This window comes from Rhodococcus sp. IEGM 1302, assembly GCF_030056935.1.
Taxonomy (GTDB): Bacteria; Actinomycetota; Actinomycetes; order Mycobacteriales; family Mycobacteriaceae; genus Rhodococcus_F; species Rhodococcus_F qingshengii.
In genome coordinates, this window is the sequence record NZ_JASHKY010000007.1 from 115343 (window position 1) to 173013 (window position 57671).

Below are 57671 nucleotides of genomic sequence, written 5' to 3' on the forward strand. Positions count from 1 at the left end.
CCGTGTCGAAGATGATCGCGTCCTGCGGCGAGTCGAAAATTCGGTGCAGTGCGAGGGTCAACTCCACGACGCCCAAGTTGGGCCCGAGGTGACCACCGGTCGCAGCGACCTTCAGCACGAGGAACTCACGAATCTCGTCGGCCAACTCCGTCATCTCGGCGTGGCTCAACTGACGTAGATCGTCAGGACCCTGAATGCGGGCAAGAACACCCAACGAGATCGCTCCCTCCGTGCTTCACAGCTGCACCGGTGCGCGCCGCGGCTGTCTTCGCGACAGTGCTGCCAGTCTACGGAGCGTTCCGGCGAACCGACACGCGGACTCGGCCCGATTCCGGTGTGACTTCGCGTAACAGCGAAATCCCGCGGATCGCTCGTGATCGCAATCACAGACAAATGGGATCCGTCGCGATCGACTCGGCAACTCTTCTTCCACAAAACGACCGCCATGTCAGCTTAAGGTCGACGTATGGGAACTGTGGTCGACGACCTGATAACGCGAGTGTTCGACGAAGTCCGATCACTCGACGAAGGCGAGTTGGCCGACTACATCCCCGAACTCGCGGCGGTCGCCCCCGATTCGTTCGGAATCTGCATCGCCACCGTAGACGGTTACGTCTACGAGATCGGTGACTCGCGAATCCCGTTCACCATTCAGTCGATCTCGAAGCCCTTCACCTACGCCTTGGCTCTCGCCGATCGAGGAAGCGAGGCGGTTGCCGCGAAAATCGACGTCGAACCATCCGGCGAGCCGTTCAACGAAATCAGCCTCGACCCGCTCACCGAACGGCCACGAAACCCCATGATCAATGCCGGGGCGATCACCGCTGCATCACTGGTTGCCGGACCGAATCCCGAGGCCCGCTTCGAGCGCATCCGGTCGGCGTACTCGCGATACGCAGGCCGCGAGCTGACCTTCAACGAAGCCGTCTACACCTCCGAGGCCCGCACCGGTCACCGCAACCGTGCGATCGGCCACATGCTGCGATCCTTCGACGTCATCACCGGCAATCCCGACGAGGCCGTCGACCTGTACTTCCGTCAGTGTTCGATCGACGTGACCTGCCGTGATCTGAGTCTGATGGCTGCGACGATGGCGAACAACGGCGTCAATCCGCTCACCCACGAGCGTGCGCTGGCACCCGCAGGCGTCGAACAGGTCCTCAGTGTCATGGCAACCTGCGGGATGTACGACGGCGCCGGCAAGTGGCTGGTAGAGGTCGGATTGCCGGCCAAGAGCGGTGTCGGCGGCGGAGTGCTGGCGGTTCTGCCGGGCCAGATCGGCATCGCCGTGTACTCCCCCAGGCTCGACGTTCACGGCAACAGTGTTCGCGGAGTTGCTTCTGCCCGGGCACTGTCGAAGGAACTCGAACTGCACTTCCTCCACGTGACGCGGGCGTCACGCTCGTCGATCCGGGCCAGATACAGCGTCATCGAAGCACCGTCGCGAGTACGACGCACCCCGACCGAACAAGCCGTGCTCGACGACGTCGGCAAGCGCAGCCGGGTCTACGAACTGCACGGCGATCTCCTCTTCACCGGTGCCGAATCGGCGGTCCGCGAAATCGGCTCGGTGGACGAGGGCCTCGAAGTTGTCGTCATCGACGTCCGCCGCGTCGACGACGCCAGCGACGTCGCGGTGCGCATGATCACTGCACTGCAGGTTCAACTGGCCGAGCAGGCTTGTGCGGTGGCCGTCGTCGATCCGCAAGGACTGCTGGGACAACGAAGTTCGAGCATCGACCCCGCCAGAAGAAGTGGTCGGGTTTTTGCGGACCTCGATTCCGCCATGCAGTGGTGCGAAGACACGCTGCTTGCGGTGCATTGTGAGGCCGATCGGCAGGCGTCGACGATCTCGATCGAGGACCACCCAGTTCTCGATGCTCTGTCCGCGGCGCAGATCGAGGGATTCTCCGCAGAACTGGAGACGCGAACCTATGCCCGCGGCGAGAAGATCGCCCGCCGAGGTGAATCGGCGTCTGGCTTCTACCTGATTCTCAGTGGCCAGGTCAGCACCATGTTCACCGACGCGCACGGGGTCGAGCACCGCATCACGACGCTCTCCGCCGGAATGACGTTCGGCGAGATGACGATGTTCCTCGACACTCCATTTCTCAATGACATCCGCGCCGATTCCACGGTCACCGTCGCTGTCCTGACTCCGGAACGATATGCAGAACTGACCGCACAGGCACCCGAGTTGAAACTTGCGCTTCTCGAACGACTGGCGGCGGGCGCCTACGAGCAATTGGACCTGATGTTGCGGAGTGTCATATCCGCCGGACGAATCGGATAGGAACCACACGTGCCCACCACCGCCTTCACCTCGGAGCCGTCCACAGTCACGGTGACCGGAACCGCCACTGCAACAGCTGTTCCCGACATCGTGCGATTGACGATCGGAGTATCGGTGACACAGACGGCCGTCTCCGACGCATTCGACGCCGTCGCGCGTCTGTCCACTGCGCTGACCGAGACCCTGCACGCGCGCGGTGTGCGCGGAGCGGACCTCACCACCGCCGGGCTGAGCGTCCATCCGCAGACTCACTGGAGCGACGGAGGCCGCCAGGAGACAACAGGATTCACGGCATCGACAACTTTCCGAGTCGTACTGCGAGAGCTGGAGCCGGAAGCGGCGAACTCCCCCGCTGCCGTCATCGCGGCATGTGTATCGGTGGGTGGCGACGCGATTCGGCTCGACGGACTGGAGTTCGATCTCGACGACCGCAGCGATCTGGCGACAAGAGCACGCGAATTGGCCTGGACGGCAGCCGAATCGAAGGCCAGACAGTTCGCAGACCTGGCAGACAAAGATCTGGTCGAAGTCCTCGAGGTGCTCGAGGACTTCGACCAGATCGTGCCGATGCGCGGACGTGTCGCGGCGATGAAAGCGGATTCGGCCCCGATAGCCGTCGAACGCGGAGAGATCGAAGAATCGATCTCGGTCCGCGTTCGATGGGCTATGGCGTGACAACAGTAATTCAGAAGACGCGGCCGGCAGTAGACCAGCCGGGCTTGCGGATCAGCGAGTGAGGTTCTTCTCCTCGTTCTTCTCTTCGCGTTCTTCTTCGAACTTCTGCTCGGCGTCGGGGGTTGCCATGTCGATGGTGGTGCGCAACGGACGGTTCGGGATGAAGATGACCGACACGAGCGTGACCACGGCGACGACGGCTGCGACCAGGAAGATCCGTCCTGTTGCGTCGCCGTAGGCGAACCGAACGATCTGCGAGACGAAGTCAGGCATATTGCTCAGGTCGAGGCCGTCCTGGAGGCTCTTTCCAGCTACTGCCTGCTGCTCGGGCGGCAAGGTGGAGACCGAATCGACTGTCAGTGTCTTGACGCGGGTCGCAAGAATCGAACCGAGCACCGACACACCGATCGCGCCGCCGAAGGTGCGGAAGAACGCCACGATACTGCTGGCCGCGCCGATGTTCTCGACGCTGACCGTGTTCTGCACGGCGAGCACGATGTTCTGCATCAGCATGCCGGTACCGAGACCCACGATGGCGATGAAGATTCCGATGGTCCAGAGGCTGGTTGCGTGGTCGATCGTCGACAGCAGCCCGAAACCGACCAGCAGCAGAACTGCGCCGGCGACGATGAAGGGCTTCCACTGACCGAACTTGGTGATCAGCTGGCCCGAGCCGACCGAGGCGACGAGCATGCCTGCGACCATCGGAATGGTGAGCAATCCGGCTTCGGTGGGATCGAATCCGCGTGCGGTCTGGAAGTACTGCGTCAGGAACGTCGTCGCGCCGAAGAGGCCGACACCAACTGCGATCGAGGCGATGATCGCGAGAGCCGTGGTGCGCTCGGTGATGATCTTGATCGGCAGGATCGGATCCTTGACCTTGGATTCGACGAACATCGTCAGGCCGAGCAGGGCCAGACCACCGATGACGAAGAAGGCCGACTCCTTCGAGAACCAGGCGTAGTAGTCGTCCTGACCGGCAAACGAAACCCAGATCAGCAGCACGCTGACACCGGCGGTGAGCAAGGTGGCGCCCATCCAGTCGATGGAGACGTTGTCCTTCTTCACGGTCTCGACGTGCAGTGTGCGCTGAAGCAGGAACAATGCGATGACTGCCAGCGGAACACATACGTAGAAGCACCAGCGCCAGCCGGCAGTGTCCACGAGGACGCCGCCGAGGATCGGTCCACCGGACATCGAGACGGCCATGGCCGCACCCATGTATCCGGAGTAGCGACCGCGATCTCGCGGCGGGATGATCGTGCCGATGATGGCTACGACGAGAGCGGTCAGACCGCCCATACCGATGCCCTGGATGACACGCGCACCGAGCAGCAACGGAACGTTGTGCGCCGCGCCGGCGATGACCGAGCCGATCACGAAGATGACGATCGCGGTCTGGACCAGGACCTTCTTGTTGTAGAGGTCGGCAAGCTTGCCCCAGATCGGCGTCGACGCCGCGGTGGCGAGCAACGCTGTCGTGATGATCCAGGCGTACTGCGTCTGAGTTCCGTGCAGTTCACCGATGATCGTGGGAAGCGCTGTGGAAACGATGGTGCTGCTGAGCAGCGCGGTGAACAGCGCTGCGATGAGTCCGGTGAGTGCTTCGAGAATTTCGCGGTGAGTCATCGCGCCCGCTTCGCGAGTCGATCCGTCACCTCCGGTACTTGCCCGGGTTTCTCCTACTGTTGCTGCCATGTGCCTTATCTCCCAATACTTTCTACGCCCGTGTGCGGAACTGCCGGTGAGGCCTGCCGATTCGATGCGCCGAACGTCTCGTTGAGACGTTGCAGCGATGTCACTGCGGCCATGGCCTCTTCCTGGCTCCAGTCTTCGAGCATGTTGCGCAAACGCGCCGCACGCCGCTGCGTGGTTCTCCGTAAAACGTCGTGTCCCTCTTCCGATACTCGGATGCGGAACGCCCGCTTGTCAGCCGGATCGGGATTTCTCTCGACATACCCAGCGTCGACCAGATCCGACATTTGTCGGCTGAGCGACGACTGACTGACACACAGATCGACGGCCAATTCGTTCTGTCGGCACTCCCCACGCGCCGCCAGCATGAACAACACACTGACCAGCGCAGGCGGCAGCAGGCTGTCTGCACCGGTGGTGACCGCGGCTCGCAGCGATCTGCCGAACATGAAGATCGTGTCGACGAGCGCTTGGGCCGTCTCCGGCTGTACCGACATTGCCTACCCCTGAATTCGAGTGGCCCGAACGAGCCGTGACTTGAAAACGGAAAACTACTTGCAGAACGAAACTATACGATTAGTTGCGTAATGCAAGCAACTGTTGTGAACGCGAGAAGCGTCACACCGTTTCAGGGAAAGATTTCGGGACGTCTCAGCGTTCGAGGAGCGCGATGCACTCCATGTGGTGAGTCTGGGGGAACGCGTCGAACGCCCGGAGGCCACCGATTCTGAAGCCCTGCTCCAGGTAGAGGCCGATATCGCGACCGAACGACGCCGGGTCGCACCCGATGTGGACTATCCGCTCAGCGCCCGTTGAGGCGAGAGCTTCCACGACCGGACGGCCGGCCCCCGCACGTGGCGGGTCGAGCACGACGACAGCAGGCGAACGCTCCAGATCCGCGATGATGTTCTCGACGCGGGCGCTGTGGAAGCGCACCTGACCGAGATCGGACAGCGCTGCCTGCCCGTCCGCGACTGCACGCGCCGAAGATTCGACGGACTCCACCACGCCGGACGGCCCGACAAGCTCGGCGAGCACAGCTGCGAACACGCCGACACCGCCGTAGAGATCCCAGGCCGTGTCCGCGGTAGCGGCTCCGGCCCACTCCCCGACCACCTGTGAGTACGCGGCCGCAGCGCCGCGATGGGCCTGCCAGAAACCGGTCGCGGCCAGCGCCCATTCTCGACTGCCGACGCGCTCGGTCACTGTGTCCGATCCGATGGCAACTCGGGTCTTTCGCGGGCCGCCGCTTGCCGCTCGGCGTGCCATCGCGCCGCGTCGCCCGGGCGTCCGCCGTCCCGTCTTGGACACCGCGGGTGCCGCGATTTCCACGACGTGCCGCTCGCCCGCAGCGTCGAGAACGACCTGCAGCTCGCTACCTGGCGCCCACTGCGCACCGCCGAGACCGTCGTACGCGCTCTGATCGATCTGGGTGCACCGCAGGTCTGTGACGATCCGGTTGCTGCGGTACGCGTGGTATCCGGCGACACCGTGCCCGTCCACCGCCAACCGGACTCGCGTGCGCCAACCCGTTCCGCCTCCGGTTCCGGGCAGTTCCTCTACCTCGACGTCCGATTCGACACGAGCCAGTCGCAGAAGCTGCTCCCGCACGACCGAGGTCTTCATCTCACGTTGGACGCTCAGATCCGCATGCGAGTAGTCGCAGCAGCCCGCCCCGCCCGGGCCGGAGATCGGGCATGTCGGATCGATCCGATGCGGAGAAGCGTCGAGAACGGTGATCGCGTCGGCGCGGCAGAACGATCCGCCCTTGTCCTCGGTCACCCGGACCAGCGCACGCTCCCCCGGCAAACCGTGACGGACGAACACGACCCGCCCCTCGTGCCGGGCGACGACGAACCCGCCGTGACCGGGGTTGCCCAGATCGACCTCGAAGGTCTGTCCGGTCCAATTCTCACTCAACGAACTACGCCTGCCATTTCGATGTTGCCGATCATTTTTCGCCGGTGATCATTTCTCGCCGGTGTCGTAACCACGACGCGTGGCACCTGCGGTCTTCTCGATGTCGAGCGGCTTCGCCTTTGCCGACGAACTCAGCTGCCACGGAACGCTGGTCACCATCACGCCGGGCTGGAAAAGCAGACGACTCTTCAGACGAAGCGCGCTCTGATTGTGCAGGATCTGCTCCCACCAGTGTCCGACGACGTACTCGGGAATGAAGACGGTGACGACGTCACGTGGGGCATCGCGTCGTACACGCTTGACGTAGTCGAGAACCGGCTTGGTGATTTCGCGGTACGGCGACTCGATCACCTTGAGCGGAACCGTCACGTCACTCTTCTCCCACTCCCGCACGAGTGCGCGGGTGTCCGGCTCGTCGACGTTGACCGTGATGGCTTCGAGGGTGTCCGGTCGCGTGGCTCGCGCGTAGGCGAGAGCTCGCATCGTCGGCATGTGCAACTTCGAGACGAGCACGATCGAGTGCGTGCGGCTGGGCAGTACGCCGTCCCACTCCTGCTCCTCGAGCTCGGCTGCGACGCTGTCGTAGTGCTTGCGGATCATCTTCATCACGATGAAGATCGCGACCATCGCGACGATGGCGATCCATGCGCCGGCAGCGAACTTGGTGATCAGAACGATGATCAAGACGGTGGCGGTCATTGCCAGACCGATCGAATTGATCACTCGCGAGCGCTGCATACGGGCCCGTTGCGCCTTGTCGGTCTCGGACTTCAGATGCCGAGTCCAGTGCTTGATCATGCCCGTCTGGCTGAGCACGAACGAGACGAAGACGCCGACGATGTACAACTGGATGAGCTTGGTGACCTCGGCGCCGAACACCACGACGAATGCGATGGCAGCACCGGAGAGGAAGAGGATTCCGTTGCTGAATGCCAGTCGGTCGCCGCGCGTGTGCAGCTGACGCGGTAGGTACCGATCCTGCGCCAGGATCGATCCGAGTACCGGAAATCCGTTGAACGCGGTGTTCGCGGCCAGAACCAGGATCAGTGCCGTGACGATCGCCATGAAGAAGAAACCGATCGGGAAACCACTGAACACGGCTTCGGCGATCTGCGCGATCAAGGTCTTCTGATGGTAGCCCTCCGGCGCTCCGACCAGCTGTTCCTGCGGATTGTGTGCGTAGACGATGCCGATCTTCTGAGCCAGGATGATGATGCCCATCAGCAGGACGATGGCGATCGACCCGAGCAGCAGCAAGGTCGTGGCAGCGTTGCGCGACTTCGGCTTCTGGAACGCCGGTACGCCGTTGCTGATGGCCTCGACGCCGGTCAGTGCGGCACAGCCCGAGGAGAATGCGCGGGCGATCAGGAACGCGAAGGCAATTCCGTACAGATGCGAATCCTCGGCGTTGAGCGTGAACGACGACGATTCCGCGTGCACATCCTCACCGAGGACGTAGATCCGGAAGAATCCCCACCCGAGCATCAGGAACATGCCGACGATGAATGCGTAGGTCGGAATTGCGAACGCGGTCCCCGATTCACGGATACCGCGAAGGTTGACCGCGGTCAGCAACACGATCGCCGCAACCGCGAACAACACCTTGTGCTGCGCGACGAACGGCAGAGCCGAGCCGATGTTCGACGCCGCCGACGAGATCGACACGGCGACCGTCAGCACGTAGTCGACCATCAGCGCACTACCGACGGTCAGACCGGCGGTCGGGCCGAGGTTGACCGTCGCGACCTCGTAGTCGCCGCCACCGGAGGGGTATGCGTGGACGTTCTGGCGGTAGCTCGCCACCACCACAGCCATGACGATGGCGACGGACAATCCGATCCAGGGTGTGTACGCATACGCGGAAATACCCGCGACGGAGAGAACCAGGAAGATTTCTTCGGGGGCATACGCGACGGACGACATCGCGTCGGACGCGAAGACCGGTAGTGCAATTCGCTTGGGTAGCAGCGTGTGCCCGAGTTTGTCGCTTCGGAACGGCCGACCGAGCAGGAGCCGCTTGGTAGCGGTCGAGAGCTTAGACACGTGCAAAGCGTAAGCCGTCTCGCCCGATTCGGAGTCATCAGAGCCCCAACTTCACCTTTTGTCGTGACAACCGGCACGCGAGCGACCGTTGTACTTGCTCTTCCCGTGAAGGGCTGTACCGTTCGATTCGGCGTGCAATCGCGCCATGAGGGTCCATGAACGGAGTAGGGCGTGTATGTCGTCATCATGGGGTGCGGTCGAGTGGGTTCTTCCCTCGCCGCGTCTCTGACCAGGATCGGACATGAGGTCGCCGTCATCGACCGCGATCAGAGTGCGTTTCTGCGTCTCGATCTCGACTTCCCGGGAACCAAGGTTCTGGGAATGGGGTTCGACCGTGACGTGCTGGTCCGGGCGGGAATCGAGCGGGCCGACGCCTTTGCCGCGGTGTCCTCGGGAGACAATTCCAACATCATCGCAGCGCGAGTCGCACGCGAGACTTTCGGCGTCGAACGCGTCGTCGCACGTATTTACGACGCCAAGCGTGCCGCTGTTTACGAGCGACTCGGCATTCCCACGGTCGCCACCGTGCCGTGGTCGACGGATCGTTTCCTGCACACGTTGACCAAGGAAAGTCAGACTGCGAAGTGGCGCGATCCTTCGGGCACTGTCGCCATCACCGAACTTGCCCTGCACGAGGATTGGGCGGGCAAGCCGATCGCACTCCTCGAGGGCGCGACCAGTTCGAGAGTCGCCTTCATCATCCGCTTCGGGACCGGCATTCTCCCCGACCGCAAGACTGTCATCCAGGCCGACGATCAGGTCTACATCGCCGCCGTGTCGGGAACCGTCGCCGAAGCTGTCGCACTGGCCGGCAACCCGCCGCCGAGCGACGACTGAGGGAGGCCGCAGATGACTGATCCGTACGCCACCCCCCACAACAAGACTGCGACTGTGTTGCACTACAACGTGATTGGAAGTTCTCGATGAAGGTCGCCATCGCCGGAGCCGGCGCCGTAGGCCGTTCCATTGCGCGAGAGCTGATTCGAAGCTCACATGACGTCATGCTGATCGAACGCAAACTCGATCACATCGAACCGGAGTCGGTGCCCGAGGCGAAGTGGGTGCACGCGGACGCCTGCGAACTCAGCAGACTCGAGGACGCGTCGATGGAGTCGTACGAGGTCGTGATTGCCGCGACCGGAGACGACAAGGCAAACCTGGTCCTCAGTCTGCTCGCGAAAACCGAGTTCGGTGTTCGCCGAGTTGTCGCCCGCGTCAACGATCCCCGCAACGAGTGGCTCTTCGACGAGTCCTGGGGCGTGGACGTCGCCGTCTCGACACCGCGGATGCTCGCTTCGCTCGTCGAAGAGGCCGTCTCGGTCGGTGACCTGGTCAAACTGATGACACTGCGGCAGGGACAGGCCAACCTCGTCGAGATCACGTTGCCCGACAACACACCTCTTGCCGGAAAAGCCGTCAAGAAACTCGAACTTCCGCGAGACTGCGCACTGGTCACCATCCTGCGTGGCGGACGCGTGATCGTCCCGCAGATGGACGATCCCATCGAAGGCGGGGACGAACTGCTCTTCGTTGCGGCCGTCGACGCCGAGGATCAGCTGCGCGTTGCACTCCGCCTGGAGAATTGACCGACGAACACACTGACGACGAAAGGGAATCACATGGCACAAGCGCCCGAAAACACCGTAGTCACCGACAATCCAGCCCAGAGCCGGTACGAGATCCATGCCGACGGCGACCTCGCCGGGATCGAGGACTACACCACCTCCGGTGACGTCGTCTCGTTCAACCACACCGAGATCTACCCCGCCTTCGAAGGTTTCGGATTGGCCGGGGTTCTCGTCCGCCAGGCTCTGGACGACCTACGAGCACGCGGCCTCAAGGTTCACCCGGTGTGCCCGTACGTCGTGAAGTTCCTCGACAAGCACCCCGAGTACCAGGACCTGATCAGCTGAGATCTCGGTCTTCGCGCGGCTTCGTCAGATTCACCGAGCCCACCTCTTCGGACTCTGCGTCCGTGGCGGTGGGCTCGCTGCTTTCGGGCTCCACAACCGGTTCAGGCTCGACGATGCGATCGGCCTTACGCACAGCCCAGACCGTCACGAGCAGCACCAAACCGGTCAACGGCCAACCCATGCCGATACGCGCGACTGCGAGCCATCCGGTGTGGTCGGTGTCGTAGAGCTGTGACTGAACGAGATACCGCGCACCGAAGACCAACGCCCACGCTGCCGTCGCGACGTCGTAGAGCCGGACGGCGGAGCTGTGCTTGCGCCAGAGATTGCCGTGCCCGTTGAGATAGCCCCAGATGATTCCGACGAGGGGCCAGCGCACGAGGATGGAAATCAGGAAGACCGCACCGTAGGCGAGGCTCGTGTAGATACCGAAGAGGAAATATCCTTTGGCGTCGCCGGTGCGGTAGGCGATGAATGCGGAAACTCCGACTCCGAGAAAACCGGAAATAGCGGGTTGGAGGGAATCCTTACGGAAGAGGCGCCAGGCCGCGATAGCGACAGCGACGCCTAATGCGGCCCAGATTGCCGCGGTGAGATTCCAGATGCTGTTGACCGGGACAAAAATCAGAATCGGCAAAGACGAATAGATCAGACCACTCAGCCCGCCGAGTTGGTCGATTACCGATCGCTGTTGTGTTTCAGTCACCTGTCGAGGGTGCCACAGTCACCGAGTTGCACGGTAAATGCGGGAAACGCGCCTATTCGCCGCGCAGTTCGTAGTACGGGTTGAAGATCGCCTTGCGACCGTCACGCTCGCCCACACGACCGCGGATCAGCAGGGTCTTACCGGTCTCGATTCCCGGGATCCGGCGACGCCCGATCCAGACGAGATTGATCACCTCGGTGCCATCGAAGAACTCGGCCTCGATGCTGGCATTTCCCGACTTGGGACACGCGTCGACGCTGCGGAGTCGGCCCACCATCGTGACTTCTTCACCGCGACGACAATCGCATGCCTTCTGACCTCCGGAAGCCTTGTTGGACTCGGCCATCTCCTGGGCGTCCAACTGGTCGACGTCCTCGGTCAGACGCTGGGTCAGTCGACGAAAATATCCTGCGGCGGCGGGTGCCATTGCGCGCTCCTGCGAACATGTGTGACGCAAGGGTTTCGCGTCACGTGAAGGGCTGTGTGATCGCCACTGTAGACCCATTACGAGCGTGTAACCACACCGGTCAGTCCGCGTCTCGGGGGCACCGGGCAAGATCAAGAGATGCAGAACTCGGAATTGGCGACCGTTGCCGTCGTTCTCCCAGGTACAGGCTCTGACGCCCACTTCGCGGACCGCGCATTCCGGGCGCCGCTGGAGGCTCTGGGTGTGCGCATCGTCGCAATTGAACCGGACCCTCGGCGTGTCGTGGACGGCTATCTGGACGCGATGGACAGAGCCGCGGACACGCACGGCCGAATCATCGTCGGAGGGGTCTCGATCGGAGCGGCCGTTGCACTCCAGTGGGCCGCCGACAATCCCGATCGAACCGTGAGTGTGTTGGCAGCGCTTCCGGCCTGGACGGGCTCGGCCGACGACGCCCCCGCAGCAGCGAGCGCGCGGTTCACCGCCGGGCAACTGCGCTCCGAAGGCTTGGAGTCGGTGATCGCTGCGATGCTCGCGTCGAGTCCGGCGTGGCTCGGAGCCGAACTCGAGCGCTCCTGGCGCTCTCAGTGGCCCGATCTCCCGGCTGCGCTCGACGAGGCGGCGTCGTACCACTCACTCGGCGAGAGCGCGCTACGGGCGGTGGGCGTTCCGGTCGGCATTGCGTCGGCGGTGGACGATCCGGTTCATCCCGCGTCAGTGGCGCAGGCCTGGGCGGCTTCACTCCCCCGCGGCGCAGTCGCCACGACGATGCTCGACATGATCGGGCGCGACCCCGCGGTTCTCGGGTCCACCTGCATCAAAGCGCTCGCGGCGATCGAATCCGATACCACCGCGAGCGCCTGAAGAAAATTCTGTTACTGACCCAATTGCTGCATGGCAGAACCGGATTCGCCGCTACGAGGCGGCGGGGTCGGCCGTGCTGGAGGTGCCGGCGGAGCGGGCGGTGCTGACTGCTGTTGCTGCTGGGCGGCGACCTGTTGCTGCTGCGCTGCCGCCAACTGCTGCTCGTGTGCGGCCGCCAACTGCTCGGCGAGCACCTGCGGGAGCACCACGGGCAGCGGTGTCCGCACCGGATGCGGCTCTGATCCTCGGTTGACGACGGTGTCACGCAAGATGTCCCGTGCGATTGCCACCAGAGGAGCGTTCGCGGCGGTGGATCCACTCGGACCCGCGACCACGCAGCGCACCATCCACCGGGGACCGTCGACGCCGATGAACCGCAAGTCCATGTTGGCCGTCACAGCAGCCAGTTCACGGCCCCACGGGCCGTTCTCGACGCTCACCGCGGAATTGTCGTCGCGAAGCGACTGCGCGAGCTCGGCAACGACCTCACGCCACTGACCGGGCGATTTCGGGGCGGCGTAGGCAGCAACCGTGATGCGGCCGTGCTCGGTGACCAGGTGCACGGCCTGCGGCGAACCGTTGGGCGCCATCTCGACCTGCAACTGCCCGCCGGTCGGCATCGGCACCAGAACGGAACCGAGATCAAGACGCTGACCGTCACGGCCTGCCGTCGGATCGTCGGAATCGATCTCCGAGATGTCGTAAGGGCCTTCCGATTCGTCACCGAACTCGTCGCCGGTGACTTCGAGATCGTCTTCGACCTCGTCGATCTCCACCGACTCGTCGTTCTCGTCACCGAAGAAGCTGGTGGTTTCCTCGTCGACGTCTGTCTTCTTCTTGCGTCCGAACATGATTCAGACTCCCTCTCCGACTACCGCGCCAGGCGCATCGGTATCGAGTATCGCGTGCCCGCCGCTGGAACCGTAGCCTCCGGTTCCTCTGGTCGTGTCGTCCAGCGATTCGACTTCCTCGAAAACCGGAAGTTCGACTCGTTGAACCACGAGCTGAGCGATTCGGTCACCGCGGCGGATGTCGATGGCTGTGGCCGGATCGAGATTGATCAAGCAGACCTTGAGTTCGCCCCGGTATCCCGCGTCCACGGTTCCGGGCGCATTCACGATCGACAGTCCCGATTTGGCGGCGAGTCCGGAACGCGGATGGATCAACCCGACGGTGCCCACCGGCAAAGCGATCGCGATCCCCGTTCCGACCAGTGTTCGGTGGCCGGGTTCGATGGTGACGTCGCTGGTGGAGCACAGATCCACACCCGCATCTCCGGGATGCGCACGCTGTGGAACGGGCAGGTCTGGATCCAGTCGCTTCAAGGCGATGGAGAGATGGTCGCTCACGTGGGCCAAGACTACTCGTAGCGACGGACTATCCTTGACAGGTGCCCGAAACATCTCGACCTGACGTCGCCACCACAACGCCCCCGTCCACGACGCTGTACTCCGAGCGCCTGTGGGTGCCGATCTGGTGGTGGATCGCCGGGCTGGCCGTAGCCGGACTCCTCGCGGCCGAGGTCCACATGGGCCGCCCGGGGCTTCTCTCGTACCTGGCGTACGTCGTACTACTCCCGATCCCGATCTGGGCGGCATTCTGGCTCAGCCGGATGCGCGTCGAGGTGGTGGAGACAGCAGGGGTGAAGGAATTGCACGTGGGTAGAGCCCACCTGCCGGTCGAATTGATTTCACGGGCGGCAGCAGTGCCGGCTTCCGCGAAGAGTGCTGCGATGGGGCGCCAACTCGATCCGTCGGCGTTCGTCCAGCATCGCCCATGGGTCAAGACAATGGTGTTGATCGTGCTCGACGACCCGGAGGATCCCACGCCGTACTGGTTGGTGAGCACACGTCGTCCCGCTGATCTGCTGGCTGCGCTGGATCTCTGACCAGCGCGGTCACAGCAAAGCAGTGCTTCCCGACCCTTGGTCGACCCTCGCGCTGACGGGTCGACCACCGGGAAGGGAGATCAGGCAGCGCAGTCCATGCATACGAGCTGTCCGTTGGCATCACTGGCCAGGCGGCTGCGGTGATGAACCAGGAAGCAGCTCGAACACGTGAACTCGTCTGCCTGCTTCGGAACAACTCGAACCGAGAGTTCCTCGCCGGAAAGGTCGGCACCCGGCAGCTCGAAGGACTCCGCGGTGTCCGTCTCGTCGATGTCGACGACGGCTGACTGCGCTTCGTTGCGTCGCGCCTTCAGCTCCTCGAGCGAGTCCTCCGAAACCTCGTCGGACTCTGTACGCCTCGGTGCGTCGTAGTCAGTTGCCATCTCGTCTACCCCATCCTCTTCGTGTATCCCGGTCCCGTGTGCGCCGAGAATCCGGTAGATCCTTGATGCGCATGGAAACCGCCGTGGCATCCAGATCATTCCCTGTCGCTGCATAACGCTGCAGGACCGGAATTAGTGCCCGGAAGTTCCTTCCAAGAACGTGATCTGCGCCTCATTTGGTTGTCATTTCGGCGTCCGGCCGATGCCCAGTTGAACGACCTGGGCCGCCAGACAGTAGCCGACGTGAGCACGAAAGTAGTAACCGAATCGGAAATTTCCGAAAAATGACTGCGAATTGTCACCAAGGCAAGAGCAAGCTGTGACCTTTCCACGATGTTTTCGGGCCGAATCCGGGTAGAAACAGGCCGGTAATCGGCCAACTGCCGTTTCTCAATCGACAAGGACTCGACGCGTCGAGCCTCGCTTCGGCTGTCTCGTCACACAGGCCCTCTAAGGTAGGCACCGAACGTCATGCCGGCGCCGCTCGGCCCGATGGCGAAGTAGAAGTTTCGTCAAGAAAGTCGAGGGATACCGTGGTTTCTCTGATCACCGAAGGCAGCTCTACCGATGACCAGGGACGTCCGTTCCGCCGTCGGCGCGCGTGGCCGGTGATCGCCGTGTTCGCGGTACTCGCATTGATCGGCAGTGTCTTGTGGGTCCGCATCCTGAGCGCCGAGGCGGAAGTCAGTGACACCGTCGCCTGCAACCTGCCGCAACCTTCGTCCGATCCTTCGGCAGCGGCGCCACTACCGCTGGGAACCGTCGTCGACCGCTCGAAGCTGCTCGACGTGGATCCCGCTCCCCTCGCCGCCACCAAGGTTCGTGTGTTCAACGCCAACGGTGAACACGGCCAGGCGGCCCAGGTGGCAGCGCAACTGAGCGAGTTCGGCTTCTCCAGCGCGCCGGACGTCCAGGTCGGAAACGACCCCGTCTACGTCGACCAGAACATGGAGTGCCAGGGTCAGATCCGATTCGGAGCGAACGGCCTCGCCGCCGCCAGTTCCGTCTGGCTGGTCGCCCCCTGCGCCGAACTGGTCCAGGACGGCCGCGGCGACGACACCGTCGACCTGGCTCTCGGCACCTACAACAAGGGCGCCCTGACCCCCAACACCGACGCCACCGCGATCCTGCATGCTCTGGCCGAGCAACCCGCAAACGCCGAAGTCGCCCCCATGGACATCGCACTGCTCAAAGCAGCGCGCACGGCGCGCTGCTGACAAGCCTCAGCTCGGAATCGGCTGATCTGCGCCGGTAGCTCCGAGCATGTGCGCGAACTGCTCGGCGATCGCCGGAGCGACTGCGTAAACGACATCACCGTCGGCCGACGTGGAATTTGACGCCGGGACGTTGATGACGGCGCCCGCTTCGGAAGCGATCAGGGAGCCAGCTGCCCAGTCCCACGGACTCAGTCCGTGTTCGAAGTGAGCGTCGACCCGGCCGGTGGCGACCATGCACAGATCCAAAGCCGCCGAACCGATGCGTCGGATGTCGCGAACCTGCGGCAGGATCTGCCCGATCAACGTGCCCTGCACCTTCCGGCGATCCGCTCCGTAACCGAAGCCGGTGGCCAACAGCGCCATTGACAGCTCGGTCACCTCATTGGCTTGCAGGTCGCTGACGACGCCGTCGGCCGTGGTCATGGTTGCACCGCCGCCCCGATGCGCGGCGTACGTGGTTTCCAACGACACGTCGACGACAGCCCCGGCTACCGAGACCCCGTCGATCTGTACGGCCACCGAGATGGCGAACGCGGGGATTCCGTAGAGAAAATTCACCGTGCCGTCGATGGGATCGACAACCCATCGAACTCCCGCGGAATCGTCGGTGTCTCCGCCACCTTCCTCACCCAGGATCGAATCTGCAGGCCGCCATTGCGCCAGAAGGTCGCGAATCACCTGTTCGGTTTCGGTATCGACCACCGTGACGGGATCGGTGGGCGTGCTCTTCGCCGCAACCGAACCACCCTCGGCGGCACCGGAACCCACCAGGCCGAATACCTCGGGCCGACGCAAGCGGACGTGTTCGGCTGCGCGTTCGGCGACGGCTACGGCTACTTCCCGCAACTGTGCGGGGTCCAGAGAATCGGCGGAAAAGTCGGGCAACATTCTTTCTGAAGGGCGCACCGGACCATCGCAACACATCTCTACCGAGGGGCACCACTCGAACGTCTCGAGGTGGGCGGTTCGAGAGGACGCGCCCGGGTCCTTGTTCGGGTTAGTGTTTGCAACGGTAGATCGTGACCTCGAATTCGACACTCAGGAGCGCAGGACGATGACAACCACAGGTTTCGGGATCGACGTCGGCGGCAGCGGCGTCAAGGGCGGCACGATCGACCTGAGCACCGGGGAAATGATCGGTGACCGCATCAAGATCCTGACCCCGCAGCCGTCCACACCCGATGCGATCGCGGGCACTGTCGCCGAGATCGTCGAGCAGGCCAAGTGGACCGGTCCGGTCGGCATCACCTTGCCCGCTGTCGTGACCGGCGGCGTCGCGCGAAGCGCCGCGAATATCGACAAGTCCTGGATCGACACCGACGCCGCCGCTCTGTTCGGCAAGGCGCTGGGCGGGCGCGAGGTCACCGTCCTCAACGACGCCGACGCTGCCGGAATCGCCGAGGACTCGTTCGGAGCGGGTAAGGACACCTCCGGCGTCGTGATCTTGTTGACCTTCGGCACCGGAATCGGATCTGCCGTGCTGCACAACGGAGTTCTGTTGCCCAACACCGAGTTCGGTCACCTCGAGGTCGACGGCAAGGAAGCCGAGCACCGGGCGGCGTCGTCGGTGAAGGAGAAGAAGGACTGGAGCTACAAGGAGTGGGCCGTCGAGGTCTCGCGAGTTCTGACCACCTTCGAGAACCTGCTCTGGCCAGACCTCTTCATCGCCGGAGGCGGTATAAGCCGCAAGCACGAGAAGTGGATTCCGCATCTGACCAACCGCACCAAGGTCGTCCCCGCCACCCTTCTCAACACCGCGGGAATTGCCGGAGCTGCGCTCGCATCGGTCGGACTGACTAGGTCGGCCTCCGTCGCCGGATGAGAAAACCCGCACGTGAAAAGCGGAAAATCTACCTGTTACGGCCCGCCGTGACGTAAGAGTTTCCTGAGAGTCGTTACAATGGTGAAGTCCGGCTGCGCGCCGGCCAACAACCATTGACCTCTCCGCCGGATCACCACTCTGGCGTGACGCCGCACGACACCGTCACGAAAGGGCGTACGTGGCAGCCACCGATACACGTCAGACTGCTGATTCTCCATCAGAGTCAGAGCCACAATCTCCAGCCGTGGAGGCGGCCACCGTCACCGCTCCGGCAGCCAAGAAGGCTCCGGCGAAAAAGGCCCCCGCCAAGAAGGCAGCAGCAAAGAAGGCTCCGGCCAAGAAAGCTCCGGCCAAGAAGGCAGCAGCTAAGAAGGCCAGCCCCAAGAAGGCCGGCGATCCTGACGCCGAAGACGGCGATGTCGAGTTGGAAGACATCGACATCACGGACGGCGACCTTGCCGAGGTCGAGTCCGATGTCGTCGAGGTCGTAGCAGTCGGCGAAGACGAAGAGACCGCTGCAGAGCCGTCCGAGAAGGACAAGGCTTCCGGCGACTTCGTCTGGGACGAGGAAGAGTCCGAAGCTCTCCGTCAGGCACGCAAGGATGCCGAACTGACGGCGTCCGCCGACTCGGTTCGCGCCTACCTCAAGCAGATCGGCAAGGTCGCACTCCTCAACGCCGAAGAGGAAGTCGAACTGGCCAAGCGCATCGAGGCCGGCCTCTACGCCGTGCAGATCATGCAGGACCTCGCTGACAAGGGCGAGAAGTTGCCTGCGGCTCAGCGACGCGACATGAGCTGGATCTGCCGCGACGGCAACCGCGCCAAGAACCACCTCCTCGAGGCCAACCTCCGCCTGGTCGTCTCACTCGCCAAGCGCTACACGGGCCGCGGCATGGCGTTCCTGGACCTCATCCAGGAAGGCAACCTCGGTCTGATCCGTGCAGTCGAGAAGTTCGACTACACCAAGGGTTACAAGTTCTCGACCTACGCCACGTGGTGGATCCGTCAGGCCATCACCCGCGCAATGGCCGACCAGGCTCGCACCATCCGTATCCCGGTACACATGGTCGAGGTCATCAACAAGCTCGGCCGTATCCAGCGTGAGCTGCTCCAGGACCTGGGCCGTGAGCCCACGCCGGAAGAGCTCGCCAAGGAAATGGACATCACGCCGGAGAAGGTGCTGGAAATCCAGCAGTACGCGCGTGAGCCGATCTCTCTCGACCAGACCATCGGCGACGAGGGCGACAGCCAGCTCGGTGACTTCATCGAAGACTCCGAAGCTGTTGTCGCAGTCGATGCCGTCTCGTTCACCTTGCTGCAGGATCAGCTGCAGTCGGTACTCGAGACGCTGTCCGAGCGCGAAGCCGGCGTGGTTCGCCTCCGCTTCGGTCTCACCGACGGTCAGCCGAGGACTTTAGACGAAATCGGACAGGTCTACGGCGTCACGCGCGAGCGTATCCGCCAGATCGAATCGAAGACGATGTCGAAGCTGCGCCACCCGTCGCGTTCGCAGGTTCTGCGCGACTACCTCGACTAGTCACACCAGCTATGCACACAAGAGCCGCTCTCCGGATCGCCGGAAAGCGGCTCTTGTGCGTTTGCCGCCTCAGACCAAGAGTGCGTCCCGGAGTTGTGCGACATCGTCCTCGCTCAACTGAAGGCCGTCCCGGACGTAGTTGTCGAAGTTGCCGTACACCCGATCCACCGTGGCGAAAGACGTGTCCAGCCAAGACTGTTCGACGCCGTCGATGAACGCGCTCCCCGTGCGGGGTCCGGTGAGGTACTGATTGCTGAGCATGTAATCGGCGTTCACGTCGGTGCGACTCACGCCGAGGACGGTCAGGAGAACTGCGGTCATCCAACCGGTACGGTCCTTGCCCGCCGAGCAGTGGTAGAGGACTGAACCGTCGGTGTTCGCGACGTTCACCAGCGCTTCGTGGAATGCGCGGCTCGCCCCCGGATCGGTCACCATCAACGCGTACATCGTCGGCATGTCCACCAGCGCCGGGAGGTTGGCGGGGTTGGTTCCGATGACGTCGAACCAGTTGCTTCGCGCCCCGTTCGGAAGGCGATCCTGCGAGAGCGTTCGTTCGACGACCGTACGGAAGTCGTCGACCGATTCCACTCCGCGTTCGCTCAACGACGCGAGATCCGACGGTGTCAGCTTGTCGAGGGCATTCGAGCGAAATACCTTCCCCCACCGAACGGTCTGCCCGTCCGCGGCGTCGTAGCCACCGATGTCACGCGCGTTCGACGCACCCTCGAGGTGTAGCGATCGATCCGCGGCAACCTGCGCAGCTGTGGGTCCGGCGTGGTCGAGAGCGGGAATTCCACCGGCGAGCGCCGGGACCGGTGCACACGAGATGATCAGCGCACACAGAGCGGTCGCGGCGGGACGGGCGATTCTGTTCGACATCCGGACAGAATAGGACCGCAATCAGGACTTCGTACGAACCTTGATGTACAACGAGGCGACCGGTTCGATAACTCTTGCCGCCACCGGGCCGATGACCGCCATCAGGAGCACGTAAGCAGTTGCCAATGCGGCAAGTTCGGCGTCGACGGCGCCTGCGGACACCGCGAGGCCTGCGATGATGATGGAGAACTCACCGCGGGCGATCAGAGCGGCACCGGCGCGCGCCTGACCCATTCGCGCGACACCCTGACGTCTGGCCGCCCAAGCGCCGGTTACCAGCTTCGTGATCGCCGTGACCACTGCCAGGATCGCGGCCCATCCGAGGACTGGCGGAATGGAACTGGGATCGGTGTTGAGACCGAAGACCACGAAGAACATTGCGGCGAACAGATCTCGAAGGGGCTCGAGCACGCGACTGGCATTGTGCGCCGTCGACCCCGAGATCGCGATTCCGAGGAGGAATGCGCCCACAGCCGCCGACACCTGCATCGCCGAACTGATGCCGGCGACCAACAGTGCGGCACCGAGCAGCTTGAGCAGGAGCGTCTCACTGTCGGGACTGTCGAGGAGGGCGGAGACGTACCGTCCGTATCGGAGGGCCACGACAAGAACCACGGTGATGACCAACAACGAGATCCCGACCGCTTCGAGCCCGCCCATGAAGCTCACGCCCGCGAGCATCGCGGTCAGAATCGGCAGGTACAGCGCCATCGCCAGGTCTTCGAACACCAGAATCGACAGCACGACCGGTGTCTCGCGGTTACCGAGGCGCCCCAGGTCGCTGAGCACCTTGGCGATGATTCCCGAAGACGAGATGTAGGTGACGCCGGCCATGACCGTCGCCCCCACGACGCCCCAGCCGAGCATCAAGCCGACAACCGCGCCAGGGGTGGCGTTGAGGACGATGTCGACGATGCCGGCTACCCGCGAGCGTTTGAGACCGGTGACGAGCTCGGCGGCAGTGTATTCGAGCCCCAACAGCAGCAAGAGCAGGACGATCCCGATCTCACTTGCCAGATGGGAGAACTCGCCGATGTCGCCGAGCTGGATGAAACCGCCCTGTCCGAAGCACAGGCCGCCGATCAGGTAGAACGGGATGGGCGACATGCCGACGCGAGCAGCGAGCCGTCCGAGCAGTCCGAGCGCGAAGAAGACCGCGCCGAGTTCGATCAGTGCGAGGGTGGTTGTGTCCACGCGCCAGTCAGCCGTTGGCCAAGATTTTTGCCGCTGCAGCCAAACCGTCCGGCGTTCCGACTGCCACGAGAAGGTCTCCCCCGGTGAACGTGAAGTCGGGGTTCGGAGACGGGCTCACCTGTCCTGCGCGCATGACGGCGACGATGGACACTCCGGTGCGCGTGCGCATGCCGGTGTCCCCGAGGGTCTGTCCGTCGTAGCGAGAACCGTCCTTGATGTAGAGCTGTTTGGTTCGAATGCCCGGAAGGTCACGGTGCTCTTCCTCGAGCTGAGCAACGAGCTGGGGGGCACCCAGGAGATTGCTGAGCGCTGCCGCTTCCTCGGTGGTCAGAGGCAGCGAGGCAGCACACGCGTCAGGGTCGTCTGCCTTGGAAACGATGAGGTCGGTATGACCGTCCCGATGGGTGACGACACCCACGCGACGACCGGAAGACAGAACAAAATCCTTGCGCGTCCCGATCCCCGGTAGTGGGGTGACTTCTACGTTCATATACCAACGGTAGCGCCGATCGGTGACCTGCATCGCGGGAGGGCCGTAATCCGCGGGGCACAGTTCACGACCGGCCAACCGGCGACCTACCGAACCGGCGAAAACACGCCGTTCTCGCCCGGAAAATACTCGACGACAGCGGTGACGGCTGCGACGGGAATCGGGGCGTACAGATGCGGGAATCGCATCGATTCCGGGTCCGAGGGGACACCCGGTTCGTACTTGACCTGACCGCCGAGCAAGGCCGGATCGATAGCCAGAAGGACTATGTCGTCACGGCCGGCAAAGATCCGATTGGCCGGGAGATGAACTTGCGCCGGAGTCGACATGTGGACAAATCCCTCCGCCTCGAATCCGTCGGGGATACGTTCACCGAGCTGTTGTGCCCGCGCCCACTCCTCGCGCGTGCACATGTGGAGCAACTCGACGCTCTCGTCGACAAGTGGTTCGCGTCCCGGGTTCATCCGCCCAGAATATCGGGCTGAGGTCGGCGATCCGAATCAGCTGTCAGCGAACAATCTTCACCCGAGAATGCCTGCCCAGCGCATTTCCAGTGAGACACAACACTAAGAAACGCCTTCGGGAACAACCCGTAAACCCCAAACGTCTGTAAGAGTGGATCTACCGCGCCATTCCGACGCGGCGGACCAGGCCCCAGGCACGCGGCCCGAATGCCGCAAAGCCAGTACGGAGGAGTCATGCCCGGAACACTGACCAGCCCACAGTTGACCGCTGCCGACCGGTGCGACCGGTGCGGTGCCGGAGCACGCGTACGCGCCGTGCTTCCCACCGGCGGCGAGCTTCTCTTCTGCGGACACCACGCAACCGAACACGCGGATCGACTTCGCGAGATGAATGCCGTCGTCTCCGAAAGCGAACCCGCAATCTGACCTGTCAGCCGGGGGTGGCCTCTTCACGAGGCGCGCCATGAACGCCAGAACGGGCGATCACAGTCACTGTGATCGCCCGTTCTGCCGTTCCGGGGCCGCAAGCACGCGAAGCGTGCGGGACCGGTATCGGCTGCTACCAGCTGCGGAGAATCGCGATGCGTTCGGTCAGCTGATCGACAGTAGCGATGGCCGTCGGCGGACCGCCGCACACCCGGCGCAGTTCCGCGTGAATGATGCCGTGCGGCTTACCAGTGCGGTGAACGTTCATCGCCACCAACCCGTTGAGCTCCTTGCGGAGCGCACCGAGCTGATCTGCCGTGGCCGCTCGATCGGATACCACTGCCGCCGTGGGTTGCGGGGCGGCGGCCTTGGCCGAGTTGGCCTCGACCTGCGTCTGCTGGCGTTGACGCAGCAATGCCCGCATCTGATCGGCGTCGAGTAGGCCTGGCAGACCGAGGTAGTCGGCTTCCTCGTCACTTCCGGCGAATGTCGCGGTACCGAAGGATGATCCGTCGTAGATCACCTGGTCGAGTTCGGCATCGGCGCCCAGGGACGTGAACGCCTTCTCCTCCTCACCCAGCTCGTCCTTCTGCTTGTTCGCATCGGCGAGCAGGTCGTCTTCGAGGCCGTCCTTCTCACGATGCGGCTTGCCGAGTACGTGATCACGCTGGGCCTCGAGCTGTGCGGCAAGGTCGAGAAGCACCGGCACCGACGGCAGGAAGACGCTGGCAGTTTCGCCCTTACGACGCGAACGCACGAAGCGCCCGATCGCCTGAGCGAAGTACAGCGGAGTCGACGCGCTGGTCGCGTACACACCGACCGCCAGACGGGGAACGTCGACGCCCTCGGACACCATGCGGACTGCGACCATCCATTTCTGGTCGCTCGCACCGAATTCGGCGATTCGCTTGGACGCGGTGGGGTCGTCGGACAGCACGACAGCCGGCTGTTCGCCGGTGATCGCGGTCAGGGCCTTCGCGTACTCGCGGGCCACTGTCTGGTCCGTCGCGATGACAAGTCCGCCGGCATCGGGCATACCGGTACTGCGCAGCTGCGCCAAACGGGTGTCTGCTGCTTGCAGCACGGCAGGAATCCAGTCGCCGGCAGGGTCCAAGGCCGTGCGCCAGGCCCGAGTCGTCTGCTCGGCGCTCAGCGGCTCGCCGAGTCGAGCGGTGAATTCCTCGCCGGCGTTGTTTCGCCACCGTGCCTCGCCCGAGTAGGCGAGAAACACGACGGGGCGAACCACGCCGTCCTTGAGGGCATCCGAATATCCGTAGGAGTGGTCGGCTTTCGAGCGGAGCAGACCTTCCTTGTCCGGCTCGTACTCGACAAAAGGAATGGCACTGTCGTCACTGCGGAACGGGGTTCCGGTCAGTGCGAGACGCCTGGTCGCGTCGCCGAACGCTTCACGAATGGCGTCGCCCCAGCTCTTGGCGTCGCCGCCGTGGTGGATCTCGTCGAGGATGACCAGCGTCTTGCGGCCCTCGGTCCGCACACGATGCTTCGACGGGTGCGAGGCAACCTGGGCGTAGGTCAGCACGACGCCGTGATAGTCACTCGAGGTCTGGCCGGTCGAGTTGGAGAACCGCGAGTCCAATGCGAGGCCGGAGCGCTGAGCGGACTCCGCCCACTGGTGCTTGAGGTGCTCGGTCGGCGCCACGACGGTTATCTGGTCGACCGTCCGGTCACGGAGCAATTCCGAAGCTACCCGCAGAGCGAAGGTGGTCTTACCTGCTCCCGGCGTTGCGACCGCCAGAAAGTCACGCGGGCTGCTGGAAAGGTATTTGGTCAGTGCACGGCGCTGCCATGCACGAAGGGAACCGGTAGGGGCGCCAGGTTGGGTTCCCGCGGATTGAGCTCCGGCGGGTTCGGGCGACTTGCCGAACTCGGCTGCCACGGTCTCAGACGTCATAGGCCGCGCCTCCACTGGAATCGCACTGTTGTCTCGCGCTCCTCGAATTTTCATCAATGTCCGGCGACGAGCCTAGCCGCCGCCACCGACGAAAGCCGCACTCGAAGCGCGTACTCATGGCCGTTCTCACTCCGGCCGGCGAGGTTTCGCCGTTCTCGCATCCTGCCGACCTGCACGCGAATTGTCTCAGAAATGTGCGACACGTCGGCGCCATGGTTGGGCAACCGGGTGTGTCGTCAGGGATGCTGGAGACATCATGAGTGAAGCGCGAGGCGAGAAGTCGAGCGGAAGTGATCTGCACCACCGCAGATGGCATCCGCTACGCCGCACCGGGCAGTTGATCGGTCGAACCCTGAGCAAGGCCTGGGACGATTCCATCTTCGGAAAGGCGGCTACGGCCGCGTTCTGGCAAACGCTGTCGCTTGCTCCCCTGCTGCTCGGCCTTCTGGGAATGATCGGCTACATCGGTGGGTGGTTCGGACCCAACACCGTCGAGATCATCGAATCCAAGATCGTCACGTTCAGCGGAACGATCTTCAGCGAAAGCGTCGTCGACCAGATCATCCGCCCGACGGTGACGGACGTCCTTCAGCGCGGACGCCCGGAGATCATCTCGGTGGGCTTCCTGCTCTCCCTGTGGGCGGGATCATCGGCGATCAGTACGTTCGTCGACTCGATCGTGGAAGCACACGGGCAGCAGGATGCCCGCAATCCCATCTGGCAGCGCATCTTCGCCCTGCTGCTCTACGTGATGTTCCTGGTGATGGCGGTGTTCATCCTGCCGCTGGTAGCTCTGGGGCCGACGCTCGTCGGGCGAGCACTGCCGGCCTCCTGGTACGTGGTCGGATCGAATCTGGTCGACACGTTCTACTACCCCGCTGTCGGTCTGCTGGTGATCATCGGCCTCACGACGCTCTACAAGGTCGCTCTGCCGAAGTCGCTGCCGTGGCATCGGCTGCTCGCGGGCGCCCTGGTCGCCGGTGTGTTCTTCATGGCCGCCAGCACCGGATTGCGCTGGTACCTGGGATTCGTCACCAGCACCGGCTACACGTACGGCGCACTGGCAACGCCGATCGCGTTTCTGCTCTTCACATTCTTCCTCGGTTTTGCCGTCGTCCTCGGCGCCGAGTTCAACGCGACGGTTCAGGAGTTCTGGCCCGCTCGTGCCACTCGGATGGAGCAGATGCGAGAGTGGCTTGCGGCTCAGAACACCGACGAAAAGACCGGTCCGGTCACCAACCTGACCTGGCACCTGGCCACCAGCCCGATCCGCATCTCGGGCGACAAAGCGGACCCGGCCACGGTCCCCTCGTACGGGCGGCCCCGCAGCAGACAAACCGAGAGCAGACAATCGGGGTCGCGCCAGAACTCGTGCGTCGACCAAGATCCCTGCGATGAACCGCACGCAGACGCGAAGAGCCCGGCGGCCGACTGCGTCGAGGCTGTCGATCCGCCGAGCTCCGGAAGTACTCCCGCTCGCCTGACCCGAGGTCAGTCGCCCTTACGGAGTCCTTCGTAAATCTTCTTGCAGTCCGGGCACACCGGTGATCCCGGCTTGGCGGACTTCGTCACGGGAAACACCTCACCGCACAGCGCGACGACATGGGTTCCCATGACGGCGCTCTCGGCGATCTTGTTCTTCTTCACGTAGTGGAAGAACTTCGGGGTGTCGTCGTCGGTCGTTTCGTCGGTGGAGACGTCGGGACGTTCCTTGGTTTGAGTGCTCACCCCTCCAATAATGCCGTCTCCGTCACAGCGGTGCGACCCACGGGTCGTGTGCAATTGTCGGCCGAGAGTGGAACAGTGGAGTCATGGCACGAAATGGCGCGTTCGGCAGGTCCGACGAGGCCGGGACTCCCGACAATCCCGTACTGATCACCGAAGCGCAGCAGTCCGTCGAAGAACAGCACAAAGCCCGAGTGCGCAAGTACATGATCATCATGTCCTTCCGGTTCCCGGCGTTGATCCTCGCGGCGATCGCGTACGGCATCTGGGCCAACGCCTGGATCTCGATGCTCATCATCGGTGCATCCATTCCGCTTCCCTGGATCGCCGTCCTGATCGCCAACGACCGACCACCGCGCACCAAGGACGAACCGAGTCGATACGACGGACGAAAGAAGACCGCAGGCGAGATCGAATCCGCGACGCACCACACCATCGAAGGCTGACAAGTTCCGCCTGCGAGAATGACAGGGTGAGAAGCGAAACGCTCCTGTCCATCACCCCTGCGCTGCGTGAGGCTCTGCTTCGCAATCGATTCGACACCGGAACCATGCTCGAGGCGTTGGGTCCCGAAGTTCACGCTGCTCTCGGTCGAAGTGAGCCGGTGCCCGTGCGCCGCGCCACCCGAGAACTCGGGGACCTGGGCGTTCTCATCAGACTGTTCCTTCTCGCCGATGACTGCCCGGCGGGCGACGTCGCCGCGGCGCTGGCTCCGCTGACAATCGCGCAGTGCGTCGACGCCGGTCTGCTCGAAGGTGAGAACTTCGACAGTGAGAATCCGCTCGTGCGGGCCGCGGTGGATCTTCGCCCCATCGACGTCGGCGACGGCGATCGTTGGGTGATCTCGGATCTCGACGGCGGAATCCGTCCCAAGAAGGCCACGGCCGATCATGTGCTGGGCGTCGGGCATGCGTCACTGTCCTTGCTGCAGGCCACGCCCACCGCGAGGGTCGGCAGCGTGCTCGACCTCGGTACGGGATGCGGCATCCAAGCCCTGCACGCGAACACGTACGCCGATTCGGTCACCGCAACCGACATCAATCAACGCGCTGTCGACCTCACGGCAGCAACCATGGCCCTCAACGGACTGGACGTCGAACTCCTTCAAGGGTCCTGGTTCGAACCCGTCGAGGGTCGAACCTTCGACCAGGTGGTCGCCAATCCGCCGTTTGTCGTCGGCGAGGCACGCGTCCATCACACGTACCGCGATTCCGGCCTCGATCTCGACGGTGCGAGCGAATTGATGATCTCGCAATCGATCGACTACCTGAACCCCGGCGGCACGGCAGCTCTGTTGGCGTCCTGGGTGCACGTCGAAGGGCAGGACTGGCGGTCGCGGATCGCGTCGTGGCTGCCGGCCCACGGCGTCGATGCCTGGGTGGTCCAGCGCGATGTCGCGGATCCGGCTCTGTACGTCGGCACGTGGCTCAAGGACGGCGGGCAGGATCCGCGAGATCCGGAAACGGCATCGAGAGCAAACGCCTGGCTGGATCACCTCGAAGAATCCGATGTCGAGGGCGTCGGCTTCGGTTTCGTGTTCCTTCGCCGCACCGACTCCCCCACCGACCTGATGGCCGAGGACCTCATGCACGGCTTCTCGGACCCGCTCGGGGCCGAGGCGCTCGCTTACTTCGACCGTCTTGCCTGGTTGCGTGAACACGACGTCCTCGAGGAACGCTTCGTCCTCGATCCGGACACGGCTCTCGAACGCGTCTACCTCCCCGGTGACGAGGGATGGCAACAAGTGGTCACGCGTGTGCACCGCGGCAACGGACCGCACTGGCAGCACGAGATCGACGAGCTCGGTGCTGCGCTGTTGGCCGGACTCCGAGCGGATGAACTGGTGGTCGACGAATTGATCGAACTTCTTGCCGCGGCGAACGGCGAAGACCCGAACCAGCTACGTGAGGCCGTCGTCACAATGATGGTCTCGCTGGTTCGACACGGGTTGGTGCTTCCCGTCACGAACTGAGTTCCCGGTGAGTTGCAGATTTTTGTGTTCTCAGCAACTTCTCAGGACGACTGGGAAATAACTGCAGGTCACGGCGATTTAGCGGAAATCGGCACGGGAACTTTCCCGGAACTCTCACACGTTGAACTGTGTGAGAGACCGCCGATAGGGAGGCAAGTCATGACAAGCCCCAGCACCACTACTCGCATTCGTCCGAGCGCCGCAGATCTGGACGCCCAGAGCCCGGCCGCAGACCTGGTCCGCGTCTACCTGAACGGGATCGGTCGTACTGCACTGCTGACAGCAGCAGACGAGGTCGAACTGGCGAAGCGAATCGAAGCGGGGCTGTACGCCAGCCACGTCCTTGCCACGGGAAAGCGCCTGACAGTCGCCAAGAAGAGGGATCTCGCAACGATCGTTCGCGAGGGACAGTCGGCACGTAGCCACCTCCTGGAAGCGAACCTGCGACTCGTCGTGTCGCTGGCCAAGCGCTACACCGGCCGCGGCATGCCGCTCCTCGATCTGATTCAAGAAGGCAACCTCGGACTCATCCGTGCGATGGAGAAGTTCGACTACGCCAAGGGCTTCAAGTTCTCGACGTACGCCACCTGGTGGATCCGTCAGGCGATCACCCGCGGAATGGCTGATCAGAGCCGCACCATCCGGCTCCCAGTCCACCTCGTGGAGCAGGTCAACAAGCTCGCCCGCATCAAGCGCGAACTGCACCAGCAGCTCGGGCGAGAAGCCACGGACGACGAGTTGGCCGAAGAGTCGGGCATCCCGGCGCACAAGATTGCCGACCTGCTCGACCACAGCCGCGACCCGGTAAGCCTGGACATGCCTGTGGGCAACGACGAAGAAGCGCCCTTGGGCGATTTCATCGAAGATTCCGAGGCGACCTCGGCCGAGAACGCCGTCATCGCCGGTCTGCTGCACAGCGATGTGCGCAGCGTGCTCGGGACGCTCGACGAGCGGGAGCAGCAGGTCATCCGACTTCGCTACGGTCTCGACGACGGCCAGCCCCGCACCCTCGATCAGATCGGCAAGCTCTTCGGCCTCTCGCGTGAGCGGGTTCGTCAGATCGAGCGTGAGGTCATGGGCAAGCTCCGCGTCGGCGATCGCGCCGAGAAACTGCGGTCCTACGCGAGCTGATCAAACAACACAGCACGTGCGTCAGCGCGCCACACCACTCGCGCTGACGCACCGCACAAAGCACCGGCCACCGCTACTTCCCTCCCCCTCGGGAATGTGCGGTGGCCGGTGTTGTTCCCCCCTCGGGAATGTGCGGTGGCCGGTGTTGTTCGCTGTGTCTACCGCAGCCGCCTGGGCCCCAGGTCGATTGCGCTCGGCTCAGGTCCGATTCGGACACGTGAATCGGTGATCTCCGCGCCGGTAGCCGAAGCGAGTACCGGCTCACAGGCCAGTTCGCGGACTTCGGGAATGTCGTCGGCCAGCGCCGAGATGCGCTGGACCAGATCAACCAACGCACCCTTGTTGACCGGAACGGCGTTGCGGTATCCGGAGAGAAGCGGCGCGGCCTTGGGCGCGTCGATCAATTCCGTAGCAGCGTCCTCGGTGAGAGGCAGTACGCGATAGGCACGGTCACCGAGGAGATCGGAGATCACACCGGCAAGCCCGAACGAGATCAGCGAACCGAACGACGGGTCGTCTTGGACACCAACCACACATCCGATGCCCTTGGTTGCCATTTTCTGCACGTGCAGCAGCGGTTCACCCGACGCGGCCGCAAGATCTCGGTAAGCGAGGCGCACCGATTCCGGTCCACTCAGATCCAGCCTGACGCCGCCCAGATCCGGTCGGTGTCGCCACATTTCGCCGGTTGCCTTGACCGCGACCGGGTAGCCGACAGCATCCGCTGCCTCTACTGCTTCGTCTTCGCTCAGGACCGAACGGAATTCGACGACGGCGACCCCGTAACACTCGAGCAGCGCCGCCGCTTCCACATCTGAAAGCCAACGGCCAGGAGAGTTTTCAAGCCAATCAGCCACCATCTTCTGGGCTCGCTCGGAGTCGATACCCACGGGGCGAACCACCTTCGACGCAGGCTTGCTGCGCCACTCCGCGTATCGCCAAGCCCTCGCCAACGCCAGGGCGGCACGCTCCGGCCCCGGGTAGGACGGCACCGAACCGCGGGTCGGGTTACCGACTTCGTCACGAACCGCCAGGACGTCCGGCACACCCTCAGCTGCGAGGAACGTGGTGAGAATCGGCTTGTCCGAGCCTGCGACGGCGTCCTTGAGTGCTTTCGCGAACGGCTCGACCGGAATGGCGACCGGAGGAACGAAGACGGCAATGACGGCATCGACGTCGAACGACGCCAAAGCGTCGCGCACGGCAGTGGCGAACAGTTCCGGACTCGCCTGGGCGCCGAGGTCGACCGGGTCGCTGACCTGCAGACCTTCACTGCGGGCCGCGTCCGCAGCAAGGACACCGAGCGCGGTCGAGTTGCCGATGACCGCAAGCCGGGGGCCGGCGGGCAACGGTTGGTATCCGAAGAGCAAGGCGCAGTCGAACAATTGTGAAATGGACCCGACCTGAATGACGCCCGCCTGTTCGAAGAGGGCGCGGACGATCGAATCGTCGATCTCGACTCCGGTGGCGGCGAGCACCGGCGGAACCGCGTGCCGACCGCTCTTCACTGCGACGATCGGCTTCTTCCGCGCAACTCGACGCGCGATGCGAGAGAACTTCCGTGGGTTGCCGAAGCTCTCCAGATAGAGAAGGACCACTTCGGTGGACTGGTCGGAATCCCAGTACTGCAGAAGGTCGTTACCCGAGACGTCCGCACGGTTACCGGCGGAAACGAAGGCGGACAATCCGATTCGGCTGCGAGCGGCTTCGTCGAGAATGGCGATACCGAGCGCGCCGGACTGACAGAAGAATCCGACGTTGCCTGCCACCGGCAAGACCGGCGCGAGCGTCGCATTCAACGAAATCGCCGGGTCGTTGTTCGCGACACCCAGCGCATTCGGGCCGATGAGGCGCATACCGTGAGCGCGCGCTGCATGGACCAGTTTGCGTTCGGACGAGCGCCCGTCCGGACCACTCTCACTGAAGCCCGACGAGACGACCACCAGCGCTTTGACGCCCTTGTCGAGGCAGTCGTCGAGTACCGAATTGATCGATTCTGCAGGTACAGCCACGACGGCGAGATCGACGTCGTCGGGGATGTCACGAACCGTCGGATATGCCCGAACGCCGTGTACCGAACGATGCTCTGCGTTGACGGGATAGACCGGTCCGGTGAATCCGCCGCGCAGCAGGTTGGTCAACACCGCGTTACCCACTTTGGCCGGGTCCGCTGATGCGCCGATCACCGCCACCGATCGCGGGCTGAGCACGTTTCCCATGCTGCGGGCCTCAGCTGCCCGCTCACGCGAATTACGTACTGAAACAAGCGCTTCCGTCGGGTCGATCGCGAATTCGAGTCTCAGCACGCCACCGTCGAAAGAGCGGCTCACCTGATACCCCGCCTCACGGAACACCGTCACCATGTTGCGGTTCTCGGAGAGGACCTCGGCGACGAACATCGTCAGACCGTTCTCGGCCGCTGCCGCTGCCAGGTACTCGAGCAGGATCGGGCCGAGGCCGCGCCCCTGGTGTGCGTCGGCGACGACGAAGGCGACCTCGGCAGACTTTCCGTCACCGACGTCGAGCAGTCGCTCGTATCGACCCACCGCGATGATCTCGTCGCCGAGCATCATCACGAACGCCACGCGGTTGTGGTGGTCGACCGTCGTGAAGTTCTTGACGTCGCGCGCCGACATCGTGGGGTACGGGCCGAAGTAGCGCAGATACCGGGTGCGCTCGGAGAGTTTGCCGTGGAATTCGACGAGCTTGTCCGCGTCTTCGGGAACGATGGGTCGCAACGCCACCGCTCCGCCGTCGGAGGCGAGAACATCGACTACCCAGGAATGGGGATAGGTGTGAGCGGGGTCGGTCTTCGGCGCCTGGCCGCTCGCCTCGCCGCCGGCAGCTTCGGTATCGGACTGTTCAGTCACGGGGATCCTCCGGGTCGAGTCCGAGTAGCGGGAACGAAGCGCGACGTGTCGCGATGATCGCCGAGTCGATACGGGTGAGTGCACGGTCCACCGAGGCGACACCTGTCTCCGGTGTACCACCCGGGCCGTCCCACGGCGTGTAGGCGACATCGCCGCCGTCCCCCATGGTCGGCGGGAGGTCGACGCTCGGCGCTCGCAGCTTCGTCGATTCCTTCCAGTCTTCCGGGACAGCGGTGTCGACGTCGATCTCGCGATCGAGCGCTGCAGCGATCAAGTGAGTCCATGCCCTCGGCACGACGCGCACCAGTCCGTATCCCCCGCCTCCGACTGCCAGCCACCGCCCCTCGGAGTAGCGGTCGGCGAGGTCACGCATCGCCAGGAACGCGGCGCGCTGACCGTCGACGGTGAGGGCGAGATCCGCGAGCGGGTCCTCGCGGTGCGAGTCGACTCCGCACTGGCTGATGATGATCTGCGGGCGGAAGGCTGCAATGGCTCCCGGGACGACGGCGTGAAATGCACGCAGCCACAACGCGTCGACGGTTCCGGGCAGCACCGGGATGTTCACCGCCGTACCTTCGGCGGCCCCGTCGCCGACCTCGCTCGACCATCCGGTGTTCGGCCACAAGGTTGCCGGGTGCTGATGCAGCGAGACCGTGAGCACCCGCGGGTCCCCGAGGAACGCATGTTGCACTCCGTCGCCGTGGTGAGCGTCGACGTCGATGTAGGCGATGCGGTCGTAGCCGTTGTCGAGCAGCCACGAAATCGCAACCGCCGCATCGTTGTAGACGCAGAATCCAGAGGCCCAATCCGCCATCGCGTGGTGCATGCCGCCGCCGATGCTGACCGCGCGCCTCGTACGTCCCGAAGCGATTTCCTGCGCTGCGGCCAGCGAGCCGCCGGCGAGGATCGCACTGGCTTCGTGCATGTGTGGGAAGACCGGGTTGTCCTCGGTACCGAGCCCGTGGGGAACATCCTGGCCGCTCACACCGTTGTTCGCAGAGTTACCCGCGTCTTTGACCGCTGCAAGATATGCCGGTGTGTGGATTCTGAGGAGGTCGGCATCGGACGCGGCACTCGGTTCGAGAAATTCGATGCCCTCGAGAAGTCCGAGGCTTCGCGAGAGTGCCATCGTGAGATCGAGGCGAGTGGGATTCATCGGGTGATCGGCGCTCCACCGATAGCTCAGGTACTCCGGACTCCACACCACGACTCGATTCGCTCGAGACGCCGCGGGGTCCCCGTCAGATCTGATCGACGCGGTCATGGGATCACGCTACTTCCTTCTCGTTTCGTGCTGCACACCACACTCGTGGCCCGCTTCGGAGACCGAGATCGAGTGACACGAATCCAATTCGGACACGCGCTGGACTCGCCGCGGTGGAGGCGGCACCGGAACCACGAACTGAACGGTAGAATGATCAACTGACGAAGGGGTTGAGTGTGAAGGATCTAGTCGACACCACGGAGATGTATCTCCGGACGATCTACGACTTGGAAGAAGAGGGCGTAGTCCCACTCCGGGCGCGGATCGCCGAACGGCTCGAACAGAGCGGACCCACCGTCAGCCAGACTGTTGCGCGCATGGAGCGTGACGGCTTGCTGATGGTCGCCGGCGATCGACATCTGGAACTCACCGACAAGGGTCGCGATCTCGCGATCTCTGTCATGCGTAAGCACCGGTTGGCAGAGCGCCTGCTGGTGGACGTCATCGGTCTCAAATGGGAAGACGTACATGCCGAGGCATGCCGTTGGGAGCACGTGATGAGCGAGGAGGTCGAGCGTCGGCTCGTCGTCGTTCTGAACAACCCCACGACGTCGCCCTACGGCAACCCGATTCCGGGCTTGGACCAGTTGGGACTCGACGGCCCGGTTGCCACCACCGAAACATTGGTGCGCCTGACCGATATTCCGCACGGCGCACAGACAGCTGTGGTCGTTCGGCGACTGGCCGAGCACGTGCAGTCCGATCCCGAGGTGATCGCGCAGCTGCGTGACGCCGGCGTCGTTCCCGACGCCAGGGTGACGGTCGAAACCCGTCCGGGCTCGGTGACGATCATCGTGCCGGGTCACAGCGGGTTCGACCTGTCCGAGGAAATGGCTCACGCCGTTCAGGTCAAGCAGGTCTGAGGAAGTAGATGAAACTCCTGGTCACCGGCGGCGCCGGTTACGTCGGCAGTGTGTGCAGCACTGTGTTGCTCGAGCGTGGACACGAGGTTGTCGTCATCGACGACCTCTCCACCGGAAATGCCGACGCGGTGCCTGCCGGTGCCGAGTTCATCGAAGGAGACGTGGGAGCGCTTGCTGCCGACGTCCTCGGCAGTGCGGGTTCACCGGTTTTCGACGGTGTGCTTCACTTCGCGGCGCAGTCGCTGGTCGGCGAATCGGTGCTGCACCCCGAAAAGTACTGGCGCGGAAACGTCGTCACGACCATCGAGTTGCTCGAGGCGATCCGTGTCTCCGGTACTCCGCGCCTCGTGTTCTCGTCCACCGCAGCTACGTACGGCGAACCGGAGCAGTCCCCCATCGTGGAGACCGCTCCGACCCGCCCCACCAATCCGTACGGCGCGACCAAGCTCGCGATCGATCATGCGATCACCTCGTACTCGATCGCCCACGGCCTCGGTGCGACGAGCTTGCGCTACTTCAACGTCGCAGGTGCGTACAAGTCCGCCGGCGAGAACCGGGTGATCGAAACCCACCTGATTCCACTCGTCCTGCAGGTCGCGCTCGAACAGCGGGACAAGATCTCGGTCTTCGGAACCGACTGGCCCACGCCGGACGGAACCGCGGTACGCGACTACATCCACGTGCTGGACCTCGCCGAAGCACATCTACTGGCGCTCGAATCCTCGGTTCCCGGCGAGCACCGCATCTACAACCTCGGAAGCGGTGCCGGCTTCAGCGTGCGCGAGGTGATCGCCGCCTGTGCGCGGGTCACCGGCCTGCCGATCAACGTCGAGGACGCGTCACGACGGCTGGGTGATCCGGCGGTACTGATCGCATCGAGCGACAAGGCGATTGCCGAGCTCGGTTGGACGCCCACGCGTACCGATCTCGACGTCATCGTCGCCGACGCATGGCAGTTCCTCCAGGATCTGGGCGACCGCTCACACGCTGCTCGCTAGCTTCCACTCGGCAGTGCCGGCGGCAAGCCGGTGATTCCGAGCGATTCCCCGATGGACAATCCGACGGCCGCGAGGTCACGGATTCCGTCGGGGCGCACACCGGATTGCAGCGATAGATCCAGCAATCCCGCCAAGGTGTGTTCCGAATCGGCCGACAGTGCGGCCGACAGCGCAACACCTGCCAGAGGGCCGTCGCCACGCACGTAAGCAAAGAAGCCGAGAAGTGTTGCCGGCCAAGCTCGTTCGGGCGACGGTACTTCATGGGTGAGCACGAGCCACAATTGCTCAGCATGTGCCGCAACGGACGTGATCGCCAATCCCAGCACCACGTCGCGCACGCGTACGTCCGTCAATGCGACCACCAGATCGGCGCATTCCTGCGGGTCAGGGCGGTGAGCGCCTGCCTCGACACGGCGGACATGTTCCAACACCAGATCGATCCGGCGCTGAACTGCGGTTTCACCGCTCGGTCCCCCTCTGTGCGCGCTCGACTCTCGTCGGCTCGCGATCAGTCGGGCAATCGTGTCGTGATTGCGAGCGGCGCCGTGTACCCACCGGACCAGTTCCTCACGCGAACGGCGAATGACCCTCCCGCCCAACACCTGTGCTGCCGCAACCGACGAAGATGCCGGGTCTGGCAGGGTGCCGCGGTGAATCGAACGCATGACGCTCGTCCACGGCTGGCCAGATTCTATTGCGGCCGTGCACAATACGTCGGCCAGCTCGACGCAGGTTCCGCCGAGCATGTCTTCGAATACCTCGGCCAGCTCGATGGTTTCATCGATCAGAGTTTCAGCTGCCGAGCAATCGGTGATCACCACGAGAACGACCGCACGCGCGCCTTCCCCGTCACAGACGGCGGCGAACTGGCGCAGCGCCGCGCTCATCTGCCTCGCGGGCTTTCCCCTGACACTGGGAAAGTAGTCGTGCCGCATCACTGGTCCGAGCGTCGAGGCGGAGGCGCCCATCAGAGACAGCGCAACCACAGAGTTGGACGGGTGGAAGCCCAGGAGTGCGGGTATTGCCGCGATCAATTCGCCTGGATCGGAGACGCGTTCGACGCATCCGAGAAGGGCGGCAAGGTCGTCGTCGGAGAATTCGAATTCTCCCGGAAGAGGTGATGTCGTCATGCACACACCGTCGCTGATCACCCTGACCCGGCCGTCTGCTCGACCAGGGAAAACAGCTGCGTCCAACTCGTCTGTGGATTACCGCATTTGTTGGGGACCAAGTACCGCGCCGCACCGAGCAGCTCCGCTACTTGTCGTACCTGTGTGCTGCGAAATCACTTGCCTGCTTTGACCTTCTGCACGGCTGCAGTGAACGCTTGATCCAGCGGTGCCGTCGAGGGCGTCGCAGAACCGAACGTCATCAGTGTTGTCGCCACCCGTACGTCGCCGACCTGCGCGATCAAGGTCAGCATCGTCTGATCACCGGCTGTGGCCTTGGGGGACACGACAGTGCGGCGAAGTGACATCGTCTTGTCGGCATCGATCGGCGACGGCGGAAGAATTTCCGTCGTCACTGCCGTAGTGACGCCGTTCGCAGTGACAGTCATGGACGGGCACTGCCGAGTTTGCGCTTCCAACTCGTCCAGTGGTGCATCGACCTTCGTGAGTTCGACCGAAATCGTTGCCCTCGTCGCGTTGTCGGTCCCGACCGCCATCACGGTCCCGTTCGGACCGTAATCCTGTTCCGGTGGCTCACATTCGGACGGATCGACGGTGGCACCGCGCGGGACGCCGACTAGATCCGGCGCTGCCATCGGAACGGCCTGCGGGGGCAGCACAACAGCGCCGAAGGGCTCGGGGAATTCCTCGGGAGTCAGCAGCAGTTCGGACAGCGGTGCCGCCGTTTTCGGAGAGGTGGATTTCGGCGTCGAGGATTTGGGTGCAGCCGTCGTACTCGGCGCCGCCGTGCCGCTGTCGGTCGCACCGGCAGTCGCCGGCGCGGAGTCCGGAACGGGTGCTCCTTGGACCGACCCGGAGCAGCCCGCGAGTAGTGCAACGGCGGCCACCGCAGCAAGTGAGCATGCGGCCACTCGCCTGGACGATCGTGGACACACCCGCATGTAAGCCTCCGCACTCGACCGATCCCGACAATCGACCAATCCATTTCGGACAAATCAGCCGTGCCGACCTTGTGTTCCACTCTGCCATGTCCGAAGCCGCGCACCCGACATCTAGCGAACGCCCAGGCCAAGTGTCGAAAGATACCGCTCAGCTTCGCTCTCGGCGAACGCCCGTCTCGTCGGATCGGGAATGATCGGTCACCGACTCGGTGTTCTTACCGATGAACGTCTGATCCAGTGCTGTCGGGCACCTGACTCCGATGCTGTCGAGCGTGCGCCGATAATGGACACTTGAGATCAAGACCGAAGAGCGAAGGGGACTGCGATGGACGAACAGTCGAGGATGTACGAGCTGGAATTTCCGGCGCCCCAGTTGGCGGCTGCCGACGGCCAGGGACCGATCCTGATTCACGGACTCGAGGGTTACTCCGACGCCGGTCACGCCGTGAAGTTGGCGACGACGCATCTGCGCGAAAGCCTCGAGACCGAGCTTGTCGCGTCGTTTGCTGTCGACGAGCTGATCGACTACCGCTCGCGTCGACCGACGATGACGTTCAAGGCCGATCATTTCTCCGATTACGACGCTCCGGCGCTCAATCTGTACGCACTGCGCGATACGGCCGGCACGCCGTTCCTGCTGCTCGCAGGGATGGAACCGGACCTCAAGTGGGAGCGGTTCACCACAGCTGTTCGACTGTTGTCCGAACAGTTGGGAGTGCGTCGAACCATCGGGCTCAACGCGATTCCGATGGCAATCCCGCACACCCGACCGCTGGGTGTGACAGCACATTCGACCAACAAGGACCTGATCCAGGACCATCAGCGTTGGTCAGGTGAACTGCAGGTTCCCGGCAGCGCATCATCACTGCTCGAGCTTCGTATGTCTCAGCACGGGCACGAGGCGATGGGCTTTTCGGTGCATGTCCCCCACTACCTCGCGCAAACGGACTACCCCGGCGCCGCAGAAACTTTGCTCGAAAACGTTTCCGAGGTTTCGGATCTGGAGTTGCCCTTGGTTGCACTGGGTGAGGCCGCGGCGCGCGTTCGGGAACAGGTTAACGAGCACATAGCCGGGAACGAAGAAGTTCAGACTGTAGTCCACGCTTTGGAGCGTCAATACGACACTTTTGTCGCCGCTCAGGAACAACAGTCGTCCCTTCTGGCCGGCGAGGCCGACCTTCCCAGCGGTGACGAGATCGGCGCAGAGTTCGAAAAGTTCCTGGCCGAACAGGCAGGAAATGACGACTTCGGCTCAGCTGGAGACCTCGATCGAGGCGACAACTGACGAAAATGTGACGGGCGGGGCGCATAATTCGACATTGTGCGCATTCCGCAACCCCTCCGTTACCTGGGCTGTTGTTCAGGACACATCCGTCGGATAGCCTCAAACTCTGTGTGATTTTCGTTGACGGCTCAACAACTGGAGCAGACAGTCAACGTGGTCACACTCCGAGCCAGGAGGCGACATGAGCAGACCACGGAACCGTCAGCTCCGACCGGTCCCCGACGAGGAACCGCGGATGATGTTCCGGACGATTCACGGCTACCGACGCGCATTTCGGATAGCCGGCGAGGGTCCGGCGGTACTGCTCCTGCACGGAATCGGCGACAACTCGTCGACGTGGACCGAGATCATTCCCCACCTCGCCAAGAAGTACACGGTCATCGCACCTGACCTGTTGGGTCACGGCCGTTCCGACAAGCCACGCGCGGATTACTCGGTAGCCGCGTACGCCAACGGCATGCGGGATCTTCTGTCGACGCTCGGCATCGAGCACGTCACCGTCATCGGGCACTCGCTCGGCGGCGGCGTAGCGATGCAGTTCTCCTACCAATTCCCACACATGGTGGATCGCCTCGTGCTGGTCTCGGCCGGTGGCGTCACCAAGGACGTCCATCCGCTGCTGCGCCTCATGTCCGTTCCGGTGGTCAACGAGGTGGTAAAGCTGCTCCGGATACCTGGTGCGATGCCGCTCGTCCGGATGGCCGGGAACCTTGCCGGCGTAGTTCACGGTTCAAATCTGCGTCCCGGCACCATGTTGCATGACACACCGGACCTGATTCGCGTGCTCGCTGATCTCCCCGACCCCACGGCCTACGAGGCCTACCTTCGTACGCTGCGGGCCGTCGTGGACTGGCGCGGACAGGTGGTCACGATGCTCGACCGCTGTTATCTGACCGAGAATCTGCCGGTTCAACTGATCTGGGGCGACGACGACTCCGTCATTCCCGTCTCCCACGCTCATCTCGCGCACGCGGCGATGCCGAACTCACGCCTCGAAGTCTTCCGCGGCTCGGGCCACTTCCCGTTCCGCGACGATCCGATGCGTTTCCTGCAGATCGTCGAAGATTTTCTTTCCAGCACCGCACCACTCGTCTTCGACGAGGCTCGCTGGCGCCACATGCTGATCTCCGGGGTCGGCGAGAACACCATCACCGGAACGTCGTCCACCCGCATGGCTGTGCTCGACGCCATGGGCTCGGACGAGCGAAGCGCAACCTGATCCACGGTTGCGGCTAGCCTGTACGAGTGCTGCTGACGGAACTTCTCCCCGACAACGCGGATCCTGATTCCGTTTTCGACGCCTTCTCTTCGTGGACCATCGAACGAGGTTTGACGCTCTACCCGGCCCAAGAAGAGGCCGTCATGGAGTTGGTCTCGGGTGCAAACGTGATCCTTGCGACGCCGACCGGGTCAGGCAAGTCGATGGTGGCGATCGGCGCGCATTTCTATGCGATGTCGCTCGGCAAGCGCACCTATTACACAGCGCCGATCAAGGCGCTCGTGAGCGAGAAGTTCTTTGCACTGTGTGAGGTCTTCGGTGCCGAGAACGTCGGCATGATGACCGGCGACGCCGCCGTGAACTCGTCGGCGCCGATCATTTGTGCGACGGCCGAAATCGTCGCGAATCTTGCACTGCGCGAGGGCCCGAACTCCGATATCGGCCAGGTCGTGATGGACGAGTTCCACTTCTACTCCGAACCCGATCGAGGTTGGGCGTGGCAGGTTCCGCTCATCGAGTTGCCGCACGCCCAGTTCCTGTTGATGTCGGCAACTCTCGGTGAAGTCGACTTCTTCTCCGAAGATCTGACGCGGCGTACCGGGAAACCCACCACCGTCGTCTCCGGCACAGAACGCCCCGTGCCTTTGATGTTCTCGTACGCGACCACGCCGGTCGGCGAAACCATCGAAGATCTGGTGACCACCAACCAGTCCCCCGTCTACATCGTGCATTTCACGCAGGCCGCCGCCCTCGAACGCGCCCAGGCACTGACGAGCGTCAATTTCTGTTCCAAAGAAGAGAAGGAAGCGATCGCCGAGGCGCTGGGTGGTTTCCGCTTCACCACCGGGTTCGGAAAAACACTCTCCCGCCTGGTTCGGCACGGCATCGGCGTTCACCATGCGGGCATGCTGCCCAAGTACCGACGGCTCATCGAAGTTCTCGCACAGGACGGGCTTCTCAAGGTGATTTGCGGTACCGACACCCTCGGCGTCGGCATCAACGTCCCGATCCGCACGGTGCTGCTCACGGGTCTGGCCAAGTACGACGGTGTCCGTACTCGACATCTGAAAGCCCGCGAGTTCCATCAGATCGCCGGTCGCGCGGGTCGTGCAGGCTACGACACGATGGGCACCGTCGTCGTACAGGCACCGGAACACGAAGTAGAGAATCTGCGGGCAGTCGCCAAGGCCGGCGACGATCCGAAGAAGATCAAGAAGATTCAACGCAAGAAGGCTCCCGAGGGGTTTGTGTCCTGGAGCGAAGCGACGTTCGATCGCTTGGTCGCGGCCTCGCCCGAGCCGTTGGTGTCGCGATTCTCGGTCAGCAACTCGATGCTGCTCAATGTCATTGCCCGCCCGGGTAACTGCTTCGACGCGATGCGGCACCTGTTGGAGGACAACCACGAATCGCGTCCGGCGCAGCGCAAGCACATCCTCAAAGCGATCTCGCTGTATCGCGGATTGCTCAGCGCCGGCATCGTGGAACGCCTCGACGAACCCGACGAGTACGGCCGCATGGCTCGGTTGACGATGGACCTGCAACGCGACTTCGCCTTGAACCAGCCACTCTCACCGTTCGCCTTGGCGGCATTCGAACTTCTCGACGTCGAATCCGACAGTTACGCACTCGATGTCGTCTCGATCATCGAGTCGACGCTCGACGATCCGCGTCAGGTTCTGATGGCGCAGCAGCACTTCGCTCGTGGCGAAGCGGTTGCGCAGATGAAGGCCGACGGCATCGAGTACGAGGAGCGCATGGAACTCCTCGAAGAGGTTACGTGGCCGAAACCGTTGTCGGACTTGCTGTTCCCGGCTTTCGAAATGTACCGGGGTGGCCACCCGTGGATCACCGAGTTCGCCCTCTCCCCCAAGTCCGTGGTGCGCGACATGATCGAACGCGCCATGACGTTTGCCGAGTTGATCAGCCATTACGGACTCACCCGGTCCGAGGGCCTCGTCCTGCGCTACCTCGCCGACGCCTACCGCGCGCTGCGACAGACCGTCCCGACGGAAGCGCGCACCGAGGAACTCGAAGACATCATCGAGTGGTTGGGCGAGCTGATCCGTCAGGTCGACTCGAGCCTGCTCGACGAATGGGAGTCACTCACCGACCCCGGAGCCGAGGCAGATACGGAAGAGGTTGCGTTCGGCGCCGACATTCCCCGTCCCATCTCGGCGAACCCGCGCGCATTCCGCGTCATGGTGCGCAATGCGATGTTCCGACGCATCGACCTCGCGTCGCGTCGGCAGTGGAATGAGCTGGAAAACCTCGAGGACGGTATCGACGCCGCCGAGTGGGAGGAGCAACTACTCCCGTACTTCGAGGAGTACGCAACAATCGGAACCGGGCCATCGGCGCGCGGGCCGGCGCTCTTCCAGGTCACCGAAGAGGGTGAGTTCTGGCGGGTGCGGCAGGTGCTCGAGGATCCGGAGGGCGATCACGGATGGGCACTGCTTGCCGTCGTCGACATCCCGGAATCGGATGCCGCGGGTGAAATCGTGTTCGACGAGCTGAGCGTCGTAGAAGGCTAGCGCCTGTGCGCCTTTTTGGTAGTCATCGCTACCAAAAAGGCGCACAGGGGGCGTCAGCCCCTTCGAGCCTTCCGCGGCTGGTTGCGGCGAGCAGCGCGCTTTTCCTTGATGCGAACGTTCTCGGCCCGCACCTCGGCCTGAACAGCGCGTTCCTTTTCGAGCCATTCGGGCTTCTCTTCGAGGAGTGCGGCGATCTGATCCGTGGTGAGTGCTTCTTCCACGCCGCCGCGGGCCAGGCCGGCGATCGATACGCCCAGCTTGGCTGCGATGACCGGGCGAGGGTGCGGTCCGGTGCGTCGCAGCTCCAGCAGCCACTCCGGCGGATCGGTCTGCAGAGCGGTCAGCTCGTCACGAGTCACGTCGCCTTCCTGGAACTGCGCAGGTGTTGCTTCCAGGTACACACCCAGCTTCTTGGCAGCCGTCGTCGGCTTCATCGTCTGGGGAGTTTTGTTCGACGTCATGCAACAAGAGTAACCAGCCGATACGGGTGCTTTTACCAAGGCGGTAGCCTTGCCTGGTGACAGACGCGGATAGTCAGGCAATTTTTCGACTCGCGTACGCCCCGGGGGTGACGCCCACCAAGTGGGTCCGGGTGTGGCACGAGCGGCTCCCCGAGGTGCGTCTGGAACTTGTTCAGTTCCCGGTTCTCGAACTCGAAGCTGCACTTCGCGCCGGTGAAGCAGATGCAGGTTTGGTTCGACTGCCGATCGACCGGACCGGCATCAGCGCCATCTCGCTGTACGCGGAAACCCCGGTGGTGGTGGTACCGAAAGATCACGTATTCACTACTGTCGATCAGATTTCCGTCGACGATCTGGCCGACGAGATAGTGCTCGATCCTCTCGACGACAGACTCGAGTGGCCGACCCGTCCCGGAAAGACCGCCGCCGAGCGACCCGCGACCATCGCCGACGCCATCGAGTTGGTGGCCGCCGGCGTCGGAGTTGTCGTGGTTCCCCATTCGCTGGCGCGGTTCCACCATCGCAAGGACCTGACCTTCCGTCCGGTGGACGGTGCGCCCGAGGCTCCTGTGGCTTTGGCATGGATGGAGTCCAAGACCACAGATCTGGTCGAGGAACTGATCGGCATCGTGCGGGGCCGAACGGCGCAGAGTTCCCGCGGCCGAAACGGTGAGCCGGCGGAGAAGATCAAGGGCTCCGTCAAGGCCAAGATCGCGGCCCGCGAGCGTCGCGCAGAAGCTGCCAAGAACGGGCAGAAAGCTAAGGGCGCCGGCACCGCAAAGAACATATCCGGACGCAACGCCGGTTCCGGTAAGGCCAAGGCGGGCGGCAAATCAGGCAGCGGCAAGTCCGGTGGGACCAAGAGTTCGGGTGGCCGGTTCTCCGGAAAGCAGAAGGGCCGCTAGGGCTTCAACTGGCAACTCGGAGGATCGCTGCCGGACAATGCTGAACTGATCAGGCGCGACAGACTCGGGCTGTGGTCTCGCGAATTGGCGCATCGTCGAACTCCGTCGAGCATGATGAGAGTATGACTCCCGCGAGTTCTTCAGCCCTCGACGAATTGGTAGCGGCACTCCCCGAGGGAGCCGTCCTGCTGGATCCGGATGTGACCGCGGGCTACCGCCAGGACTGGGCCGCCGACCCGACCGCCGGCCATCCCGCTGCCGTGGTTCGCGCTACGTGCACCGAAGACATCCAAACCGTGATGCGATGGGCAACCGCCCACCGCGTTCCGGTGGTTCCCAGAGGTGCCGGCTCGGGCCTTTCCGGTGGATCCAGCGCCGTCGACGGTTGCATCGTGGTCAGCACCGAGCGAATGCGACAGATCACGATCGACCCGGTCGCCCGTGTGGCGGTTACTCAGCCCGGCTTGATGAATGCGGAGGTCAAGAAAGCCGCCGCAGAGCACGGACTCTGGTACCCACCTGACCCGTCGTCCTTCGAGATCTGTTCCATCGGCGGCAATGCAGCCACCAACGCCGGCGGACTCTGCTGCGTCAAGTACGGAGTTACCACCGACTACGTTCTCGGACTCCGGGTCGTGCTGGCGGACGGTACAGCTGTCAGCCTCGGAGGTCCCCTTCTCAAGGACGTCGCCGGACTCTCACTCACCAAACTGTTCGTGGGCAGCGAGGGCACTCTCGGCATCATCACGGAAATCACGTTGCGTTTGATTCCCGCGCAGCCGCCCGCATCAACCGTCGTGGCGTCGTTCGACTCGGTACAAGAAGCTGCCGACGCGGTCTTGGCGATCACCAGCAACATGCGTCCGGCGATGCTCGAGTTCATGGATCACGCCAGTATCAATGCTGTCGAGGATTCGGTACGCATGGGTCTCAACCGCAAGGCTCACGCACTACTGCTCGCGCAGTCCGACGCACCCGGCGCGGCAGGCGTGCTGGAAATCGAGACGATTGTTCAGGCGTGCGAAAACAACGGAGCCACCGAAGTATTCGCCACCGATGACCAGGCCGAAGGTGACGCTTTTGCGGCGGCACGGCGAGCGGTGTTCCCCGCAGTGCTCGCGATGGGAAGTCTGCTTCTCGAAGACGTGGGCGTTCCCATGCGCGCACTCCCCCAGCTGGTAACCGGGGTCGAAGCCATCGCAGACGACCTCGACGTCCTGATCTGCACGGTGGCGCACGCCGGAGACGGAAACACCCACCCGCTCATCGTCTTCGACCCCGCAGACCCGGACATGTCCGAACGCGCACAGATCGCATTCGGACGGGTGATGGATCTCGCCATCGCGCTCGGCGGCACGATCACCGGCGAACACGGGGTCGGTCGACTCAAGCGCGACTGGCTGCCGTCACAGTTGGGTGAAGACGTCATGGCCCTCAATCGCAGGGTCAAGGATGCGCTCGACCCGCTGGGAATTCTCAATCCCGGAGCCGTCATTGCCGCGAAAGAAGGCTCTCTCGACTAGCTTTCACGTCGACGTCGAACGAGTCACGTCATCGAGGAACCGTCGGGCTGACCGAACGGACCAGCTCGGCCAGCTGACGGAATCCTTCTGCTCGGCCACTCGACGAGCGGAACACGACGCCGATCGTGCGACCTGGAGCCGGCGAAGCGAAATGCGCCGTCGACAAGTCCCCGCGTCGAACCTCCACGGCAACAGCCGATTCCGGGACCAAAGTCACCCCGAGTCCCCCGGCCACACATTGCACGACTGTCGCGAGAGAGGTAGCCCGCGTGTCGCCGGCAAGCGGATGGGCGTCTACCGAACGGCACAGATCCAACGTCTGGTCACGCAGGCAGTGGCCGTCGTCGAGCAAGAGCAACGGCAGCGCGTCGAGCACGTCCGCCGTGAGATCGACACGTCCGGCCAAGGAATGATCGTTCGGCACGACCATCACAAAATCCTCTTCGTACACAGGAACTTCCACCAGGCCAGGTGTTCCGGCAGGAAGCGCCAACACCGCGACGTCGAGCGCTCCCGATCGCAGTGCATCGAGTAGGCGCGCCGTTTGATCCTCGACTATTTGCGGCGTCAACGACGGCAACTTCTCGCGCAGCTCCGGCAACAACCCCGGAAGAATGTAGGGCGCAACGGTCGGGATCAACCCGATGCGTAGCGGTCCGGTCAGAGAGTCGCCGGAGCCGGCCGCGCTCGCGACGAAACCGTCGGCAGCTTCGAGAATCTGCTTGGCCTGACCGAGCAAGCGCTGTCCGTCCGCGGTCACGAGCACACGCCGGGTACTGCGTTCGATCAGTCTGACTCCCAGCCCCGCCTCTAGAGCTGCCAGCGCCTGCGACAGTGTGGGTTGGCTCACACCGGAACGCGCTGCGGCAGTACCGAAATGCCGATACTCGGCGACCGACACGAAGGCACGCAGCTGTGACAAGGAAGGTTGATAAGTCTGATCAGACATGCCTATCAGTGTAGTGCCACCCATCACCTTTACCTTTTGAACGGTTTGATGCAGAATGGACTCATACCAAAAAGCGCCGGTCACAACCTCGACACTCCAGTCGAAACCGTCCGACCCGCTGACGGTGACAAACCCTCTCGATCCAGCACGTTCGGCCGTCACAGTCCGAACAGCCGGATCGTGTGCGCAAGAAATTCCTGTTCACGAGACACGTAGGAGAATGAGACACATGGCTCTGCTCACAATCGGCGACCAGTTCCCCGCTTACAACCTCACGGCTGTCATCGGCGGCGACCTGTCCAAGGTCGATGCCCAGCAGCCCGATGACTACTTCACCACCGTCACCAGTGACGACTACGCAGGCAAGTGGCGCATCGTGTTCTTCTGGCCCAAGGACTTCACCTTCGTGTGCCCCACCGAGATTGCTGCATTCGGCAAGCTCAACGAAGAGTTCGCAGACCGTGATGCTCAGGTTCTCGGCGCTTCCGTCGACAACGAGTTCGTGCACTTCCAGTGGCGTGCACAGCACGAAGAGCTCAAGACCCTCCCCTTCCCGATGCTCTCGGACCTCAAGCGCGAGCTTGCCGAGGCCACCGGCGTCCTCAACGCCGACGGCGTTGCAGACCGCGCGACGTTCATCGTCGACCCCAACAACGAGATCCAGTTCGTCTCCGTCACAGCCGGTTCCGTCGGCCGTAACGTCGACGAGGTTCTCCGCGTCCTCGACGCTCTCCAGAGCGACGAGCTGTGCGCATGCAACTGGAAGAAGGGCGACCCGACCATCAACGCCGGCGAGCTCCTGACTGCGAGCGTCTGAGTATGAGCGTCGAGAACCTCAAGAACTCGCTTCCGGAGTACGCGAAGGACCTCAAGCTCAACCTGAGTTCCATTGCGCGCACGACGGTCCTAAACGAGCAGCAGTTGTGGGGAACGCTCCTCGCAACGGCCGCAGCCACCAAGTCTGCGTCCACGCTCAAGGAGATTGCTTCCGAGGCTGCCGACAACCTGTCGGCAGAGGCATACAACGCCGCTCTCGGCGCAGCGTCGATCATGGGCATGAACAACGTCTTCTACCGCACCAAGGGCTACCTCGACGGTAAGTACGACGACCTTCGTGCCGGCCTGCGGATGAACATCATCGGCAACCCGGGCGTCGACAAGGCCGACTTCGAATTGTGGTCGCTTGCAGTGTCCGCGATCAACGGCTGCAACCACTGCCTCGAAGCTCACGAGAACACCCTCCGCCAGGAAGGTGTCGACCGCGAGGTCATCTTCGAAGCGATCCGCGCCGGTTCCATCGTCGCGGGCGTCGCACAGGCTGTCGAAGCCAACGAGATCCTCTCTGCCGCACAGGTCTGATCACTCGGACCTGAGTGCAGTTCGACGAGCCCTCCCCACCGTGAAGGTGGGGAGGGCTTTTCGCGCGCTAGGGTGGACCGATGGGTATCGAGGTGAGTGTGGTCCGGGTCTTCACGGACGAGAACGGCAAGCACGGGAATCCGTTGGGAATCGTCGACGCGTCCACGGTTGCAGAATCGGATCGACAAGCCGTCGCGAAGGAACTCGACTACAGCGAGACCATCTTCATCGACGTTCCGGATGACGGCGCCTCGCGTGCGCGGGTCCAGATCTTCACTCCGGCAGCAGAACTCTCCTTCGCCGGACACCCGACCGTCGGTGCCACGTGGTGGTTGGGCGAACAAGGCCGTCGCGTGAGCGCCCTCGACGTTCCTGCCGGCAGTGTCGACGTCCGCCAATCCGGCGCTTTGACGTGGGTACGCGCGCGTGCCGAATGGGCACCGGAATTCGCGATCTATCCGATGGACACGGTCGACGACGTCATCGACGCAGATCCGTCCGACTACGAGGCGGATCATTCGTATCTGTGGGCGTGGCAGGACAAGCTCGAAGCTGCCATCCGCGCACGCATGTTCGCACCGGTGATGGGAATCGCCGAGGACGAGGCAACCGGATCTGCAGCGCTGCGCATCACGGACCGATTGAGGAAATCACTGCTCATCACCCAGGGACGCGGATCGGTGCTTCACACCACCTTCTCTCCGGAAGGTTGGCTCGAAGTCGGCGGCCGCGTCGTCGCCGAGCCGTCACGAACCTTGTGAGTACCCGGCGGGATTGCGTCCGGCCTCGAGGTCACGTGCACTCAGTGATACCGAGATCTCGTCACCGAGCGCAACTCCCGGCGCGAGGGGCAACTGATCTCCACTCCAGAACTTGCCCGGGTCGAACCAGTTGACACGACGATTGCCGACGAGCAGACCCATCGCTTCATAGGTCTTGGCAACCACTTCGGCGCAGTAGGCGCTCTCGACGGCCACTGCCGATACGTCGGACTTCTTGCGCAGCTTCGGGATTCGGCCTCCGAACCAGCGCGAAGCAAGCTTGGCCGTCGACGGGAAAGGCGTACCGTCCAGCCGCGCGATCGTCTCGAGCAGAGCGTCTTCCTGCTCCCGGGTGACTTCGTGGTCGAGCTGGCGCAACCATCCACGCTGCCCGTACTTGGCGCCCCAGACCTGAACGGCCGATCGCAGATCGTGCAGTTGGACACCACGCTGGAAGCGTCCGGTCCACATGTCCTGCAGCGAGTGACCGAGTTCCGCATGCCACATCAGCGGCGGGAGGTCGTCGATCACGACCGACATTCCGACGTGGTTGACGGGACTGTTGGTCAGTGTCTGAATGGCCCGGTCCGCCGTCGACTCTCCGCGAAAGATCCAGATGTCGCCCGTGCGGGTGGCGGCGGCGGCCTCGTCGAGACTCACCTGCGAAAGCAATCGTCGGTCCATGCCTCTAGCGTAGAGGGATGAAACTCCGTACTCCTCTACGCGCCTCGCACGTTTGGAAACTGGTCGGCCTCGCCGGTGCAATGGGCGTTGCCGCCACCGGGGTTCTCGTTGCGCGCGGCGAACGCCAGCGTCGGGCCTACTCTCCGGACGAGATTCGCTCGGTGCTACACGAGCGGTACACCCAGGCGTACGCCAAGCAGTCGGAACAAGAGGTTCTGGAACTGGAACCTGCGCCCAACGCTGTGCGGCGCCGAATCGAGAAATTCTTCCGGCGCCGCAGCTGACTTCAGCCGAGGGCTGCGAGGATCCCTGCTGCCATCTCCGCGACCTGATCATCGGTCATCACAAACGTCGGCGAAATCTGCATCGCACCCTGACCCGCCGCGCGACCCGAAATACCATGCTCACGAAGCGTCTTCACAAACGGCAACGCCTCCGCCGGATCAGCCAACTGCACCGCAGCAACCGCACCGAGCCCACTACGAACCTCCGCCACCCGCGGATGCTCCGCCAACGGCTGCAGATGCGTATGCAACGACGCCTCCAAACGCTTCGACTCCGCGAGCAAATTCTCACGCTCGAGAATGTCGAGGTTCGCCATCGCCGCCGCAGCAGCACCGGCATGCCCGCCGTAGGTGTACCCATGACGCCACCACGAACCCGCATAGAACGGCTCCGCCACCCGCGGCGCGATGAACACCGCACCCATCGGAACATAACCCGACGTCAAACCCTTTGCCGTGGTCATCATGTCGGGCTTCAAATCGAAACGAGTAGACGCGAACCACTCACCACCGATCCGGCCGAAACCGGTCACGACCTCATCGACGACAAACAGAATGTCGTGCTCACGGCAGATGTCACGCACCTCCGCCAGATACCCCTCCGGCGGAAGATACACCCCACCCGCACCGATGATCGGCTCCGCGAAGAACGCCGCGATCTTGTTCGCACCGATCTTCTCGATCAACTCGAGCAGACTCTTCGCATCATCCCAGCCGACCGTCGCCGCATCCGCCATCAGCTCGCCGTACCCCTCACGGTTCACCGGAATACCCGCCAGAGCTGTTCCCGCAACATGCATTCCGTGATACGCCTTCTGACGACCGACGATGATCGCCTTCTCCGGCTGCCCCACCTCGTGCCAGTACCGGCGAGCCAGCTTCGCCGCAGTGTCCACCGAATCCGAACCACCCGAAGTGAAGAAGATCTTGCTCCCGGCAACCGGCGCGATGGCCGCCAGACGCTCCGCCAACACCTGCGTGGTCTCGGGAACGAAATCACCGAAATTCGAGAAATGAGCGATTTTCGACAACTGAGCCGCCACCGCGTCCGCGATCTCCGTGCGCCCGTGCCCGACATTGGTGAACCACAGGCCCGCCGTCGCATCCAGATACCGAGTGCCCTCGCGGTCCCAGATGTACGCGCCCTCACCGCGAGAGACGACAAACGCGCCGTTCTTCTCCACAGCGCCCATGTCCGCGAACCCGTGCCACAATGCCGAAGCCATCATTGTCCCCTTCGAATACAAACGATGCTGGTGTGCAAACGATGTGCTGCGACTATATCGACACCGGAAATCCGCGCACGACGGCGCTCGCCCGGCACCGGCTTTCACGGGCGCACCCGTAATCTGTCGACCATGACTTTTGCCGACAATCTTGCAGCACTGCCCGCCATCGATCATCTGGCCGCCATCGAGGTACTCGACGCCGACGGAACCGTCCTCGACACCGTCGAGAACAAGCCCGGAAAGTCCGGCTCGGTCAAGGTGTACAACCATCTCGCTCAGGTCTACGGCGCGCTGACACCCGAAGCCGCCTCGGCAGGATTGACGATCTTCGCCGAGCACACCGAGGACGCCCGGGCGAACCCCGGTAAGCACCCGAACGTGGACCGCCTCGAGCAGGTGCTCGCCTCCGGCAATCCCCTAGGACTTCGCAGCGTTCCGTCCGCGTAACCCGGCTCCCAGCCGTCCGACGGCATTGACCGCCAACGCCATCAGGGCCATCGCGATGCCCAGTACGACGAATCCGATGAACAGGGCCAGATAGCCCTGGTGGCGAGGATCCATGAACGGATACGGATACCAGTCGACGATCGGCCCTCGAATCAACGTGTACACCGCGTAGATCACCGGAAACAGCAGCCACTGCAGTGAGCGGGCTTCGGAGATCCTGTGCCTCGAAGCGAAGAACACCCAGTCGAGAAGCATGACCAGGGGAAGAATCCGATGCAGTGCCGAGTTGATCCAGGCATCGTTCAAATTGACGTCGATATCTGCCAGGAGGACGGCGTAGATGATGCCGGTGATCACCATGTACAGCGTCACCGCCCCGCGGATCGACTGCCACGCCTGCGATTGTGGATCTCGAATTGCACCGATCAGCAACACGATCACTGCAAGAATGTTGCTCTCGATGGTGAAGTAGCTCAGATAGTTCGACAGAGACAGCTCAGCCGCGTCACGGATCGGGATCCACAGCAAAGCGGCAAGTCCGAACACAGCAAACAACAGTCTCAGGGCTCGCACGGCGATCGGCGTCGACAAGACAGGCACCGATGACTCATTTGCGGTATTTGTCGTCACTGGTCGATATTTGCACATCAAAACGATCTGCGAGCGGTAGTTGTGAACGCGTTCGATAGGCTGTCATCAGCATGTCTACAACACCACCGGCCCCGCTCTCCCCCAAGCGGAGTGACCTGAAGAGCGCGCTGGCGCAGGTCTCACTCCGCGACGAGAGTCGACTCCGTCGCAAACTCGACCGTGCCCGCACACCAGACGCTTTGGTGGCGCTGGCCGAGGAAATCGAAACGGCGCGCACACGGTTGGCGGCACGATCCGCCAATGTTCCCGCAGTCTCGTATCCGGAAGCTCTGCCCGTCAGTCAGCGCAAGGACGACATCGCGACCGCGATCTCGGAAAATCAGGTTGTCATCGTCGCCGGCGAGACCGGCTCGGGTAAGACAACCCAGATCCCGAAGATCTGTCTCGAACTCGGACGTGGCGTCCGCGGTTTGATCGGACACACACAGCCGCGCCGGTTGGCAGCACGCACCGTTGCCGAACGTATCGCCGAAGAACTCGACACCGAACTCGGCGACGCCGTCGGATACACCGTGCGGTTCACCGACCAGGTCTCGGACCGCACCTACGTCAAGCTCATGACCGACGGCATTCTCCTCGCCGAAATTCAGCGCGACCGTATGCTCCGACGCTACGACACGCTGATCATCGACGAAGCGCACGAACGCAGTCTCAACATCGACTTCATCCTCGGTTACCTGGCTCAGCTGCTCCCCCGCCGACCCGATCTCAAGGTCATCATCACGTCGGCGACCATCGATCCCGAGCGCTTCGCCAAGCACTTCGCTGTCGACGGTAAGCCCGCGCCGATCGTCGAGGTATCCGGGCGAACATTCCCTGTCGAAATGCGTTACCGGCCACTGACCGTCGAATCCGGCGACATCACCTTCGACCGCGATCCCGTCGACGCGGTCTGCGAGGCGGTCGACGAGCTGAGCGCGGAGGGCGAAGGCGACATCTTGGTCTTCCTCTCCGGCGAACGCGAAATTCGCGACACCGCAGATGCTTTACGCGATCGGCGTCTTCGCAACACCGAAATCGTCCCGCTGTACGCGCGGCTGTCTGCTGCCGAGCAACACAAAGTGTTCTCGCCGCACACCGGCCGACGCGTCGTCCTTGCCACCAACGTGGCCGAGACCTCGCTGACCGTTCCCGGCATTCGGTACGTCGTCGATCCGGGAACCGCGCGCATTTCGCGATATTCGGTGCGCACCAAGGTTCAGCGGTTGCCGATCGAGCCCATTTCGCAGGCGTCAGCCCGTCAGCGTTCCGGGCGTTGCGGCCGCGTCGCCGAAGGAATCTGCATCCGCCTGTATTCCGAGGAGGACTTCGAGTCACGGCCGGCATTCACCGAACCGGAGATCCTGCGAACCAACCTCGCATCCGTGATCTTGCAGATGACGGCCCTCGGCCTGGGCGACATCGCGGCATTCCCCTTCGTCGAACCGCCGGACCAGCGCGCCGTGAAGGACGGAATCGGACTCCTCGAGGAACTCGGCGCCATCGCGCGAGGTTCCGAGGCCAGCCACCCCGAACTGACGCCGGTCGGCCGCGAGCTGGCCCAGATTCCGGTGGATCCGCGGATGGCACGGATGCTGGTGGAAGCCAAGAACAACGGTTGCCTTCACGAAACCCTTGTCATCGTCGCGGCGTTGTCCATCCAGGACGTTCGCGAGCGGCCCGCCGAGTTCCAGCAAGCCGCCGACGAAAAGCACGCCCGCTTCAACGTCGAGAACTCCGACTTCCTGGCCTACCTGAAACTGTGGGACTACTTACGCGAACAACGTAACGATCTGTCCTCCAACCAGTTTCGCAAGATGTGCCGGAACGAGTTCCTGCACTGGCTCCGCATCCGCGAATGGCAGGATCTGCACGGGCAACTCCGGCAGATCACCCGCGGTCTCGGCTGGACAGTGGGAGAGACACCGGCAAGCGAGAACGCGATCCATCAGTCGCTCCTTGCCGGGTTGCTCTCGCATATCGGGCTACGCGAGGGCGAGAAGCGGGACTACCTCGGCGCCAGGGGCAGCCACTTCGCGATCTTCCCCGGATCGGGACTGTTCAAGAAGCCACCACGCTGGGTCATGGCCGCCGAACTCGTGGAAACGTCGAGGCTGTGGGCGCGCATGTCCGCGCGTATCGAACCCGAGTGGGCTGAAAAGCTCGCCCCGCACCTGGTGAAACGGACCTATTCCGAACCGCACTGGTCCTCCAAGCGCGGCTCGGCGATGGCATACGAGCGGGTCACTCTCTACGGAGTTCCTCTGGTAACCGGCCGCGCAGTGACGTACTCACGAATCGATCCCGAGGCCTCTCGCGATCTCTTCATCCGCCATGCGCTCGTGCAGGGCGAATGGCAGACGAACCACAAGTTCTTCCACGAAAACCGTGCACTCCTCGACAACGTCGAAGAACTCGAGAACCGCGCGCGCCGACGCGACATCCTCGTCGACGACGAAACTCTCTACGAGTTCTACGACGAACGTATCGGCCAGGAAGCCGTATCCGCCAAGCATTTCGACCAGTGGTGGAAGACCGAGCGGCGCAAGAATCCGAGTCTGCTGACTTTCACACCGGAAACGGTGGTCAACTCCGACGCAGCTGCAGTACTGGGCGGCGAGTACCCGGACGCCTGGCGCCAAGGCGACATGCAGTTTCCACTCACTTACCAATTCGAGCCGGGAAAGGACGACGACGGCGTCAGCGCGCACATCCCGGTCGGCCTGCTCGCGCAACTTCAGCCGGTCGGCTTCGACTGGTTGGTCCCCGGTATGCGCGTCGATCTCGTTACCGCTCTGATCAAGACGTTGCCCAAGAACATTCGACGCGCTGTCGTTCCGGCTCCGGATTATGCCGCCGCAGCATTGGCAGCAGTCAAACCTCGATCCGAGCCGTTGATGACCGCGATGGCCCGCGAACTCTCGCACTTGGGCGGGATCCAGATCGACGCCAAGGACTTCGATCCCGCCGCGCTGCCCGACCATCTTCGGATGACATTTGTCGTCGAGGACGAATCGGGCAAGGTTCTCGCGAAGGGTAAGGATCTGGCGCAGCTACGACGCACGCTCGCCCCGCGCGTGCAGAAGGAAGTGGCCAAGGCGGCAACCGGAACCGAACGGGCAGCGGCAACCGTCTGGACATCCGAAACGCTGGGCGCATTGGAACAGACCATCACTCGCTCCATCGGCGGACAGCAGGTGACCGGCTACCCAGCTCTGGTGCCGGAGAACGGCGGAGTTGCCGTTCGTGTCCTGAGTACGCCGGCCGCGCAGGCGCAGGCGATGAGGGAAGGTACGCGGGCGCTTCTCCTCGCGGCCGTTCCCACCCAACTCAAGGCAGTGACCGCCGGCTTGTCGAACACGCAGCGTCTGGCTCTCGGCCAGAATCCGGACGGCGGCTTGGAGGCCCTCGTCGAAGATTGCCGGGTGGCAGCTGCCAACGAAGTGATCGCGGCTCACGGTGGACCGGTACGCACGCCTGAAGCGTTCGATGCCCTGGTGAAGATCGCACGCTCCGAACTGGCCGGACGCGTTTCCGCGATCCTGCGCATGATTGTTCCGATCCTCGAACAAGCACACCAACTGAGCGTCGTGCTGGACCGCTCGCGCGGCGAGGCAGCCGACGACGTCCGAGAACAGTTGACCTCACTGCTGTTTCCGGGATTTGTCGCCGAACTGGGATCGGCCCGCCTACGCGATTTACCGCGGTATCTTGCCGCAGCAAAATTCCGTCTCGAAGCTCTGCCCGCAAGTGCACAACGAGATCAGCAGGCTATGGATGTCCTCGACCGGGTGTACGCAGCGTACGACCGGTTGTTGAGTTCGCTTCCCGAAGAGCGTCGCACTGCTCGAGATGTCGACGCGATCAGTTGGATGATCGAGGAACTGCGCGTGAGCCTGTTTGCGCAGTCCCTCGGTACACCCACACCGATTTCCGAAAAGCGAGTCCTGAAAGCTATCGAAGCGATCAAGCGTTGATGTTCGGCGAGAATTGCGCGATCAGTAGATTGTCTGAATGTTGACGTTGGTGAGGAAACCGCCAAAGGTGGCAACAGTGTTGGCGAACCCGAGGGTTACCAGGCTGTTCACGACTCCGAGAACTGCAACTAAGTTCATAACGCCTCCGTGAAGATCCGAGATGCGGACGAACGTACCTGGTAGACACTAAGCGAATAACGTGCCCGATTTGTTCGATTGTTCGCTTTGTGTTCTCAGCGTTACCTAAGACCGCTCTGTGCTCTCAGCGTTATCTGAGGCGAAGGCCTCAGTCGACGGAAACGGTCTCGGCGCCGGGAGCCTTCTCGGCGGCACGGGTCTCTGCATGCTCGCGCATGTCGGTGATCTCACGTTCGAAATCCGCAGCCGAGCTGAAGGACTTGTACACCGATGCGAATCGCAGGTAGGCGACTTCGTCGAGATTTCGAAGCGGATCGAGGATCGCGAGCCCTACCTCGTTACTGGGAATTTCGGCAGAACCCGAAGCTCGAACGGCATCTTCGACCTGCTGGGCGAGCAAATTCAGCGAATCGTTGTCCACTTGGCGGCCCTGGCATGCGCGACGCACACCTTTGACAACCTTTTCTCGGCTGAAAGGCTCCGTGACGCCGCTGCGCTTCACGACCGAGAGAACTGCCGTCTCGACCGTGGTGAATCGGCGGCCACACTCGGGGCACGAACGGCGCCGCCTGATCGCCTGGCCCTCGTCGGCCTCGCGCGAATCGACCACTCGGGAATCAGGGTGCCGGCAGAACGGGCAATGCATCGGGGTTCCTTCGTTGTCGCCGAAATGGCCGCAACTCAGATTCGCTACCGACTGCAAATCCTCCGACGATTTACAGAGCAGATCCACGTACTCAACGCGACCACCCGAGGTGGTGGGACTGTCAAGTGGACAGCTTACTCGCTGTGAACGGACTGCTCTCACGCTCGGTACGCCCCCGCCTGGTACGGGGTAGGTCAGCGCCCCGAGGCCGGCACGATCAGCGTTTGTCCCACTGACAGTCCGGAACTCGACATCGCATTGAGATCCATGATCTGCTCGATCACCGAACCGACAGCCTGGCCAGGTGCAACCTTGGCAGCAATATCACTGAGGGATTCACCCGCGGCAACGCGAACCACTTCGGTCGCGCCGTTTGTCGCAGCTACGTCACCACTCGACAAAGCGCCGATCCCCACCAACGCCAACACTGCGAATGCGGTGAATACGGCGCCCAGGAAAACCGTCTTCCAACTGACATCCTCGGCGGCCACTTCATGTTCGACCCGTGACACACCGACCCTGTTTCGGTGCGCGAAACTTCCTCCGTACGGGCGTGACGAATCGTGCTCGCTGTCCCACCGGCGAGGAGATTCGCGCAATGAACGCGAACCTGAAACCGCGCCCACCGCCGGAACCCGGCGAACGACGGCCGCCTGCGGTTCGTTGTCGACATCCCTGGCCACGCCATGCATTTCGGCCGCTCCGCGCCGTTCGAAGGACACAGCGTCTGCATCGGGCCCATAGAACGAGGGGTGGTACTTCAGTGCCGACGTACCGTCGAAACCAAACGCGTCGAAACCAATCGCGTCGTCGAAAACCCTGTTGCTTTTCAGTGCTGCGTTACCCATCGTGACCTCCGCTGGTCGACACCGATCGATGTGTTCGATCATGCGTTCGATGGAACGCATGTTCGAATTTCTACCACGCCTGGCCGACAATGTCTCTACTTGGAGCGACACGAATCGAACAGATGTTTGAAACCGCGAGCAAATCCGGCTAGA

General features: G+C 63.1%; 56 protein-coding genes (1 of these 56 cut by a window edge). 28 read left to right on the forward strand and 28 right to left on the reverse strand.

Annotation, left to right across the window (positions count from 1 at the left end; all coding sequences use genetic code 11):
- Positions 1–214 carry the 5' portion of a 1-deoxy-D-xylulose-5-phosphate synthase gene (dxs, locus tag QM609_RS13895; RefSeq protein WP_050656623.1) on the reverse strand. It extends 1733 nt beyond the left edge of the window, so only the first 214 of its 1947 coding nucleotides appear in the window; its start codon is at positions 212–214; its stop codon lies off the left edge, out of view.
- Positions 215–466: 252 nt separating this feature from the next.
- Between dxs and glsA the strand changes: the two genes are divergently transcribed.
- Both glsA and QM609_RS13905 read left to right on the forward strand, forming a co-directional pair.
- Positions 467–2293, forward strand: coding sequence for a glutaminase A (glsA, locus tag QM609_RS13900; protein WP_047269337.1), 1827 nt, complete (start codon positions 467–469; stop codon positions 2291–2293).
- Between the two features lie 9 nt (positions 2294–2302).
- Positions 2303–2968 carry an SIMPL domain-containing protein gene (locus tag QM609_RS13905; RefSeq protein ID WP_050656624.1) on the forward strand — a complete coding sequence of 222 codons (666 nt, stop codon included), beginning with the start codon at positions 2303–2305 and terminating at the stop codon, positions 2966–2968.
- A gap of 51 nt (positions 2969–3019) precedes the next feature.
- Here the strand turns inward: QM609_RS13905 and QM609_RS13910 are convergent, their stop codons facing one another.
- The 4 genes from QM609_RS13910 to QM609_RS13925 form a co-directional block, all read right to left on the reverse strand.
- Positions 3020–4666 (reverse strand): MDR family MFS transporter, encoded by a 1647-nt coding sequence (locus tag QM609_RS13910; protein WP_179090769.1) that lies wholly within the window; start codon positions 4664–4666, stop codon positions 3020–3022.
- 5 nt (positions 4667–4671) lie between these two features.
- On the reverse strand, positions 4672–5160 hold the full coding sequence (locus QM609_RS13915; RefSeq protein WP_003942624.1) for a MarR family winged helix-turn-helix transcriptional regulator: 489 nt from the start codon (positions 5158–5160) through the stop codon (positions 4672–4674).
- Between the two features lie 154 nt (positions 5161–5314).
- On the reverse strand, positions 5315–6583 hold the full coding sequence (locus QM609_RS13920) for a class I SAM-dependent RNA methyltransferase (protein WP_050656625.1): 1269 nt from the start codon (positions 6581–6583) through the stop codon (positions 5315–5317).
- Between the two features lie 48 nt (positions 6584–6631).
- On the reverse strand, positions 6632–8626 hold the full coding sequence (locus QM609_RS13925) for an APC family permease (RefSeq protein ID WP_007732857.1): 1995 nt from the start codon (positions 8624–8626) through the stop codon (positions 6632–6634).
- Positions 8627–8797: 171 nt separating this feature from the next.
- Here QM609_RS13925 and QM609_RS13930 point away from each other — a divergent pair, with 171 nt between their 5' ends.
- The 3 genes from QM609_RS13930 to QM609_RS13940 all read left to right on the forward strand — a co-directional run bounded on the left by QM609_RS13930 (position 8798) and on the right by QM609_RS13940 (position 10539).
- Positions 8798–9463, forward strand: coding sequence for a potassium channel family protein (locus QM609_RS13930; RefSeq protein WP_003942587.1), 666 nt, complete (start codon positions 8798–8800; stop codon positions 9461–9463).
- An 86-nt stretch (positions 9464–9549) separates the two neighbouring features.
- The gene (locus QM609_RS13935; RefSeq protein WP_003942632.1) at positions 9550–10212 is read left to right on the forward strand and encodes a potassium channel family protein; all 663 of its coding nucleotides are present in this window, start codon (positions 9550–9552) and stop codon (positions 10210–10212) included.
- Positions 10213–10245: 33 nt separating this feature from the next.
- Complete coding sequence (locus QM609_RS13940) at positions 10246–10539, forward strand: GNAT family N-acetyltransferase (protein ID WP_003942641.1); 294 nt, start codon at positions 10246–10248, stop codon at positions 10537–10539.
- On the opposite strand, the gene QM609_RS13945 is transcribed toward QM609_RS13940, so the two are convergent.
- Both QM609_RS13945 and QM609_RS13950 read right to left on the reverse strand, forming a co-directional pair.
- Complete coding sequence (locus tag QM609_RS13945) at positions 10532–11245, reverse strand: DUF3159 domain-containing protein (protein ID WP_050656626.1); 714 nt, start codon at positions 11243–11245, stop codon at positions 10532–10534. The genes QM609_RS13940 and QM609_RS13945 overlap by 8 nt on opposite strands.
- 52 nt (positions 11246–11297) lie before the next feature.
- Entirely contained in the window at positions 11298–11672 is a 375-nt protein-coding gene (locus QM609_RS13950; RefSeq protein WP_003942613.1) for an OB-fold nucleic acid binding domain-containing protein, read from the reverse strand.
- Positions 11673–11810: 138 nt separating this feature from the next.
- On the opposite strand from QM609_RS13950, the gene QM609_RS13955 reads away from it, so the two are divergent.
- Positions 11811–12536 (forward strand): alpha/beta fold hydrolase, encoded by a 726-nt coding sequence (locus QM609_RS13955; protein WP_076948459.1) that lies wholly within the window; start codon positions 11811–11813, stop codon positions 12534–12536.
- Positions 12537–12547: 11 nt separating this feature from the next.
- Here the strand turns inward: QM609_RS13955 and QM609_RS13960 are convergent, their stop codons facing one another.
- Positions 12548–13387: a DUF3710 domain-containing protein gene (locus QM609_RS13960; protein ID WP_003942585.1), complete on the reverse strand. Its 840-nt coding sequence runs from the start codon at positions 13385–13387 to the stop codon at positions 12548–12550.
- 3 nt (positions 13388–13390) lie between these two features.
- Positions 13391–13885, reverse strand: a complete 495-nt coding sequence (gene dut / locus QM609_RS13965) for a dUTP diphosphatase (protein ID WP_003942635.1) — start codon at positions 13883–13885, stop codon at positions 13391–13393.
- Between the two features lie 41 nt (positions 13886–13926).
- On the opposite strand from dut, the gene QM609_RS13970 reads away from it, so the two are divergent.
- Complete coding sequence (locus QM609_RS13970; protein ID WP_003942596.1) at positions 13927–14424, forward strand: DUF3093 domain-containing protein; 498 nt, start codon at positions 13927–13929, stop codon at positions 14422–14424.
- Positions 14425–14504: 80 nt separating this feature from the next.
- On the opposite strand, the gene QM609_RS13975 is transcribed toward QM609_RS13970, so the two are convergent.
- Complete coding sequence (locus QM609_RS13975; RefSeq protein WP_003942593.1) at positions 14505–14807, reverse strand: DUF4193 domain-containing protein; 303 nt, start codon at positions 14805–14807, stop codon at positions 14505–14507.
- 533 nt (positions 14808–15340) lie between these two features.
- Between QM609_RS13975 and cei the strand changes: the two genes are divergently transcribed.
- Complete coding sequence (cei, locus tag QM609_RS13980) at positions 15341–16024, forward strand: envelope integrity protein Cei (RefSeq protein ID WP_003942618.1); 684 nt, start codon at positions 15341–15343, stop codon at positions 16022–16024.
- 6 nt (positions 16025–16030) lie between these two features.
- Here the strand turns inward: cei and QM609_RS13985 are convergent, their stop codons facing one another.
- Positions 16031–16912, reverse strand: coding sequence for an inositol monophosphatase family protein (locus QM609_RS13985; RefSeq protein ID WP_050656628.1), 882 nt, complete (start codon positions 16910–16912; stop codon positions 16031–16033).
- Positions 16913–17078: 166 nt separating this feature from the next.
- Between QM609_RS13985 and ppgK the strand changes: the two genes are divergently transcribed.
- Both ppgK and QM609_RS13995 read left to right on the forward strand, forming a co-directional pair.
- Complete coding sequence (gene ppgK / locus QM609_RS13990; protein WP_283337297.1) at positions 17079–17846, forward strand: polyphosphate--glucose phosphotransferase; 768 nt, start codon at positions 17079–17081, stop codon at positions 17844–17846.
- A gap of 112 nt (positions 17847–17958) precedes the next feature.
- A complete protein-coding gene (locus QM609_RS13995; protein ID WP_370333980.1) occupies positions 17959–19383 on the forward strand; it encodes an RNA polymerase sigma factor in 1425 nt (474 codons plus the stop codon).
- Between the two features lie 69 nt (positions 19384–19452).
- On the opposite strand, the gene QM609_RS14000 is transcribed toward QM609_RS13995, so the two are convergent.
- The 4 genes from QM609_RS14000 to QM609_RS14015 form a co-directional block, all read right to left on the reverse strand.
- A complete protein-coding gene (locus tag QM609_RS14000; protein WP_050656629.1) occupies positions 19453–20262 on the reverse strand; it encodes a tyrosine-protein phosphatase in 810 nt (269 codons plus the stop codon).
- A 21-nt stretch (positions 20263–20283) separates the two neighbouring features.
- Positions 20284–21456 (reverse strand): cation:proton antiporter, encoded by a 1173-nt coding sequence (locus QM609_RS14005; protein ID WP_003942634.1) that lies wholly within the window; start codon positions 21454–21456, stop codon positions 20284–20286.
- Between the two features lie 7 nt (positions 21457–21463).
- Positions 21464–21946, reverse strand: a complete 483-nt coding sequence (locus QM609_RS14010) for a cation:proton antiporter regulatory subunit (RefSeq protein ID WP_021344116.1) — start codon at positions 21944–21946, stop codon at positions 21464–21466.
- Between the two features lie 86 nt (positions 21947–22032).
- Positions 22033–22410: a DUF952 domain-containing protein gene (locus QM609_RS14015; protein ID WP_007732832.1), complete on the reverse strand. Its 378-nt coding sequence runs from the start codon at positions 22408–22410 to the stop codon at positions 22033–22035.
- A 234-nt stretch (positions 22411–22644) separates the two neighbouring features.
- On the opposite strand from QM609_RS14015, the gene QM609_RS14020 reads away from it, so the two are divergent.
- Positions 22645–22836: a DUF7455 domain-containing protein gene (locus QM609_RS14020; RefSeq protein ID WP_003942643.1), complete on the forward strand. Its 192-nt coding sequence runs from the start codon at positions 22645–22647 to the stop codon at positions 22834–22836.
- Positions 22837–22969: 133 nt separating this feature from the next.
- On the opposite strand, the gene QM609_RS14025 is transcribed toward QM609_RS14020, so the two are convergent.
- Positions 22970–24748: a DEAD/DEAH box helicase gene (locus tag QM609_RS14025; protein ID WP_003942642.1), complete on the reverse strand. Its 1779-nt coding sequence runs from the start codon at positions 24746–24748 to the stop codon at positions 22970–22972.
- 256 nt (positions 24749–25004) lie between these two features.
- On the opposite strand from QM609_RS14025, the gene QM609_RS14030 reads away from it, so the two are divergent.
- Positions 25005–26267 carry a YihY/virulence factor BrkB family protein gene (locus tag QM609_RS14030; protein ID WP_050656882.1) on the forward strand — a complete coding sequence of 421 codons (1263 nt, stop codon included), beginning with the start codon at positions 25005–25007 and terminating at the stop codon, positions 26265–26267.
- Here the strand turns inward: QM609_RS14030 and QM609_RS14035 are convergent.
- Complete coding sequence (locus tag QM609_RS14035; RefSeq protein WP_003942602.1) at positions 26240–26476, reverse strand: DUF3039 domain-containing protein; 237 nt, start codon at positions 26474–26476, stop codon at positions 26240–26242. The genes QM609_RS14030 and QM609_RS14035 overlap by 28 nt on opposite strands.
- A gap of 83 nt (positions 26477–26559) precedes the next feature.
- Here QM609_RS14035 and QM609_RS14040 point away from each other — a divergent pair, with 83 nt between their 5' ends.
- The 3 genes from QM609_RS14040 (at position 26560) to QM609_RS14050 (ending at position 29576) form a co-directional block, all read left to right on the forward strand.
- A complete protein-coding gene (locus QM609_RS14040) occupies positions 26560–26919 on the forward strand; it encodes a DUF3099 domain-containing protein (protein ID WP_003942638.1) in 360 nt (119 codons plus the stop codon).
- 26 nt (positions 26920–26945) lie between these two features.
- Entirely contained in the window at positions 26946–28445 is a 1500-nt protein-coding gene (locus tag QM609_RS14045; protein WP_050656881.1) for a DUF7782 domain-containing protein, read from the forward strand.
- Between the two features lie 159 nt (positions 28446–28604).
- On the forward strand, positions 28605–29576 hold the full coding sequence (locus QM609_RS14050; protein ID WP_003942639.1) for a sigma-70 family RNA polymerase sigma factor: 972 nt from the start codon (positions 28605–28607) through the stop codon (positions 29574–29576).
- A gap of 158 nt (positions 29577–29734) precedes the next feature.
- Here the strand turns inward: QM609_RS14050 and QM609_RS14055 are convergent, their stop codons facing one another.
- Both QM609_RS14055 and QM609_RS14060 read right to left on the reverse strand, forming a co-directional pair.
- Complete coding sequence (locus QM609_RS14055) at positions 29735–32446, reverse strand: bifunctional acetate--CoA ligase family protein/GNAT family N-acetyltransferase (RefSeq protein ID WP_030536893.1); 2712 nt, start codon at positions 32444–32446, stop codon at positions 29735–29737.
- Positions 32439–33710, reverse strand: coding sequence for an acetoin utilization protein AcuC (locus tag QM609_RS14060; protein ID WP_003942159.1), 1272 nt, complete (start codon positions 33708–33710; stop codon positions 32439–32441). The genes QM609_RS14055 and QM609_RS14060 overlap by 8 nt, the downstream gene beginning before the upstream one ends.
- 176 nt (positions 33711–33886) lie before the next feature.
- On the opposite strand from QM609_RS14060, the gene QM609_RS14065 reads away from it, so the two are divergent.
- Positions 33887–34573: an iron-dependent transcriptional repressor DtxR gene (locus QM609_RS14065; protein ID WP_003942150.1), complete on the forward strand. Its 687-nt coding sequence runs from the start codon at positions 33887–33889 to the stop codon at positions 34571–34573.
- A gap of 8 nt (positions 34574–34581) precedes the next feature.
- A complete protein-coding gene (gene galE, locus QM609_RS14070) occupies positions 34582–35571 on the forward strand; it encodes a UDP-glucose 4-epimerase GalE (RefSeq protein WP_003942257.1) in 990 nt (329 codons plus the stop codon).
- Here galE and QM609_RS14075 read toward each other — a convergent pair.
- Positions 35568–36701: a DUF4192 domain-containing protein gene (locus tag QM609_RS14075; protein WP_037126687.1), complete on the reverse strand. Its 1134-nt coding sequence runs from the start codon at positions 36699–36701 to the stop codon at positions 35568–35570. The two genes, galE and QM609_RS14075, sit on opposite strands and share 4 nt — an antisense overlap.
- Positions 36702–36856: 155 nt before the next feature.
- Complete coding sequence (locus QM609_RS14080; RefSeq protein ID WP_007732815.1) at positions 36857–37612, reverse strand: sensor domain-containing protein; 756 nt, start codon at positions 37610–37612, stop codon at positions 36857–36859.
- A gap of 355 nt (positions 37613–37967) precedes the next feature.
- Here QM609_RS14080 and QM609_RS14085 point away from each other — a divergent pair, with 355 nt between their 5' ends.
- The 3 genes from QM609_RS14085 (at position 37968) to QM609_RS14095 (ending at position 42677) form a co-directional block, all read left to right on the forward strand.
- Positions 37968–38927 carry a proteasome assembly chaperone family protein gene (locus QM609_RS14085; RefSeq protein WP_003942198.1) on the forward strand — a complete coding sequence of 320 codons (960 nt, stop codon included), beginning with the start codon at positions 37968–37970 and terminating at the stop codon, positions 38925–38927.
- A 181-nt stretch (positions 38928–39108) separates the two neighbouring features.
- Complete coding sequence (locus QM609_RS14090) at positions 39109–40146, forward strand: alpha/beta fold hydrolase (RefSeq protein WP_007732813.1); 1038 nt, start codon at positions 39109–39111, stop codon at positions 40144–40146.
- A 26-nt stretch (positions 40147–40172) separates the two neighbouring features.
- Positions 40173–42677 (forward strand): DEAD/DEAH box helicase, encoded by a 2505-nt coding sequence (locus QM609_RS14095; protein ID WP_003942173.1) that lies wholly within the window; start codon positions 40173–40175, stop codon positions 42675–42677.
- Between the two features lie 53 nt (positions 42678–42730).
- On the opposite strand, the gene QM609_RS14100 is transcribed toward QM609_RS14095, so the two are convergent.
- Positions 42731–43138, reverse strand: coding sequence for a DUF5997 family protein (locus tag QM609_RS14100; protein ID WP_007732807.1), 408 nt, complete (start codon positions 43136–43138; stop codon positions 42731–42733).
- A 56-nt stretch (positions 43139–43194) separates the two neighbouring features.
- Here QM609_RS14100 and QM609_RS14105 point away from each other — a divergent pair, with 56 nt between their 5' ends.
- Positions 43195–44043: a LysR substrate-binding domain-containing protein gene (locus tag QM609_RS14105; protein ID WP_050656878.1), complete on the forward strand. Its 849-nt coding sequence runs from the start codon at positions 43195–43197 to the stop codon at positions 44041–44043.
- Positions 44044–44165: 122 nt separating this feature from the next.
- Entirely contained in the window at positions 44166–45566 is a 1401-nt protein-coding gene (locus QM609_RS14110) for an FAD-binding oxidoreductase (protein WP_050656877.1), read from the forward strand.
- A gap of 28 nt (positions 45567–45594) precedes the next feature.
- Here the strand turns inward: QM609_RS14110 and QM609_RS14115 are convergent, their stop codons facing one another.
- Positions 45595–46515 (reverse strand): hydrogen peroxide-inducible genes activator, encoded by a 921-nt coding sequence (locus QM609_RS14115; RefSeq protein ID WP_050656883.1) that lies wholly within the window; start codon positions 46513–46515, stop codon positions 45595–45597.
- A 229-nt stretch (positions 46516–46744) separates the two neighbouring features.
- Here QM609_RS14115 and QM609_RS14120 point away from each other — a divergent pair, with 229 nt between their 5' ends.
- From QM609_RS14120 to QM609_RS14130, 3 genes are all read left to right on the forward strand, one after another.
- A complete protein-coding gene (locus tag QM609_RS14120; protein WP_003942119.1) occupies positions 46745–47332 on the forward strand; it encodes a peroxiredoxin in 588 nt (195 codons plus the stop codon).
- A 2-nt stretch (positions 47333–47334) separates the two neighbouring features.
- On the forward strand, positions 47335–47874 hold the full coding sequence (ahpD, locus tag QM609_RS14125) for an alkylhydroperoxidase, AhpD family (protein ID WP_003942122.1): 540 nt from the start codon (positions 47335–47337) through the stop codon (positions 47872–47874).
- An 80-nt stretch (positions 47875–47954) separates the two neighbouring features.
- Complete coding sequence (locus QM609_RS14130) at positions 47955–48635, forward strand: PhzF family phenazine biosynthesis protein (protein WP_050656876.1); 681 nt, start codon at positions 47955–47957, stop codon at positions 48633–48635.
- Here the strand turns inward: QM609_RS14130 and QM609_RS14135 are convergent.
- Positions 48621–49319: a hypothetical protein gene (locus QM609_RS14135; protein ID WP_003942163.1), complete on the reverse strand. Its 699-nt coding sequence runs from the start codon at positions 49317–49319 to the stop codon at positions 48621–48623. The two genes, QM609_RS14130 and QM609_RS14135, sit on opposite strands and share 15 nt — an antisense overlap.
- 17 nt (positions 49320–49336) lie before the next feature.
- On the opposite strand from QM609_RS14135, the gene QM609_RS14140 reads away from it, so the two are divergent.
- Complete coding sequence (locus QM609_RS14140) at positions 49337–49603, forward strand: hypothetical protein (protein ID WP_042919958.1); 267 nt, start codon at positions 49337–49339, stop codon at positions 49601–49603.
- A gap of 2 nt (positions 49604–49605) precedes the next feature.
- Here the strand turns inward: QM609_RS14140 and QM609_RS14145 are convergent, their stop codons facing one another.
- Entirely contained in the window at positions 49606–50829 is a 1224-nt protein-coding gene (locus QM609_RS14145) for an aminotransferase family protein (protein WP_179090770.1), read from the reverse strand.
- Positions 50830–50961: 132 nt separating this feature from the next.
- On the opposite strand from QM609_RS14145, the gene QM609_RS14150 reads away from it, so the two are divergent.
- Positions 50962–51279, forward strand: a complete 318-nt coding sequence (locus tag QM609_RS14150; RefSeq protein WP_030535540.1) for a DUF2322 family protein — start codon at positions 50962–50964, stop codon at positions 51277–51279.
- Here QM609_RS14150 and QM609_RS14155 read toward each other — a convergent pair.
- Positions 51250–51879 (reverse strand): Pr6Pr family membrane protein, encoded by a 630-nt coding sequence (locus QM609_RS14155; RefSeq protein WP_050655802.1) that lies wholly within the window; start codon positions 51877–51879, stop codon positions 51250–51252. The genes QM609_RS14150 and QM609_RS14155 overlap by 30 nt on opposite strands.
- A gap of 101 nt (positions 51880–51980) precedes the next feature.
- On the opposite strand from QM609_RS14155, the gene hrpA reads away from it, so the two are divergent.
- Positions 51981–55886: an ATP-dependent RNA helicase HrpA gene (gene hrpA, locus QM609_RS14160; protein WP_050655801.1), complete on the forward strand. Its 3906-nt coding sequence runs from the start codon at positions 51981–51983 to the stop codon at positions 55884–55886.
- Positions 55887–56172: 286 nt separating this feature from the next.
- Here the strand turns inward: hrpA and nrdR are convergent, their stop codons facing one another.
- Positions 56173–56670, reverse strand: coding sequence for a transcriptional regulator NrdR (gene nrdR / locus QM609_RS14165; RefSeq protein WP_030535543.1), 498 nt, complete (start codon positions 56668–56670; stop codon positions 56173–56175).
- 194 nt (positions 56671–56864) lie between these two features.
- Complete coding sequence (locus tag QM609_RS14170) at positions 56865–57578, reverse strand: LysM peptidoglycan-binding domain-containing protein (protein WP_030535544.1); 714 nt, start codon at positions 57576–57578, stop codon at positions 56865–56867.
- Positions 57579–57671: the final 93 nt, after the last annotated feature.

Excerpts from the sequence above, each read along its gene's own strand:
- glsA (WP_047269337.1), top strand. The coding sequence starts at position 467 with ATGGGAACTGTGGTCGACGACCTGATAACGCGAGTGTTCGACGAAGTC.
- QM609_RS13910 (WP_179090769.1), bottom strand. The coding sequence starts at position 4,666 with ATGGCAGCAACAGTAGGAGAAACCCGGGCAAGTACCGGAGGTGACGGA.
- QM609_RS13915 (WP_003942624.1), bottom strand. The coding sequence starts at position 5,160 with ATGTCGGTACAGCCGGAGACGGCCCAAGCGCTCGTCGACACGATCTTC.
- QM609_RS13935 (WP_003942632.1), top strand. The coding sequence starts at position 9,550 with ATGAAGGTCGCCATCGCCGGAGCCGGCGCCGTAGGCCGTTCCATTGCG.
- QM609_RS13940 (WP_003942641.1), top strand. The coding sequence starts at position 10,246 with ATGGCACAAGCGCCCGAAAACACCGTAGTCACCGACAATCCAGCCCAG.
- QM609_RS13950 (WP_003942613.1), bottom strand. The coding sequence starts at position 11,672 with ATGGCACCCGCCGCCGCAGGATATTTTCGTCGACTGACCCAGCGTCTG.
- QM609_RS13955 (WP_076948459.1), top strand. The coding sequence starts at position 11,811 with ATGCAGAACTCGGAATTGGCGACCGTTGCCGTCGTTCTCCCAGGTACA.
- QM609_RS13960 (WP_003942585.1), bottom strand. The coding sequence starts at position 13,387 with ATGTTCGGACGCAAGAAGAAGACAGACGTCGACGAGGAAACCACCAGC.
- QM609_RS13975 (WP_003942593.1), bottom strand. The coding sequence starts at position 14,807 with ATGGCAACTGACTACGACGCACCGAGGCGTACAGAGTCCGACGAGGTT.
- QM609_RS13985 (WP_050656628.1), bottom strand. The coding sequence starts at position 16,912 with ATGTTGCCCGACTTTTCCGCCGATTCTCTGGACCCCGCACAGTTGCGG.
- ppgK (WP_283337297.1), top strand. The coding sequence starts at position 17,079 with ATGACAACCACAGGTTTCGGGATCGACGTCGGCGGCAGCGGCGTCAAG.
- QM609_RS14000 (WP_050656629.1), bottom strand. The coding sequence starts at position 20,262 with ATGTCGAACAGAATCGCCCGTCCCGCCGCGACCGCTCTGTGTGCGCTG.
- QM609_RS14010 (WP_021344116.1), bottom strand. The coding sequence starts at position 21,946 with ATGAACGTAGAAGTCACCCCACTACCGGGGATCGGGACGCGCAAGGAT.
- QM609_RS14015 (WP_007732832.1), bottom strand. The coding sequence starts at position 22,410 with ATGAACCCGGGACGCGAACCACTTGTCGACGAGAGCGTCGAGTTGCTC.
- QM609_RS14020 (WP_003942643.1), top strand. The coding sequence starts at position 22,645 with ATGCCCGGAACACTGACCAGCCCACAGTTGACCGCTGCCGACCGGTGC.
- QM609_RS14025 (WP_003942642.1), bottom strand. The coding sequence starts at position 24,748 with ATGACGTCTGAGACCGTGGCAGCCGAGTTCGGCAAGTCGCCCGAACCC.
- QM609_RS14030 (WP_050656882.1), top strand. The coding sequence starts at position 25,005 with ATGAGTGAAGCGCGAGGCGAGAAGTCGAGCGGAAGTGATCTGCACCAC.
- QM609_RS14040 (WP_003942638.1), top strand. The coding sequence starts at position 26,560 with ATGGCACGAAATGGCGCGTTCGGCAGGTCCGACGAGGCCGGGACTCCC.
- QM609_RS14050 (WP_003942639.1), top strand. The coding sequence starts at position 28,605 with ATGACAAGCCCCAGCACCACTACTCGCATTCGTCCGAGCGCCGCAGAT.
- QM609_RS14060 (WP_003942159.1), bottom strand. The coding sequence starts at position 33,710 with ATGACCGCGTCGATCAGATCTGACGGGGACCCCGCGGCGTCTCGAGCG.
- galE (WP_003942257.1), top strand. The coding sequence starts at position 34,582 with ATGAAACTCCTGGTCACCGGCGGCGCCGGTTACGTCGGCAGTGTGTGC.
- QM609_RS14075 (WP_037126687.1), bottom strand. The coding sequence starts at position 36,701 with ATGACGACATCACCTCTTCCGGGAGAATTCGAATTCTCCGACGACGAC.
- QM609_RS14085 (WP_003942198.1), top strand. The coding sequence starts at position 37,968 with ATGGACGAACAGTCGAGGATGTACGAGCTGGAATTTCCGGCGCCCCAG.
- QM609_RS14090 (WP_007732813.1), top strand. The coding sequence starts at position 39,109 with ATGAGCAGACCACGGAACCGTCAGCTCCGACCGGTCCCCGACGAGGAA.
- QM609_RS14100 (WP_007732807.1), bottom strand. The coding sequence starts at position 43,138 with ATGACGTCGAACAAAACTCCCCAGACGATGAAGCCGACGACGGCTGCC.
- QM609_RS14110 (WP_050656877.1), top strand. The coding sequence starts at position 44,166 with ATGACTCCCGCGAGTTCTTCAGCCCTCGACGAATTGGTAGCGGCACTC.
- QM609_RS14115 (WP_050656883.1), bottom strand. The coding sequence starts at position 46,515 with ATGTCTGATCAGACTTATCAACCTTCCTTGTCACAGCTGCGTGCCTTC.
- QM609_RS14120 (WP_003942119.1), top strand. The coding sequence starts at position 46,745 with ATGGCTCTGCTCACAATCGGCGACCAGTTCCCCGCTTACAACCTCACG.
- ahpD (WP_003942122.1), top strand. The coding sequence starts at position 47,335 with ATGAGCGTCGAGAACCTCAAGAACTCGCTTCCGGAGTACGCGAAGGAC.
- QM609_RS14130 (WP_050656876.1), top strand. The coding sequence starts at position 47,955 with ATGGGTATCGAGGTGAGTGTGGTCCGGGTCTTCACGGACGAGAACGGC.
- QM609_RS14135 (WP_003942163.1), bottom strand. The coding sequence starts at position 49,319 with ATGGACCGACGATTGCTTTCGCAGGTGAGTCTCGACGAGGCCGCCGCC.
- QM609_RS14140 (WP_042919958.1), top strand. The coding sequence starts at position 49,337 with ATGAAACTCCGTACTCCTCTACGCGCCTCGCACGTTTGGAAACTGGTC.
- QM609_RS14145 (WP_179090770.1), bottom strand. The coding sequence starts at position 50,829 with ATGGCTTCGGCATTGTGGCACGGGTTCGCGGACATGGGCGCTGTGGAG.
- QM609_RS14150 (WP_030535540.1), top strand. The coding sequence starts at position 50,962 with ATGACTTTTGCCGACAATCTTGCAGCACTGCCCGCCATCGATCATCTG.
- hrpA (WP_050655801.1), top strand. The coding sequence starts at position 51,981 with ATGTCTACAACACCACCGGCCCCGCTCTCCCCCAAGCGGAGTGACCTG.
- nrdR (WP_030535543.1), bottom strand. The coding sequence starts at position 56,670 with ATGCATTGCCCGTTCTGCCGGCACCCTGATTCCCGAGTGGTCGATTCG.
- QM609_RS14170 (WP_030535544.1), bottom strand. The coding sequence starts at position 57,578 with ATGCGTTCCATCGAACGCATGATCGAACACATCGATCGGTGTCGACCA.